The 57,263-nt window shown below is 69.8% G+C and carries 53 protein-coding genes (2 of these 53 cut by a window edge); 32 read left to right on the forward strand and 21 right to left on the reverse strand.

Going from position 1 to position 57,263, the window contains the following annotated elements:
* The 6 genes from AB0H62_RS26795 to AB0H62_RS26820 form a co-directional block, all read right to left on the reverse strand.
* On the reverse strand, window positions 1–838 hold the 5' portion of the coding sequence (locus tag AB0H62_RS26795) for an ABC transporter ATP-binding protein (RefSeq protein ID WP_360588893.1). It extends 179 nt beyond the left edge of the window; only the first 838 of its 1,017 coding nucleotides appear in the window; the start codon lies at window positions 836–838; the stop codon falls past the left edge of the window.
* Window positions 835–1,833, reverse strand: coding sequence for an ABC transporter permease (locus AB0H62_RS26800; RefSeq protein ID WP_220244518.1), 999 nt, complete (start codon window positions 1,831–1,833; stop codon window positions 835–837). The genes AB0H62_RS26795 and AB0H62_RS26800 overlap by 4 nt, the downstream gene beginning before the upstream one ends.
* A gap of 3 nt (window positions 1,834–1,836) precedes the next feature.
* Window positions 1,837–2,817 (reverse strand): ABC transporter permease, encoded by a 981-nt coding sequence (locus AB0H62_RS26805; RefSeq protein ID WP_220244519.1) that lies wholly within the window; start codon window positions 2,815–2,817, stop codon window positions 1,837–1,839.
* Entirely contained in the window at window positions 2,814–3,917 is a 1,104-nt protein-coding gene (locus AB0H62_RS26810; protein WP_360588896.1) for an ABC transporter ATP-binding protein, read from the reverse strand. Before AB0H62_RS26810 ends, AB0H62_RS26805 begins: the two co-directional genes overlap by 4 nt.
* Before the next feature lie 21 nt (window positions 3,918–3,938).
* Window positions 3,939–5,609 carry an ABC transporter substrate-binding protein gene (locus AB0H62_RS26815; RefSeq protein ID WP_360588898.1) on the reverse strand — a complete coding sequence of 557 codons (1,671 nt, stop codon included), beginning with the start codon at window positions 5,607–5,609 and terminating at the stop codon, window positions 3,939–3,941.
* 200 nt (window positions 5,610–5,809) lie between these two features.
* Window positions 5,810–7,006, reverse strand: a complete 1,197-nt coding sequence (locus tag AB0H62_RS26820) for an ROK family transcriptional regulator (protein WP_360588900.1) — start codon at window positions 7,004–7,006, stop codon at window positions 5,810–5,812.
* Between the two features lie 121 nt (window positions 7,007–7,127).
* Between AB0H62_RS26820 and AB0H62_RS26825 the strand changes: the two genes are divergently transcribed.
* The 5 genes from AB0H62_RS26825 (at window position 7,128) to AB0H62_RS26845 (ending at window position 14,812) form a co-directional block, all read left to right on the forward strand.
* The gene (locus AB0H62_RS26825; RefSeq protein WP_220244522.1) at window positions 7,128–8,378 is read left to right on the forward strand and encodes an ROK family transcriptional regulator; all 1,251 of its coding nucleotides are present in this window, start codon (window positions 7,128–7,130) and stop codon (window positions 8,376–8,378) included.
* A 364-nt stretch (window positions 8,379–8,742) separates the two neighbouring features.
* Window positions 8,743–9,987 (forward strand): glycoside hydrolase family 16 protein, encoded by a 1,245-nt coding sequence (locus AB0H62_RS26830; protein WP_220244523.1) that lies wholly within the window; start codon window positions 8,743–8,745, stop codon window positions 9,985–9,987.
* Between the two features lie 466 nt (window positions 9,988–10,453).
* Entirely contained in the window at window positions 10,454–11,554 is a 1,101-nt protein-coding gene (locus AB0H62_RS26835) for a ricin-type beta-trefoil lectin domain protein (protein WP_360588903.1), read from the forward strand.
* A 2-nt stretch (window positions 11,555–11,556) separates the two neighbouring features.
* Window positions 11,557–13,428 carry a ricin-type beta-trefoil lectin domain protein gene (locus AB0H62_RS26840; RefSeq protein WP_360588905.1) on the forward strand — a complete coding sequence of 624 codons (1,872 nt, stop codon included), beginning with the start codon at window positions 11,557–11,559 and terminating at the stop codon, window positions 13,426–13,428.
* 19 nt (window positions 13,429–13,447) lie between these two features.
* Window positions 13,448–14,812 (forward strand): ricin-type beta-trefoil lectin domain protein, encoded by a 1,365-nt coding sequence (locus tag AB0H62_RS26845; RefSeq protein WP_360588907.1) that lies wholly within the window; start codon window positions 13,448–13,450, stop codon window positions 14,810–14,812.
* Between the two features lie 612 nt (window positions 14,813–15,424).
* Here the strand turns inward: AB0H62_RS26845 and AB0H62_RS26850 are convergent.
* Entirely contained in the window at window positions 15,425–16,132 is a 708-nt protein-coding gene (locus AB0H62_RS26850; protein ID WP_360588909.1) for a GntR family transcriptional regulator, read from the reverse strand.
* Window positions 16,133–16,255: 123 nt separating this feature from the next.
* On the opposite strand from AB0H62_RS26850, the gene AB0H62_RS26855 reads away from it, so the two are divergent.
* The 6 genes from AB0H62_RS26855 to AB0H62_RS26880 all read left to right on the forward strand — a co-directional run bounded on the left by AB0H62_RS26855 (window position 16,256) and on the right by AB0H62_RS26880 (window position 21,529).
* Window positions 16,256–17,530, forward strand: coding sequence for an MFS transporter (locus AB0H62_RS26855; protein ID WP_360588911.1), 1,275 nt, complete (start codon window positions 16,256–16,258; stop codon window positions 17,528–17,530).
* Window positions 17,527–18,321, forward strand: coding sequence for a putative hydro-lyase (locus AB0H62_RS26860; RefSeq protein ID WP_220244526.1), 795 nt, complete (start codon window positions 17,527–17,529; stop codon window positions 18,319–18,321). The genes AB0H62_RS26855 and AB0H62_RS26860 overlap by 4 nt, the downstream gene beginning before the upstream one ends.
* Window positions 18,312–19,061 (forward strand): 5-oxoprolinase subunit PxpA, encoded by a 750-nt coding sequence (locus AB0H62_RS26865; RefSeq protein ID WP_220244527.1) that lies wholly within the window; start codon window positions 18,312–18,314, stop codon window positions 19,059–19,061. The genes AB0H62_RS26860 and AB0H62_RS26865 overlap by 10 nt, the downstream gene beginning before the upstream one ends.
* Window positions 19,061–19,660 carry a 5-oxoprolinase subunit PxpB gene (pxpB, locus tag AB0H62_RS26870; RefSeq protein ID WP_360588914.1) on the forward strand — a complete coding sequence of 200 codons (600 nt, stop codon included), beginning with the start codon at window positions 19,061–19,063 and terminating at the stop codon, window positions 19,658–19,660. Before AB0H62_RS26865 ends, pxpB begins: the two co-directional genes overlap by 1 nt.
* Complete coding sequence (locus tag AB0H62_RS26875) at window positions 19,660–20,526, forward strand: biotin-dependent carboxyltransferase family protein (RefSeq protein ID WP_360588916.1); 867 nt, start codon at window positions 19,660–19,662, stop codon at window positions 20,524–20,526. The genes pxpB and AB0H62_RS26875 overlap by 1 nt, the downstream gene beginning before the upstream one ends.
* A gap of 415 nt (window positions 20,527–20,941) precedes the next feature.
* On the forward strand, window positions 20,942–21,529 hold the full coding sequence (locus AB0H62_RS26880; RefSeq protein WP_360588918.1) for a helix-turn-helix domain-containing protein: 588 nt from the start codon (window positions 20,942–20,944) through the stop codon (window positions 21,527–21,529).
* Here AB0H62_RS26880 and AB0H62_RS26885 read toward each other — a convergent pair.
* From AB0H62_RS26885 to AB0H62_RS26910, 6 genes are all read right to left on the reverse strand, one after another.
* Window positions 21,498–22,118, reverse strand: a complete 621-nt coding sequence (locus AB0H62_RS26885) for an alpha-ketoglutarate-dependent dioxygenase AlkB (RefSeq protein ID WP_360588920.1) — start codon at window positions 22,116–22,118, stop codon at window positions 21,498–21,500. The two genes, AB0H62_RS26880 and AB0H62_RS26885, sit on opposite strands and share 32 nt — an antisense overlap.
* Before the next feature lie 188 nt (window positions 22,119–22,306).
* On the reverse strand, window positions 22,307–23,386 hold the full coding sequence (locus AB0H62_RS26890) for an alcohol dehydrogenase catalytic domain-containing protein (RefSeq protein ID WP_360588922.1): 1,080 nt from the start codon (window positions 23,384–23,386) through the stop codon (window positions 22,307–22,309).
* A 218-nt stretch (window positions 23,387–23,604) separates the two neighbouring features.
* Window positions 23,605–23,937, reverse strand: coding sequence for a transcriptional regulator (locus AB0H62_RS26895; RefSeq protein WP_255638482.1), 333 nt, complete (start codon window positions 23,935–23,937; stop codon window positions 23,605–23,607).
* A 74-nt stretch (window positions 23,938–24,011) separates the two neighbouring features.
* Entirely contained in the window at window positions 24,012–24,833 is an 822-nt protein-coding gene (locus AB0H62_RS26900; protein ID WP_360588925.1) for an LLM class flavin-dependent oxidoreductase, read from the reverse strand.
* Between the two features lie 88 nt (window positions 24,834–24,921).
* Window positions 24,922–25,605, reverse strand: a complete 684-nt coding sequence (locus AB0H62_RS26905) for a metal-dependent transcriptional regulator (protein ID WP_360588927.1) — start codon at window positions 25,603–25,605, stop codon at window positions 24,922–24,924.
* A 110-nt stretch (window positions 25,606–25,715) separates the two neighbouring features.
* Complete coding sequence (locus AB0H62_RS26910) at window positions 25,716–26,156, reverse strand: GNAT family N-acetyltransferase (RefSeq protein WP_220244535.1); 441 nt, start codon at window positions 26,154–26,156, stop codon at window positions 25,716–25,718.
* A 45-nt stretch (window positions 26,157–26,201) separates the two neighbouring features.
* Here AB0H62_RS26910 and AB0H62_RS26915 point away from each other — a divergent pair, with 45 nt between their 5' ends.
* A complete protein-coding gene (locus AB0H62_RS26915; RefSeq protein ID WP_360588929.1) occupies window positions 26,202–26,531 on the forward strand; it encodes a hypothetical protein in 330 nt (109 codons plus the stop codon).
* Between the two features lies 1 nt (window position 26,532).
* Here AB0H62_RS26915 and AB0H62_RS26920 read toward each other — a convergent pair whose 3' ends face one another.
* A complete protein-coding gene (locus AB0H62_RS26920; protein WP_360588931.1) occupies window positions 26,533–28,149 on the reverse strand; it encodes an amidohydrolase in 1,617 nt (538 codons plus the stop codon).
* A 47-nt stretch (window positions 28,150–28,196) separates the two neighbouring features.
* Between AB0H62_RS26920 and AB0H62_RS26925 the strand changes: the two genes are divergently transcribed.
* Genes AB0H62_RS26925 through AB0H62_RS26940 form a run of 4 tightly spaced genes read left to right on the forward strand, consistent with a single transcriptional unit; the run spans window position 28,197 to window position 31,483 of the window.
* Window positions 28,197–28,940: an enoyl-CoA hydratase/isomerase family protein gene (locus AB0H62_RS26925; protein WP_220244537.1), complete on the forward strand. Its 744-nt coding sequence runs from the start codon at window positions 28,197–28,199 to the stop codon at window positions 28,938–28,940.
* Entirely contained in the window at window positions 28,937–30,469 is a 1,533-nt protein-coding gene (locus AB0H62_RS26930; protein WP_220244538.1) for an ATP-dependent acyl-CoA ligase, read from the forward strand. Before AB0H62_RS26925 ends, AB0H62_RS26930 begins: the two co-directional genes overlap by 4 nt.
* Window positions 30,466–31,113, forward strand: a complete 648-nt coding sequence (locus AB0H62_RS26935) for a TetR/AcrR family transcriptional regulator (protein WP_220247172.1) — start codon at window positions 30,466–30,468, stop codon at window positions 31,111–31,113. The genes AB0H62_RS26930 and AB0H62_RS26935 overlap by 4 nt, the downstream gene beginning before the upstream one ends.
* Before the next feature lie 46 nt (window positions 31,114–31,159).
* Window positions 31,160–31,483, forward strand: coding sequence for a hypothetical protein (locus AB0H62_RS26940; protein WP_220244539.1), 324 nt, complete (start codon window positions 31,160–31,162; stop codon window positions 31,481–31,483).
* A 106-nt stretch (window positions 31,484–31,589) separates the two neighbouring features.
* On the opposite strand, the gene AB0H62_RS26945 is transcribed toward AB0H62_RS26940, so the two are convergent.
* Complete coding sequence (locus AB0H62_RS26945; protein WP_220244540.1) at window positions 31,590–32,759, reverse strand: acyl-CoA dehydrogenase family protein; 1,170 nt, start codon at window positions 32,757–32,759, stop codon at window positions 31,590–31,592.
* A gap of 147 nt (window positions 32,760–32,906) precedes the next feature.
* On the opposite strand from AB0H62_RS26945, the gene AB0H62_RS26950 reads away from it, so the two are divergent.
* Complete coding sequence (locus AB0H62_RS26950; protein ID WP_360588935.1) at window positions 32,907–33,596, forward strand: 4'-phosphopantetheinyl transferase superfamily protein; 690 nt, start codon at window positions 32,907–32,909, stop codon at window positions 33,594–33,596.
* A 31-nt stretch (window positions 33,597–33,627) separates the two neighbouring features.
* On the opposite strand, the gene AB0H62_RS26955 is transcribed toward AB0H62_RS26950, so the two are convergent.
* Window positions 33,628–34,782, reverse strand: a complete 1,155-nt coding sequence (locus AB0H62_RS26955) for an isochorismate synthase (protein WP_360588937.1) — start codon at window positions 34,780–34,782, stop codon at window positions 33,628–33,630.
* 91 nt (window positions 34,783–34,873) lie between these two features.
* A complete protein-coding gene (gene mihF / locus AB0H62_RS26960) occupies window positions 34,874–35,185 on the reverse strand; it encodes an integration host factor, actinobacterial type (RefSeq protein ID WP_220244543.1) in 312 nt (103 codons plus the stop codon).
* Window positions 35,186–35,648: 463 nt separating this feature from the next.
* Between mihF and AB0H62_RS26965 the strand changes: the two genes are divergently transcribed.
* The 10 genes from AB0H62_RS26965 to AB0H62_RS27010 all read left to right on the forward strand — a co-directional run bounded on the left by AB0H62_RS26965 (window position 35,649) and on the right by AB0H62_RS27010 (window position 46,686).
* Complete coding sequence (locus tag AB0H62_RS26965) at window positions 35,649–37,277, forward strand: long-chain fatty acid--CoA ligase (RefSeq protein WP_360588940.1); 1,629 nt, start codon at window positions 35,649–35,651, stop codon at window positions 37,275–37,277.
* A 100-nt stretch (window positions 37,278–37,377) separates the two neighbouring features.
* Window positions 37,378–38,682 (forward strand): sugar ABC transporter substrate-binding protein, encoded by a 1,305-nt coding sequence (locus AB0H62_RS26970; protein WP_220244545.1) that lies wholly within the window; start codon window positions 37,378–37,380, stop codon window positions 38,680–38,682.
* Window positions 38,683–38,689: 7 nt separating this feature from the next.
* A complete protein-coding gene (locus AB0H62_RS26975) occupies window positions 38,690–39,607 on the forward strand; it encodes a sugar ABC transporter permease (RefSeq protein WP_360588943.1) in 918 nt (305 codons plus the stop codon).
* 44 nt (window positions 39,608–39,651) lie between these two features.
* On the forward strand, window positions 39,652–40,434 hold the full coding sequence (locus AB0H62_RS26980) for a carbohydrate ABC transporter permease (RefSeq protein ID WP_360589056.1): 783 nt from the start codon (window positions 39,652–39,654) through the stop codon (window positions 40,432–40,434).
* 150 nt (window positions 40,435–40,584) lie between these two features.
* Entirely contained in the window at window positions 40,585–41,064 is a 480-nt protein-coding gene (locus tag AB0H62_RS26985; RefSeq protein WP_255638484.1) for a DUF4190 domain-containing protein, read from the forward strand.
* Between the two features lie 161 nt (window positions 41,065–41,225).
* Window positions 41,226–42,953: a TIGR03767 family metallophosphoesterase gene (locus AB0H62_RS26990; protein ID WP_360588945.1), complete on the forward strand. Its 1,728-nt coding sequence runs from the start codon at window positions 41,226–41,228 to the stop codon at window positions 42,951–42,953.
* Window positions 42,954–43,005: 52 nt separating this feature from the next.
* Window positions 43,006–43,407, forward strand: coding sequence for a PaaI family thioesterase (locus tag AB0H62_RS26995; protein WP_220247175.1), 402 nt, complete (start codon window positions 43,006–43,008; stop codon window positions 43,405–43,407).
* 190 nt (window positions 43,408–43,597) lie between these two features.
* Window positions 43,598–44,860 (forward strand): peptidase C39 family protein, encoded by a 1,263-nt coding sequence (locus AB0H62_RS27000; protein WP_360588947.1) that lies wholly within the window; start codon window positions 43,598–43,600, stop codon window positions 44,858–44,860.
* 105 nt (window positions 44,861–44,965) lie between these two features.
* Window positions 44,966–46,063 carry an S-(hydroxymethyl)mycothiol dehydrogenase gene (locus AB0H62_RS27005; protein ID WP_220244550.1) on the forward strand — a complete coding sequence of 366 codons (1,098 nt, stop codon included), beginning with the start codon at window positions 44,966–44,968 and terminating at the stop codon, window positions 46,061–46,063.
* 92 nt (window positions 46,064–46,155) lie between these two features.
* Window positions 46,156–46,686, forward strand: coding sequence for a gamma-glutamylcyclotransferase (locus AB0H62_RS27010; protein ID WP_220247176.1), 531 nt, complete (start codon window positions 46,156–46,158; stop codon window positions 46,684–46,686).
* On the opposite strand, the gene AB0H62_RS27015 is transcribed toward AB0H62_RS27010, so the two are convergent.
* Together AB0H62_RS27015 and AB0H62_RS27020 are read right to left on the reverse strand one after the other, a co-directional pair.
* A complete protein-coding gene (locus AB0H62_RS27015) occupies window positions 46,679–47,383 on the reverse strand; it encodes a class I SAM-dependent methyltransferase (protein ID WP_360588950.1) in 705 nt (234 codons plus the stop codon). The two genes, AB0H62_RS27010 and AB0H62_RS27015, sit on opposite strands and share 8 nt — an antisense overlap.
* A gap of 28 nt (window positions 47,384–47,411) precedes the next feature.
* Complete coding sequence (locus tag AB0H62_RS27020) at window positions 47,412–49,022, reverse strand: FAD-binding oxidoreductase (RefSeq protein WP_360588952.1); 1,611 nt, start codon at window positions 49,020–49,022, stop codon at window positions 47,412–47,414.
* A gap of 16 nt (window positions 49,023–49,038) precedes the next feature.
* Here AB0H62_RS27020 and AB0H62_RS27025 point away from each other — a divergent pair, with 16 nt between their 5' ends.
* From AB0H62_RS27025 to AB0H62_RS27045, 5 genes are all read left to right on the forward strand, one after another.
* A complete protein-coding gene (locus tag AB0H62_RS27025; protein ID WP_220244553.1) occupies window positions 49,039–49,683 on the forward strand; it encodes a TetR/AcrR family transcriptional regulator in 645 nt (214 codons plus the stop codon).
* Window positions 49,684–49,755: 72 nt separating this feature from the next.
* Window positions 49,756–51,291, forward strand: a complete 1,536-nt coding sequence (locus AB0H62_RS27030) for a glycerol-3-phosphate dehydrogenase/oxidase (protein WP_360588954.1) — start codon at window positions 49,756–49,758, stop codon at window positions 51,289–51,291.
* A gap of 87 nt (window positions 51,292–51,378) precedes the next feature.
* Window positions 51,379–52,290, forward strand: coding sequence for an ATP-binding cassette domain-containing protein (locus tag AB0H62_RS27035; protein WP_220244556.1), 912 nt, complete (start codon window positions 51,379–51,381; stop codon window positions 52,288–52,290).
* A complete protein-coding gene (locus AB0H62_RS27040; RefSeq protein WP_220244558.1) occupies window positions 52,287–53,480 on the forward strand; it encodes an ABC transporter permease in 1,194 nt (397 codons plus the stop codon). The genes AB0H62_RS27035 and AB0H62_RS27040 overlap by 4 nt, the downstream gene beginning before the upstream one ends.
* Before the next feature lie 96 nt (window positions 53,481–53,576).
* The gene (locus AB0H62_RS27045) at window positions 53,577–54,743 is read left to right on the forward strand and encodes a serine hydrolase domain-containing protein (RefSeq protein ID WP_360588957.1); all 1,167 of its coding nucleotides are present in this window, start codon (window positions 53,577–53,579) and stop codon (window positions 54,741–54,743) included.
* Between the two features lie 57 nt (window positions 54,744–54,800).
* Here the strand turns inward: AB0H62_RS27045 and AB0H62_RS27050 are convergent, their stop codons facing one another.
* A complete protein-coding gene (locus AB0H62_RS27050; RefSeq protein ID WP_360588959.1) occupies window positions 54,801–56,141 on the reverse strand; it encodes a deoxyribodipyrimidine photo-lyase in 1,341 nt (446 codons plus the stop codon).
* A gap of 71 nt (window positions 56,142–56,212) precedes the next feature.
* A protein-coding gene (locus AB0H62_RS27055; RefSeq protein ID WP_220244560.1) for a citrate synthase crosses the window boundary here: on the reverse strand, window positions 56,213–57,263 show its 3' portion. 266 nt of this gene lie beyond the right edge of the window; only the last 1,051 of its 1,317 coding nucleotides appear in the window; its start codon lies off the right edge, out of view; it ends in the stop codon at window positions 56,213–56,215.

Consider the following 57,263-nt stretch of genomic DNA (forward strand, 5'->3'; position numbering starts at 1 on the left):
GCGAACCGGGGATGCCGGTGAGCTCACGACGTGGCCCCCGCAGCGCGGGGAACGAGTGCAGCAGACCGTCGCTGTACGGGTGCAGCGAATCGCGGTACAGGTCCACGCCGCGGGCCTGCTCCACGATCCGGCCGCCGTACATGATCGCGATGCGGTCGGAGAACTCCACCAGCAGCGACAGGTCGTGGGTGATGAATAGGACCGAGAAACCCAGTCGCTCACGCAGTTCCACGAGCTGCGCCAGGATCTGGCGCTGCATCACCACGTCGAGCGCCGTGGTGGGCTCGTCCATGATCACCACGCGCGGCTCCAGCGCCAGCGCCATCGCGATCATCACGCGCTGGCGCATGCCGCCGGAAAGCTGGTGCGGGTACGCGTCGAGCCGGTCGGCCGCGATGCCCACCAGGCGCAGCAGCTCACGGGCCCGGGCGAGCCGGGCCGCCTTGGTGCTGCGCGGATCGTGGGCCTTGATCACGTCCATCAGCTGCACCGACACCTTGTGCACCGGGTTGAGCGAGTTCATCGCGCCCTGGAACACAATGGACGTTTCGGCCCAGCGGAAGTCGCGCAGCTGCTTGGGAGTCAGCTTCAGCACGTCGTACGGCTCGCCGTCGCCGGGGTGGTAGACCACGCTGCCGCCGCGGATCACCCCCGGCGGCGGGAGCAGCCGGGTCAGGCCGTAGGCCAAAGTGGATTTTCCGCTGCCGCTTTCGCCGGCCAGACCGAGCACCTCGCCGCGGTGCAGCGTCAGGTGCACGTCCTGCACCGCGTGCACGGCGTCGGCGCCGAGGCCGTAGTCGACGTCCAGGCCCTTGATCTCGAGTACGGGTTCGTTCATTGTTTCTCCCGGCCGAGCACAGGCGTGAAGCCGACACGCAGGCGCACCGTCTTGCCCTCGGCGTTCTTCGCCTTGGTCTTGCCGCTCGACCGCAGCCGCGGGCTCACGAACTCGTCGATGCCGAAGTTCAGCAGCGACAACGCGGTGCCGAGGATCGCGATCGCGAGCCCCGCCGGCACGAACCACCACCACGCGCCCTGCGCCAGCGCCTGCTGGCTCTGCGCCCAGAACAGGATCGTGCCCCAGTTCCACTCCGAGAAGCTCGAGACGCCGACGAACGCCAGCGTGATCTCGGACATCACCGCGAACACCACCGTGCCCACGAAGCTCGACGCGATCACCGCGGTGAGGTTCGGCAGGATCTCGAAGAAGATGATCCGCCACGTCGACTCGCCGCTCGCGCGGGAAGCCTCGACGTATTCGCGACGGCGCAAGGAAAGCGTCTGCGCTCGCAGGATCCGCGCGCCCCAAGCCCACGAGGTGAGGCCGATGATCACGGCCACCAGGTAGTCGCCGCCGCTGGGCAGCGCCGTGCCGATGATGATGATCAGCGGCAGCGCCGGGATCACGAGGAACACATTGGACAATGCCGACAGGCCTTCACCCGGCGTCCCGCCGAGATACCCGGACGTGACACCGACGATCACGGCGAGGATCGTCGCCACGATGCCGGCCGTGAGCCCCACGAGCATCACGCTGCGCGTGCCCACGATGACCTGGCTGAAGATGTCCTGACCGAGGTGCGTGGTGCCGAACCAGTGTTTGCCCGAAGGAGATTCGAGCAGGTCGTTGCTGCGCGCGGACGGGTCGAACGGCGCGATCCACGGCCCGATGATCGCGATGACCACGAAGAAGGCCAGCACCACGAGCCCGGTGATCGTCTTGCCGCCGGTCAGGAACCGGAAGCGACGGCGTTTGGCCGCGGGCCCGGCGATCGCGTCGGCCGGGAGCGGCTCGGGCGCGGCGGCCTTGAGGTCGGCTACGGGAAGTGCCACGGCTCAGCCCTCCTTCCGGGTGCGCGGGTCGAGCACGAGGTAGGCGACGTCGGCGAGGAGGTTCGCCACCAGCACCGAGAGCGTGATGATGAGGAAGATGCCCTGCATCAACGGGTAGTCCTGCGAACCGACGGCCTGGAACAGCTCGTAGCCGACGCCGGGGTAGGAGAACACGATCTCCACCAGCAGCGTGCCGCCCACGATGAAACCCAGCGCCAGCGCGAAACCCGACACGCTCGGCAGCAGCGCGTTGCGGGCGGCGTAGCTCACCATCACGCGGCGTTCCTTGAGGCCCTTGGCGTGCGCGACGGTGATGTAGTCCTCCGACGCGACGGTGACCATCATGTTGCGCATGCCGAGGATCCAGCTGCCCATGGAGCTGATGAGGATCGTGATCGCCGGCAGCAGGCTGTGCTGGATCGCGCTGCCGATGAAGTCGCCGCCCCACCCGGGCACCAGGCCCGGGTCGTAGCCGCCGGACGCCGGGAAGAAGCTGCCCGGGCCGGCCAGCAGCGTGATCGCGATCAGGCCGAGCCAGAAGTACGGGATGGACGACAGGAACGTGGTGACGGGCAGCAGACCGTCCACCCAGGACCCGCGCCGCCAGCCGGCGACGACGCCGAGGCCGGTGCCGATCAGGAAGCCCACCACCGTGGTGAACCCGACGAGGATGATCGTCCACGGCAGACTGTCGCCGATCACCTCGGACACGGGCGAGGGGAAGAAGGTGAACGACAGCCCGAGGTCGCCGCGGAAGAGCTGTGCCCAGTAGTGGAAGTACTGGGTGATCAGGCTTTCGTTCTTGTCGAGTCCGAACAGGACGTACAGCGACTGGATCGCGTCCGCGCTGAGCGTGCCCTGGTTCTTCGTGATGAGCGACTGCACCGGGTCACCCGGGATCAGCCGCGGGATGAAGAAGTTGATCGTGACGGCGGCCCACGCGGTGAACAGGTAGAAGCCGAGCCGTTGGAGCAGGTACCTCACGGGTGCACCGCCGAGTCGTACAGCCAGCACGCGGCCCAGTGGCCGGGGGCGTCGTCCACCTCGAACCGCGGCGGGAGGTCGGTTTTGCAGCGTTCCATCGCCACGGGACACCGCGGGTGGAACCGGCAGCCCGACGGCGGCGCGATCAGGCTCGGCGGCTCGCCGGAACCCTTCTCCTTCGGCGCTTCACCCGGTGCGGCTTCCGTGCCCGGGTCGAGCCGGTCGGGGTCGGGTGCGGATTCGATCAGCAGCCGCGTGTACGGGTGGGCAGGCTGCTGCGTCACGGTCTCGGAGTCGCCGCCCTCGACCATGCGCCCGGCGTACATCACCAGCGTCTCGTCGGCGAAGTAGCGCGCCGATGCGATGTCGTGCGTGATGTAGAGGATCGCGAGATGCAGGCGTTCCTTCAGGTCCCGCAACAGGTTCAGCACGCCGAGGCGGATGGAGACGTCCAACATGGACACCGGCTCGTCGGCCAGCAGTGCCTCGGGGTCGGCGCCGAGCGCCCGCGCGATCGCGACGCGCTGGCGCTGGCCACCGGAAAGCTCGTGGGGGAACTTGTCTACGTAGCGCTCCGGCGGGGTCAGCTGCACCCGCGTGAGCAGCTCGAACAGCGCCTGCTCCAGGTCGTCGCCCGCACGGTCGTGGATTTTCAACGCCCGCGTGAGGTGGTAGCGCACGGTGTGCACGGGGTTCAGCGACGCGAACGGGTCCTGGAAGATCATCTGGACCTTGCGGCAGTACGCCCGGAAAGCCTTGCCGCCCTTTACGGTCGTGGACTTGCCGTGCAGCCGGATGTCGCCGCTCGTGCGCGGGTAGAGCTGGGCGAGCAGCCGCGCCACGGTCGACTTGCCCGAGCCGGACTCGCCCACCAGCGCGGTCACGCGGCCGCGCCGCAGCGCCAGGTCGACGTCGTCGACGGCCTGGACGCTGCGGCGCCCCTTCGTGAGCACCTCGCGCCCGCGCTTGCGCACGGGGAAGTGCTTGGTCAGCCCGGAGGCCTCGAGCACGATCGTGTCCGAGGCCCCGGTTTCGATCTCGCCGGCCGGGGAGGCCACCCCCGCCTCGAGCGAGGCGGAGGTGGCTTCCCGGGTGGCCACTGCGTTGTCCTCGGCCATAGATCAGGCCGCGGGCTTCAGGTGCATGACGATGTCCAGCGCGTTGCGCAGGGTCGGCTGCGCGGGGCCGTACGGGTTGGCTTCGTCGGGCCAGCCCGTCCAGTTCTTCGTGCTGTACTCGCCGCCGGAGTTGGCCGCCATGAGCGGAACCATCGGCTGCTGGTCGATCATGATCTGCTGCAACGTGTTCATCGCGGTGGCGCGGCTCGCGTCGTCGGCGGCGTTGGCGTAGGTCTCGAGTGCCTGGGTCGCCTGGTCGTTCTTGAAGCGGCCGTAGTTGCCGTTGATGCCGCCCTGGCCGGTCGGCTTGTAGCGGTTGCCGTCCATCACGTCGCGGTACAGGTCATACGGCGTGGCACCGTCGTTGGTCCAGTGCAGCAGACCCTCGAAGTCACCGGTGTCGACGGACTTCGTCCACGCGTCCTGGTTCATCTTCTCGACCGTGGCGGTGATGCCGATCTGCGACAGGTTGTCCTTGATGATCTCGAGGTCGGTGATGTAGTCCGACCAGCCCGAGGGCACCGTGAGCTTGAGGGTCACCGGCTTGCCGCTCGGGTCCAAGAGCTGGTTGCCGTTGTAGGAGAAGCCCGCGCCGGTGAGCAGCGACTTGGCGCCCGGCACGTCGACCTTCACGGTCTGGCCCTTGTACTGCGACGCGATGAACGAGTCGCCCGCCGGCGTCGGGATGCCGGTGACCTGGTCGTTCTTCGGGTAGAAGTAGCCGGCCTCGCCCTGGTTGAAGATGTCGTCGCGGTTGATGACCTTGTTGATCGCCTGGCGCAGCTTCGCGTTGTTCCACGGCGCCTTCTCGGTGTTGAACCACAAGCCGTGCACCGCGAGCTGGGCCGGGAACCACAGCTTGTAGTGCTGCGGGTCCTTGTTGACGTAGACGGTCTTGTAGTTCGGGATGAAGACGAAGCTCCACTCGGCCGCACCGCTGGTGAGAGCGGCGACCTGCGCGTTGTTGTCGTTGTAGGAGGTGTAACGGATCTCCTTGACCGCCGGCGCCTGCTGCCAATAGCCGGTGCGCTGGCTCACGGTGATCGTCTGCGGGGTGAACGACTTCAGCGTGAACGGGCCGGTGCCCACCGGGTTCTTCACGGTGTCGGTGGACGGGTCCTTGATCTGCGACCAGATGTGCTTGGGCACCACGATCGTCTGCAGGATCTTGACCTGGTTCACGAACTGCGAGGTGTCGAAGCCCAGGGTGACCTGGTTTCCGCTCGCGGTGATGTCCTTATAGGGCACCGAGTCGATGTTCAGCGCCTTGTTGTCGCGCAGCAGCTGGAACGTGTAGGCCACGTCGTCGCCGGTCATCGGCGTGCCGTCGGAGAACTTGACTCCGTCGCGGATGGTCAGGACCAGCTTCTTGTAGTTGTCCGACCAGTCCCACTTCGTGGCCAGCCACGGCTTGCCGGCTTCCTGCGGCTTCACGCGGTTGAGCATCACGAGGGGCTCGTAGATCACGTAGCGGTACCCGAGCGACGCAGCCGCCGAGGTCTCCAGGAACGGGTTGTTGTTTTCGGCCTGCGGGCCGTTCGGCATGCCGACGTTCAGCACGGCCGCGGCGTTGCCGCCGCCACCCGCACTGCTCGAGCCGCCGCCACAAGCGGCGAGCACCGCGGCTGCCACCACGGCGACGAGCGCTGCGACGACGGAGCGCTTCACTCGCATTCGTCCTCCTAGGTCCTGGTGCTGCGGATTCCGCCCGCGCTCGGAGAGCTCGGTCCGGCCGCGCGACAGGAGGGAGTCAACCCGGGTGACTCGGGTCACGTCAATAACACGGCGGTAACATTTTGTGCCTAAGTTTAAGTACTGAAAGAAAGGCTCACGCTCGGTGTCCGCCTGTCGATCTCCTTGCGGGGCAAGGAGATTCAGCCGGCTGAACGCCCGCCCGACGCCAGCAGCGCCGCGATCGGCAACGTCGCCGCACCCAGCGCGACGGCCTCCGGGCCCAGCTCCCCGAGCTCGACCACGGTCGCCTCGGCGAGGTACCCGAGCGCGTGCCGGGCGGCGGCGTCGCGGACGTGCGGCAGGATCGCCGGGCCCATGATCGCTCCCGCCGAGCCTGCCAGCACAACCCGGTCGGGCGCCAGGAGGTTGATCAGATTGGCGATACCGATGCCCAGGTATTCACCCGTCGCGGCGAGTGTTTCGGCAGCTGGACCAGACCTTTCGGCCAGCGCGACGAGCCGGGCGAGCCGGCTCTCGCTGTCCGCGCCGGGCAGCGGCTGGGCGCCCGGGGTCTCGGCGTAGTGGCGGACCACGGCCTCGGTACCGACGTACGCCTCCAGGCACCCGCGCGAGCCGCAGCGGCAGGCGGCGCCCGCGGCCTGCACCACGGTGTGGCCCCACTCACTGGTCGTGATGCCGGGAAAAGACCCACCGTCGGTGACGAAAGCGGCACCGACGCCCACGCCGAGCAGCGCGATCACGGCGCGGTCGGCACCGCGGCCCGCGCCGAGCCACATTTCGGCCTGGCCGAGCGTGCGGGCGCGGTTGTCGAGGTGCAGCGGCGCGTCGGCGAACTGTGCGTGAGCGCGCAGCAGGTCGGCGAAGGCGACGCCGGCCCAGCCGAGCGTGGGGGCGTGCACGATGCCGCCGTCACGCACCGCGCCGGGCACGCCGACGCCCACGCCGAGCACACGAGACGCACCGGCCGAAAGCACCTCGGCGACGCCGGCCCGCGCGAGCTCCACCACTTCCGCTGGGTCGGGGTTGCTGCCCGCGAGCGGGTGCTGCACGGTCGCGAGAGTCCCCAGCGCGCAGTCGAAGAGCCCGGCGCGCACGTGGGTCTCGCCGACGTCGACGCCCACGACCTGCCCGTACTCGGGCCGGACGCGCAGCAGCGTGCGTGGCCTGCCACCATCGGACTCGACGGAACCGGCCTCGGCCACCACACCGTCGCCGATGAGCTCCGCGACCACGTTCGTCACGGTCGCGGGACTGAGCCCGGACTCGGCGACGAGTTCGAGCCGGCTGACCGGCCCCCTCAGGTAGAGCGACGACAGGAGCGCCGCGCGGTTGTGCCGCCTCAGATCACGGGTTGTCTGCCGGAGCACCCTCGTCACCTGGGGGATTCTGCCAGACGTCCATATGTTCGGGACTTAGTTCACTAGTTAATACATGGCCACAACTTACGGTGATCAGGCATCCTGGTGCCGGGAGAGTTCGAGGCCAGATGGGTGTCACATGGCGACCAAGCGCACGACCGTCCGAGATCTGCGGCGGCACAACCGTTCCCTGCTGCTGTCGAAACTGTACTTCGACGGCCCGCTGTCGCGGCACGAACTGAGCCAGCTCACCGGCCTTTCGGCGGCAACGGTCAGCAACGTGACCGCCGAGCTCGGCGAAGAGCGGCTCATCACCGAGGCCGGCCTGGTCGAATCCGACGGCGGACGGCCGCGCGTGCTGCTGCGCGTGGACCCGGCGTACGGCTACGTCGCGGGCGTCGACATCGGCGAGACGGGCGTGCGCGTGGAGCTGTTCGACCTCGCGATGCAGCGGCTGGCCACGGTCGAACACGAGCTGTCACCGGCGCGTACCGAACCGGCCACGGTCGTCGCGGCCGTCGTCTCCGGGTTGCGCGAGGTGATCGCGTCCGCCGGGGCCGAGGAGTCGGCCGTGATCGGCGTGGGTGTCGGTGTGCCCGGCACGGTCGAGCAGGGCGAACGCGTGCTGGTGCACGCGCCCACCGTCGGCTGGGATTCCGTCGCGCTGGCCGACGACCTGCGCGCGGCCGGCATCGAGCTGCCCGTGTTCGTCGACAACGGCGCCAAAACCCAGGGCCAGGCCGAGATGTGGTTCGGCGCCGGGCGCGGCGCGCGCCACGCGGTGATCGTGCTCATCGGCTCGGGCGTCGGCGCGGCCGTGATCGCCGACGGCGCCACCTACCGCGGCTCCACCAGCAGCGCCGGCGAGTGGGGCCACACCACCATCGTCTACGGCGGGCAGGCCTGCCGCTGCGGTTCGCACGGCTGCCTCGAGGCCTACATCGGCGCCGAGGCCGTGCTCGCGCGTTACCGCCGCGCCCGCGGCAAGCCCGTGCCCGGCGAGACCGAGCAGGACCAGTTCGCCGCTCTCCTCGCGTCGGCCGACCGCTCGAAGTCGGCCCAGAAGGTCCTCGAGGAGACGGCCGGCTACCTCGGCGCCGGCATCGCGAACCTGATCAACCTGTTCAACCCCGAGCGCATCGTCGTCGGCGGCTGGGCCGGCCTCGCCCTCGGCGAGCGCCTGCTGCCGCTGATCCGCTCCACCGCGTCGGCCCACGCGCTGAGCCACCCGTTCGGCGAGACCACGATCCAGCTCGGGTACCTCGGTCTCGACGCCGTCGCGACGGGCGCCGCCACCCTGCCCGTCGCCGACCTGCTGGAACAGGGCGCCGATCCACGGCTTCTGGTCAAGCCGGCCCCCGTGATCCGCTCGGGCGCCGGCGCGGCCTAGGACCCCGCTGTCACCCAGCGAACACTTCCGAGAACCCCAGGTGACCGGCCGGTGATCACCGTCCGCGCCCCCGTCGATCACCTGGGCGGTAACCGGCGCCCCTTAATTCGGGTTGAAAAAATTCTCACATCCGCCATTGCCGCAGTGGTACGGACCATGCATACTGCTTTTACTTTGTTGCCAGGCACAACAAAGTAGTCCGATTAGTCCGACCCCTGCCGCCCGCCTGCGGTCCACCTCCGGAGTGGACACGAAGCGCTCGGCCGAGAACCGCACGGTCCCCCCGCCGTGCTCTCCTCCGCCCCACCGCGTTTTCGTGCTGCGCGTGAAAGCGCGGTCCCCTCCGCAAGAAGAGGTGACAATGATGTCCATCTCACGTTCTCTGAGACGTTCCCGCTGGGCCGGGCTCTTCGCGGCCGCTTCGCTGCTGGCCGTCGGAGTGCAGGCGACGCCCGCCGTCTTCGCGCCCACAGAAGCCGCGGCGGCGACCAGCTTCACCGACGACTTCAACGGGTCCGCAGGCAGCCCCGCCGACGGTTCGAAGTGGAACTATGAAACCGGCGACAACGTCAACAACCACGAGCGCCAGTACTACACGTCCGGCACGAACAACGCCGCACTCGACGGCCAGGGCCACCTCGTGATCACGGCCAAGCGCGAGAACCCGGGCAACTACAACTGCTGGTACGGCCGCTGCGAGTACACGTCCGCGCGCCTCAACACCTCCGGCAAGTTCAGCCAGGCCTACGGCCACTTCGAGACCCGCATGAAGCTCCCTCGCGGCCAGGGCATGTGGCCCGCGTTCTGGATGCTCGGCGGCGGCAACTGGCCGACCGACGGCGAGATCGACGTGATGGAGAACGTCGGCTTCGAGCCCAACACCGTGCACGGCACCATCCACGGCCCCGGCTACTCGGGCGCGGGCGGCATCGGCGCCGGCTACAGCGGCCCCAACTTCTCCGACGACTTCCACACCTACGCCGTGGACTGGTCACCCAACAAGATCGTCTGGACGGTCGACGGCAACGTCTACCAGACCCGCACGCCGGCCGACCTCAACGGCAACCGCTGGGTCTACGACCACAACTTCTTCATCATCATGAACCTCGCCGTGGGCGGCTACTGGCCGGGCGACCCCAACGGCAGCACGCAGTTCCCGCAGCAGCTGGTCGTCGACTACGTGCACGTGACCACGAGCACCGGCGGCGGCACCACGCCGCCGAGCGGGCGCACCGGCACGATCACCGGCATCGGCGGCAAGTGCGTCGACGTCGCGGGCGCCAGCAGCGCCAACAGCACACCGATCCAGATCACCGACTGCAACGGCAACGCCGCGCAGAACTGGACCGTCGGCAGCGACGGCACCCTGCGGGCGCTGGGCAAGTGCATGGACGTCACCGCGGCCGGCACGAACGACGGCACTCCCGTGCAGCTCTACGACTGCAACGGTTCCGGCGCCCAGCAGTGGGTGGTCACCGCGGCGCACGACATCGTGAACCCGGCCGCGAACAAGTGCCTCGACGCCACGGGCAACAGCTCGGCCAACGGCACCCGCCTGCAGATCTGGACCTGCACGGGCACGGCCAACCAGAAGTGGACCGCACCCTGATCCACTGACACCGGCGATACGCGTTGCGCCACAACGAGTTCCCGGTGCTTTGAAAGCCGCCGCGCGGGGCTGCTCGCCTCCTCTCCCTCCTCCGGCAGCCTCGCGCGGTGTTCCACTCCGGTCCCCACCGGCTCCCCGTTCGCCCGGGTGACGCGATCCCGACCGGATCGCGTCACCCGGAGCCCCGGATCCCCACCGGCCCGCCTCCACCCGAGGCACCGCCGGGCTTCCGCGAACGCGCTCGATCCGCCCGTTCCCCACTGGCCTGGTCCCCACCGGGCTTTTCTCCCCTCCCCAAAACCGCCCGACAGACAGCCCCCGCCCTCCCAAGGGGGGCGTCCCCATCCCATTCTACCGGCGAGGTCTGACAAGAAGTGGCCAAGCGGTCACACAGGGTCAGGTTATCCACAACTCGCCTCGCCTGTGGACAACCGAAATCTCCCTTCCCCCCAAGGAGAACCCCACCGTGCGGCGATTCCTCGTCGCGTTGGCAGGCTGTTTCCTGCTGACGCTTTCCTTCCTGTCCGCAACCTCAGCCTCAGCGGCACCAGCGACACCGGCCGCACCGGCGGCTCCCGCGGCACCCGCCGCCGCGCCCACCGCGGCCCAGCTGCTCGCGAAGACCAACTCGTGCCAGCAGATCTCCAACGGCAAGTACAGCTACGACGAAGGCGGCGCGGCCACCGTGCCCGTCTGTCAGTCCAGTGGTGCGGTGTTCTTCAAGGCCGACATGGACATCGACTGCGACGGCCAGCGCACGACGCAGTGCAACGAGAACACCGACTGCTGCTTCTACCCGGACACGGCCTTCCACACGTCCACCGACCAGCCGTTGAACGCGGCGCAGCTGCCCTACATCGTGCTGCCGCAGCCAACGTCCACTTGGGACTACCGCCAGTACGGGATCGACGGTGGCTCGGTGGTCGCCGTCATCTACAACAACAAAGTCACCTACGCGGTCGTCGGTGACACCGGCCCGACAAGCATCATCGGCGAGGCCTCCTACGCCACGGCCGTGAGCCTCGGCATCGACCCCGACCCGAGCACCGGCGGCACCGAGGGCCCGGTCACCTACGTCGTGTTCCCGAACACGCACGTGAACCCGATCGAGAACCACAACACCGCGGTGAGCGTCGGCGAGTCGTCGGCAAGCACCTGGGTCGGCGGCGGCCAGACCGACCCGCCGACGGGCGGCGCCGGCCAGATCACCGGCCTCGGCGGCAAGTGCGTGGACATCGCGGCGGCCAACAGCGCCAATGGGACCGCCGTGCAGCTGTATGACTGCAACGGCACCACCGCACAGCAGTGGACCGTCGGCTCCGACGGCACGATCCGCGCGCTCGGCAAGTGCCTCGACGCCGCCGGCACCGCAAACGGCACCAAGGCCCAGATCTGGGACTGCACCGGCGGCGCGGTCCAGCGCTGGAGCCGGAACTCGACCGGCAACCTCGTGAACGCCGCCTCCGGCAAGTGCCTCGACGCCACGGACAACAGCTCCGCCAACGGCACCCGCCTGCAGATCTGGACCTGCGCCGCCACCGCCAACCAGAAGTGGACGGTGTCGTAGGCATGCGCAAACGCCACCTGCTCCCACTGCTCGGCGCGGCGGCCCTGGCACTGTCCACAATGGCCGTCCCGATCGCGCAAGCGGCCAACGAAACCGTGAACGTCTGGCTCACCACGACCGACGACTCCCGGGGCGTGAACGTGACCCGTGGCCTGCAGCAGCAGGCGCCGGTCTCGTTCTCGGCCGGCACGGGCAGCGGTCAGCAGACGATCAACGTCAACGAGAACACCACATACCAGCAGTTCGAAGGCGGCGGCGCGTCGTTCACCGACACCGCGGCGTGGCTGATGAACTCCTCCGGCGCGCTGCCGGCGAGCACCCGCAGCTCGGTGATGCAGAAACTCTTCGACCCGAACACCGGGATCGGCCTGAGCTTCCTGCGCAACCCGATCGGCGCGTCGGACCTCGCCCGGTTCAGCTACACGTTCGACGACATGCCCGCCGGACAGACCGACCCGAACCTCACCCACTTCTCGATCGCCCACGACCAGGCCGATGTGCTGCCGCTGACGCAGCAGGCCAAGCAGCTCAACCCGCAGATGAAAATCATGGTGTCGCCGTGGAGCGCGCCGCCCTGGATGAAGGACAACGACAGCTACAACCTCGGCTGGGTCGAGTCCCAGTACTACAACGCCTACGCCCAGTACTTCGTCAAGTACCTCCAGGCCTACCGCAGCGCCGGCGTGCCGATCGACTACCTCTCCGTGTCGAATGAACCGACGTGCTGCAACGGCTACCCGTCCACGAACTGGAACGGCTCCGGCCTGGCCTTCTTCACGAAGAACAACCTGCTCCCGGCACTGCACACCGCGGGGCTGCCCACGAAGGTCCTCGCGCTCGACTGGAACTGGGACCAGTACCAGGCGTACGCGGCACCGACCATGGACGACGCCGCGATCCGCGACGATCCTAACTTCGGCGGCATGGCATGGCACGGATACGGCGGCAACGTCGCGCAGCAGACGACCGTGCACAATCAGTACCCGAACGTGAACGCGTACTCGACCGAGCACTCCGGCGGCACCTGGATCGCCAACCAGCAGGCCGAGGACATGAACAACATCATCGACTACACCCGCAACTGGAGCCGGTCGGTCACCAAGTGGAGCCTTGCCGTGGACCAGAACATGGGTCCGCACAACGGCGGCTGCGGCACGTGCACCGGGCTCATCACCGTCCACAACGGAGACTCGCGCAACGGCCAGGTCGACTACACCGTCGAGTACTACACGATGGGCCACCTCACCAAGTTCGTGAAGCCGGGCGCCGTGCGGATCGACTCGAACGACAACGCCACCGTGCGCAACGTCGCGTGGAAGAACCCGGACGGGTCCAAGGCACTCATCGCGTACAACTCGGGCACGGGCAACCAGAGCGTGCGCGTGAACTGGGGCGGGCAGTCGTTCACCTACACGCTGCCGGGACACACCTCGGCGACGTTCACGTGGAACGGCACGCAGGCGGGCGGGGGCACCACCACGCCGCCGACCGGCCGCACCGGCCAGATCACGGGGCTGGGCGGCAAGTGCCTCGACGTCGCGGGCGCCAACAGCGCCAACGGCACCGCCGTCGACCTCTACGACTGCAACGGCACGGGCGCACAGCAGTGGACCATCGGCTCCGACGGCACGATCCGGGCGCTGGGCAAGTGCCTCGACGTCAGCGCGGCGTCCACAACGGACGGTTCGAAAGTCCAGCTGTACGACTGCAACGGCACCGGCGCACAGCAATGGACGGCCAACTCGTCCCGCGACATCGTGAACACCGCCGCCAACAAGTGCCTCGACACCACCGGAAACACCTCGGCCAACGGCACGCGCACGCAGATCTGGACGTGCACCGGCGCGGCCAACCAGAAGTGGACCGCACCGTAACCCTCCCCAGGAGTCCCCGATGAGAAGAAGAGTCCTCGCGGCGATCGGCGGCCTGCTCGCCGCCTCCGCCGTCACCCTGATCCCGGCCGACGCGCAGGCAGCGACCGGGCAGATCACCGGCCTCGACGGCAAGTGCGTCGACGTCGCCGGCGCGAACAGCGCCAACGGTTCCGCCGTGCAGCTCTACGGCTGCAACGGAACCACGGCACAGCAGTGGAACGTCGGCTCCGACGGCACGATCCGGGCGCTCGGCAAATGCCTCGACGTGGCCTCGGCGGCCACCACCGACGGCGCCAAGGTGCAGCTGTACGACTGCAACGGCACCGGCGCGCAGCAGTGGACGGTCAGCGCCGCCCACGACATCGTGAACACGGCGGCCGACAAGTGTCTCGACGCCACCGGCAACAGCTCCGCCGATGGCACCCGGCTGCAGATCTGGACGTGCACCGGCACCGCCAACCAGAAGTGGACCGCGCCTTCCGGTGGCGGCGACACGACCCCGCCGCCTTCGGCCGGCGCGATGGCTGTGGCCCCGTACATCTACAACGGCTGGGGCGCGCCGCCGAATCCGACCACGATCATGAACGCGACGGGCGTGAAGTGGTTCACGCTGGCGTTCGTGCTGTCCAACGGCTACTGCAACCCGCAGTGGGACGGCGCGCGTGCCCTCACCGGCGGCGTGGACCAGGGCACGATCAACACCGTGCGCGGCGCGGGCGGCGACGTGATCCCGTCGTTCGGCGGTTACAGCGGCAACAAGCTGGAGTCCTCGTGCGGCAGCGCGGGTGAGCTCGCGTCGGCGTACCAGAAGGTGATCAACGCCTACGGCCTCAAGGCGATCGACATCGACATCGAGGCCGACGCCTACAGCAACCCGACGGTGCAGCAGCGCACCGTCGACGCGCTGAAGACCGTGCGCGCCAACAATCCGGGCATCAAGATCTACGTCACGTTCGGCACGGGCACCAGCGGCCCGGACTCGAGCCTGGTCAACCGCGCGGCGCAGTCCGGCTTCGCGGCCGACGGCTGGGTCATCATGCCGTTCGACTTCGGCGGCGCCGGGCAGAACATGGGCACCCTCACCACGCGTGCGGCCGAGGGGCTGAAGAACGTCGTCAAGAACGCCTTCGGCTACACCGACGACAACGCCTACCGGCACATGGGCATCTCGTCCATGAACGGCATCACCGACCAGAACGAAACGGTGACTGTGGCGGACTTCACCACCATCCTGGGTTACGCGAACCAGCACCACCTGTCGCGGCTGACGTTCTGGTCGGCCAACCGTGACCGGCCGTGCACGGGGGGTCCGGACGACAGCTGCTCGAAGGTCTCGCAGCAGCCGTGGGACTACACCAAGGTGTTCGCCCGGTACGCGGGCTGAGGATCCGAAGTGGACTGACCCGCAATTACTAATCCGGACAAAAGTAGGCCGACCCCCCGCGCGCCACGTAACCGTTGCTACGAAGCCATTCGGCCGTGACTGTGGTCGGGTTGGTAACTATCGGCACAGTACGCAACGGCGGACCGTGATCTCCCCCCGGGGACCACGGTTCGCCGTTGCTCCACCATCTCCACCATCTCCTGGCCACGCACGCCGGATCGGGCACTGGGGGCGACCATCCCGATTCGGTCTTCGCGAAGGCGCCCACACCCCGTCTGGGGGTTCCGGGGCCTGGGGTGCCATCGCTTCACGCGACCTGCTGAAGACGTTAATCAGGTGTCCGCGATCTTGACACCACCCAGACTACGGACGACCCGAACGGCCACAATCGGGTGCCCATCCGCACGAAAGCACGCTATGTAAGCAAGTGCTTCATCCCTTTTCCGACGGAAGTAGTGCCGTTCCTGCGTCGCGGACGCGCAACCCGTGGCAAACGTTTTCCATGGCGCAGCACACACTTTTCCGTTGGGTCACGGCGATTTTCGGGCCCCTGACACGGATCTCGCCCCGGCGCTAAACCGCGCGCAGTCCGGTTTGGACCACCACTGTGAGCTACAGACTCGCGCCGTCCGCCGAACGCTCCGAGTACGCCTCGACGAGCTGCGCTTCGGCGTCGGAGAGGTAAGCCGCGAGCAGTTTTTCCGCGCGCCGGCCGTCCCCTTCCCCGAGCGGCCCGAGCAGTTCGCGGTTGCGCGGCAGGTAGCGCTCGTGGAACCGCCGCGGGTCGGCCATCACGTGGAACACCAGCCGCAGCTCGGCCGTGAGGCCCTGCATGAGCTCGACCACGCGCTCGCTCCCGGTCAACGCGACGATCTCGCTGTGGAACCGGATGTTCGCCGTGCCGAGGTCCTGCCAACGGCCGGTTTCGGCCGCTTCGTCACCCTCGGCGACCGTGGCCGTGATCTTGTCGTAGGACGCCGGCCGCTCGGTGATCCCGCGGACCGCGGCGCACTCGACGAGCTTGCGGACGCGGTAGATGTCGCGCACGTCGTCGACCGTCGGCACGCGGACGAAGACGCCGCGGTTGAGCTCGTGGGTGAGCAGCCGCTCGTGCGTGAGCAGGCGGAACGACTCGCGCAGCGTGTTGCGCGAGACGCCCAGCGCGTTGCCGATGTCCTGCTCCGACAGCCGGCTGCCGGGCAGGAAGAAGCCCTCGGCGATGCGCGTGCGCAGCACTCCGGCGACCCGCTCCGCTGTGCTCGTGCGGCTCAGCAGGCCGCGGTCGGCTTCCAGGCCCAGCGGGCTCTCGTCGGTGACCACGTCGCCCAGCGTAGCCGCAGGGTTGAGAACAATAAAATGGGAGACTTGTGGAATTGTTCAACGATCCGTACGGTGACTGCCATGTGACTCGTGCCACTATGAGACTCTCCCTGCGAGGTACCCATGAACACGAACGTGACAGCAGGCACCACGAGTGCGGCCCGGCCGTTCGACTGGTTCCGCTCCCTCGGACCCAAGGGCAAGCGCGCCTTCTTCGCCGCCTTCGGCGGTTACGGGCTCGACTCCTTCGACTACCAGACCCTGCCGTTCGGTCTGGCCGCCATCACGGCGTACTTCGGCATCTCCTCGGGCGAGGCCGGCCTGCTCAGCACGACCACGCTGGTCGTCTCCGCGATCGGCGGCATCGGCGCCGGCGTGCTGGCCGACCGCATCGGCCGTGTCCGCACGCTGCAGCTGACCATCGCGCTGTACACGGTCTTCACGGTGCTCTGCGGTTTCGCACCGAACTTCGAGACGCTGCTGGTGTTCCGCGGCCTGCAGGGCCTCGGCTTCGGTGGCGAGTGGGCCGTCGGCGCCGCGCTGGTCGCCGAGTACTGCTCGGCGCGCTACCGCGGCCGGACCGTCGCGTTCGTGCAGAGCGCGTGGGCCGTGGGCTGGGGCCTACTGGTGATCGTCTACACCGTGCTGTTCAGCGTGCTCGACGACGCCGTCGCGTGGCGCGTGCTGTTCTGGGTCGGTGTGCTGCCGGCGCTGCTGGTGCTGTGGGTGCGCCGCCGCGTGGCCGACGCCGAGCACGTGACCGAACGCCGCCTGACGACTCTGAAGATCAAGGCGCGCAGTTCGCTCGCGGGCATCTTCCGCCCCGGCCTGCTGCGCACCACGCTCTTCGCGGCGCTGCTCGCGACCGGTGTCCAGGGCGGGTACTACACGCTGTTCACGTGGATGCCCCAGTACCTCAAGACCTCCCGCGGCCTTTCCGTGGTCGGCACCGGCGGGTACTTCGCGCTGCTGATCCCCGGCGCGTTCATCGGCTACGTCTGCGGCGGGTACCTCGCGGACCTGTTGGGGCGCAAGCGAACCTTCCTGCTGTTCTCCGTGCTGTCGGCGGCGCTGATCGTGCTGTTCGTGCAACTGCCCTACGGCGCCAACGGCCTCATGCTGCTGATCAGCTTCCCGCTGGGCTTCTCGACGTCGGCGATCTTCAGCGGCTTCGGCGCGTACCTCGCGGAGCTGTACCCGACCGAGGTCCGGGCGACGGGCCAGGGCTTCACGTACAACTTCGGGCGCGCGGTGGGCGCCGCGTTCCCCGCGGTGGTCGGGTTCATGGGCGCGGGCGGCGCGATCGCGCTCGGCGCCGTCGGGTACGCGATCGCCGCGCTCGCGTTGCTGGGCCTGCCCGAAACCCGCGGACGGGAACTGACCGGGATCGGGTCATGACCACGTTCCGCGACCCCGCCACGCTGACGCCCGCCGAGGCCCGCGCGCTCTTCCGCGCGGGCACCGAGCGACCGACCGAGGGCTGGGCGCGGGGCTACGCGCAGGCCAACCTGATCGCCGTGCCGCAGGACTGGGCCGAAGACGTACTGCTGTTCTGCGCGCGCAACCCGCGCGCGTGCCCGGTGCTCGACGTCAGCCGGCCCGGCGACCCAGGCTCGCGGCTCGCGCCAGGCGCCGACCTGCGCACTGATCTGCCGCGCTACCGCGTGTGGCACAACGGGGTGCTGACCGGCGAGGTCGGCGACGCGACGGGCCTGTGGCGCAGCGACATGGTGGCGTTCTCCATCGGCTGCACCTACTCGTTCGAGGCGCCGCTGGTCGCGGGCGGCGTGCCCCTGCGGAACCTGACACAGGGGCGCGGCGTCGCGATGTACGTGACCGACCGGCCGTGCACGCCGGCCGGGCGGCTGCACGGACCGTTGGTGGTGACGATGCGGCCGGTCCCGGCCGAACTGCTCGACGAGGCCGTGCGGATCACCTCCGCGTCGCCCTCGCTGCCCGGCGCCCCGGTGCACGTCGGCGATCCGGCCGCGCTGGGCATCGCGGACCTGGCGCGTCCCGACTTCGGCGACGCCGTGGACCTGGAACCCGGTGACGTGCCGGTGTTCTGGGCCTGCGGCGTCACCCCCCAGGCGGCGGTGATGGCTTCGCGGCCGCCGTTCGCCATCACGCACGCGCCGGGGTACATGTTCTTGACAGACCAGCGCGAGACGGGAGAGACATGGATCTGAACAGCGACCTCGGCGAAGGCTTCGGTGCGTGGCGGATGGGCGACGACGAGGCGATGCTCGACATCGTGACCAGCGCGAACATCGCGTGCGGCTTCCACGCGGGCGACCCCGGCGTGATGCGGCGGGTGTGCGCCCGCGCGGCCGAGCGCGGCGTGACGATCGGGGCGCACGTGGGGTACCGCGACCTCGCCGGCTTCGGGCGGCGGGCGCTGGACATCTCGCCTGCGGATCTCACGGACGACGTGCTGTACCAAATCGGCGCGTTGGACGCGTTCGCGCGGGCGGCGGGGTCTTCGGTGAAGTACGTGAAGGCGCACGGTGCGCTGTACAACACGGCGGCGGTGGATCCGGCGCAGGCGGCGGCGCTCGTGGAGGGCGTGCGGCAGTTCGGCACCGGGTTGGCGCTGTTGTGTCCCCCGGACTCGGAGATGCTGCGCGCGGCTTCGGCGGCCGGGGTGACCGGGTACGCGGAGGCGTTCGCGGACCGGGCTTACACGCCGGAGGGGCAGCTCGTGTCGCGCAAGCTGCCGGGTGCGGTGCTGCACGACGCCGACCAGGTCGCCGCACGGGCCACGGCCATGGCGACGACGGGTTCGGTGATCGATGTGGCCGGCGGGAAGCTCGACCTACGGGCGGTTTCCCTTTGTGTGCACGGTGATACGCCGGGGGCCGTGGACATCGCGCGGCGGATTCGCGCTTCGTTGACGGAGGCGGGGGTCACGGTGGAGTCGTTCGTGTGATGGCCGTGTTGCCGTACGGCGGTTCCGCGGTTCTCGTGGAGGCTCAGGACGTGCTCGGGTTGCAGGCGGCGTTGGAGTCGGATCTGCCGGCCGGGGTGGTGGAGCTGGTGCCGGCCGCGCAGACGCTGTTGGTGCGGTTCGATCCTGCGGTGGTGGAGGTGGCTTCGTTGACGCGGTTGTTGTCTTCGGTGTCCACTGTGGATGTTGTCACCGGCTCTTCGGGTGCTGTCACCGTGCCGGTGCGATACGACGGGGCGGATCTCGCCGATGTCGCGGAGGCTTCGGGGTTGTCGGTGCGGGAGGTCGTGTCCTTGCACAGCTCGGCTTCGTACGTGGTGTCGTTCTGCGGCTTCGCGCCGGGCTTCGCTTACTTGACGGGCCTGGATCCCGCACTGCACCTGCCGCGCCGTTCCGTGCCACGCACCCGCGTGCCCGCCGGTTCGGTCGCCATCGCGGGCGAGTACTCGGCGGTCTACCCCCGCCCGTCCCCCGGTGGCTGGCAACTGGTGGGAACGACTTCGCTGCCGGTCTGGGACGTAGAGCGCGACCCGCCCAACCGGCTCACACCGGGCACGCGCGTGCGGTTCGAGGCGGTGTGATGACCGGGAAGGTGGAACTGCTCGCGACCGGTCCCTTCGCGACCGTTCAGGACCTGGGCCGGCCCGGTCTCGCCGCCGTCGGGGTCGGGCGGTCGGGGGCGGCGGACCGTTCGTCGTTGCGGCTGGCGAACCGGCTGGTCGGCAATCCCGAGACGCACGCGGCCCTGGAAGTGACGCTCGGCGGGTTGCGGCTGAGGGTCTCCGAAGCCGCGTTGGTCGCCGTCACCGGGGCGGAGGTCGCGGTGCGGGCCGGGCGGCGGGCGGCCGCACCGAACGGACCTATCGTGCTGCGAGCCGGCGAGGAGCTGGTGGTGGGCACGGCCACCCGCGGCCTGCGCTGCTACGTCGCCGTCCGCGGCGGTTTCGACGTGCGGCCGGTGCTCGGCGCGCGGGCCACCGACACCATGGGCGGTCTCGGGCCGCCGCCCCTGGCTCCGGGCATGACCCTTCCGGTGGGGGACGTCGTCGCCGGGCAGCCGGTCGTCGACCTGGCTCCACTGGCCCGGCTTTCGGAGGAACCGGTCCTGCGCGTCACCCCCGGGCCGCGCCTCGACTGGTTCACGCGGACCGCACTGTCCACTTTGGTCACCTCCCGCTACACGGTGACCGCCGACCTCGACCGCGTCGGCGTCCGCCTCGACGGGCCGCCGCTCGACCGCGCTCGCTCCGGCGAGCTGCCGCCGGAGGCCGCCGTGCCGGGCGCACTGCAGGTGCCACCCTCTGGCGTGCCGATCCTGTTCCTCGCCGACCACCCCGTGACCGGCGGTTATCCCGTGCCCGCCGTCGTCCGCGAACCCGACCTCGACGTCGCCGCGCAGCTGCGGCCCGGTCAGCGCGTGCGCTTCGCGCTGAGCCGCGAAGGCTGACACCAGGCAGAACACCGCCAGTGACACCTCGAGCACCGCCATTGCCACCGACGCCGCGACGTCCGGCCCGGCCGTGGTCACGTCGAACCATGCATCGACCAGCAGGAGCGCCCCCGTGGCGGCCGCAGGGACAGGCGCGCGGCGATCGCCGCGCAGCAGCCACCAGCCCGTGAGCAGCAGGCCGACCGACTCCAGCACGTCGAGCCCCACCCACGCGAGCCGCCAGTGCTGCGCCGCATACGTGTCGGGCAGAGTCGCGGCCAAGATTCCCAGCCACGGCAGCAATCCCGCTCCGGCGAGCGCCGGCACCCAACCCCGCTTCATGACTTCCCCCTTCGTCCCGGCCAGGCTAGCCAATTACAGAGACTTTCTGCAAACTTTTTCTGCAATGGTTCTCTGCACTACGCTGAGTGGCATGGCGGAACCACCGGAACAGCGGGTCCTCACCGGCCCCGACCTCAAGGCCCTCCAGAAGGCACTGGCCAACCCGGTGCGCCGCGACATCCTCGGCTACCTGGGCAAACACGGCGAAGCGAATTCGACGAGCGTCGCCAAGGCGCTCGGCGAGAGCACGGGCACCACGAGCTACCACCTGCGCAAGCTCGCCGAGCAGAAGCTGATCGCCGAGATCGAGGAGCGCTCGGCGGGCCGCGAACGGTGGTGGCGCTCGATGATGACCAACATCTACACCCCGCCCGGCCTCGAACTGACCGACGACGAGCGCACGGCCGCCACGCAGATCGGCGCGCTGAAGATGAGCCACGACCTCGACCTCGTCGTCCGCGCATACGCCGGCTACGACAGTTCGGAAGGCTGGAACCAGATCTACCGGGCCGGACTCACGCTCACCAAAGACCAGGTGGAAGCGTTTGCGACCGACTTCCGGGCGCTGCTGTGGAAGTACACGACCGAAGCGGAGCCAGGCGCGCGGGACATGGCCATCCGGCTCGTCGTGCTACCGGAGGACAACCTCACAAACCCGACACCCGCAAAGTCAGATTGAGCCGCCCCGTCAGGCCCAGCGCCGGGTCGGCCGTGCCGGGCAGGGTGCGCGGCACGCCGTGGTACGCCAGCCGCGAAGGGCCGCCGAAGACGAACAGGTCGCCGGAGCGCAGCTCGATGTCCGTGTAGGGCCGGTTGCGGTTCTCGCTGTTGCCGAAGCGGAAGACGCAGGTGTCGCCGAGGCTCAGGGACACGACCGGTTCCAGGGAGCGCTCGTCCTTGTCCTGGTGCTGGCCCATTTTGGCCGCGGCGTCGTAGTAGTTCACGAGTGCGACGTCGGGGTCATAGCCGGCGTGGTCGCCGTACGCCGAGGCCACCGCGCGCCGGCCGAGGTCGCCGAGCCAGGGCGGGAACGGTTCCACCGGCGAGCCGTCCTCACGGGTGCGGGAGTAGCGGTACGGGAGCCAGTGCCAGCCGAGGCAGACCATGCGGACGGACATCACGCCGCCACTGGGCAGGCGAGTCTGGCGGTAGCCGCGCCAGCCACGGCAGGACTCGATGAGCGAGCGCTGTTCGTCGAGGTCGAGCCAGTCGGGGACGTGGACCGCGCCAGGCGCGAGTTCGACCCGGGGACGTGGCAGCAGTTCCATCGCGAGCATTGTCGCATCGCACAGGCAGGGCTCGGCAGACCGCAGGAGCTACCCGAAGGGTCCAGCCGGGTGCTCCTGCGGCGGTACCCCTCGCCGTAACCGCCGCCTCGACACTCCCACATTCATGTGTAACAGGCCAGGTGTCGATCAGCTACAAGATGGACACGTGACGCGACGGTCGAGGGTCATCACCGTGCGTCGCCCGAACTCGCCCGCCCGAACTCGACAACGGTCACGCCGGCTCGCGCGGGCACGGGGTCGTTCATCGCGACCAGTGCGGCCGGCACGTCGTCGAGGCCGATCCGGGTGCCGATCAGGCCCGCGAGGTCGATGCCCGACCGCTCGACCACGCTCAGCAACTCCGGGTACTCGTGCGCCTGCAGGCCATGGATGCCCACGATCTCCAACTCGCCGCCGATCACGCGGTGCATCGGGATCGGCGCGACGCCCTGCGCGGGCGGCATCAGGCCCGCCTGCACGTGGCGGCCGCGTTTGCGCAGGCTGCCGACCGACGCGGCGCAGGTGGCCGGCGAGCCCAGGCAGTCGAGTGACACGTGGGTGCCACCGCCGGTCAGCGACCGGACGTGCTCGGCCAGCGCCTCCGGCCCCTCGAACACGCCCGCGTCGACGCTCAGCACCGCACCCGACCGCTCCGCGAGCGCCCGCGCGGCCGGCGAGACGTCCACGGCCACGACCTTCGCGCCCGCAGCGGCGGCCAGCAGCACGGCGGAGATCCCGACGCCGCCGCAGCCGTACACGGAAACCCACTGGCCCGCACGCACACCGCCCTGCCGCAGCACCGCGCGGAACGCCGTGCCGAAGCGGCAGCCGAGCGCCGCGGCCTCCGCCGCCGACATCGCGTCCGGCAGCGCGACGAGGTTGGCCTGCGCGTGCTCGATCGCCACGAACTCCGCGAACGACCCCCAATGGGTGGCGCCCGGCTGGAACTCGTCGTCGCAGATCTGCTGGTCACCGCGCGCACACTGCGCACAGCTACCGCACGCGCACACGAACGGCACCGTCACCCGCGCGCCGACCTCCCAGCCGCGCACGCCCGCACCGATCGCCGCGATCCGCCCCGCCAGCTCGTGGCCGGCGACGTGCGGCAGCTTCACAGCTTCGTCGTGGCCCTGCCACGTGTGCCAGTCGCTGCGGCACACACCCGTGGCGTCCACCGCGATCACCACCCCACCGGGCGGCGCCACCGGATCCGGCACCTCGACCACCTGGGGCAGCACCCCGAATTGCTCGATCACGACCGCACGCATGGGATTGATCGTAGAGATCGACGACCCGCGCACTCACGCCCTGCTCGGATTGCTCCTGCCGCGCGCTTCCGCCCTGCCCCAACCCCTCAAACCCAGCCCCGGCGCGAGATCGATGCATCGTTGGCCTCGGCTCCGCCGAGGGGCGCGAGATCGCCTTTGAGCGATCTCGCGCGTGGGTCAAGTCACGGCGGGCGGGTCGCTGTGTTCCAGCTGCGAATTCAGCGGTGCAACTGCGCGCGCGAGCGTGGGGGCCCGAGCAACCTGCGCAGGGAATTTGGCGGCACCCCGACGATGTCTTCCAAATTCCTTAGGGCCTGCAACGATTCCGGCCGCTCCGGGCGGCACCGGCCCGACTGCCAGTGGCTCAATGTCGCGAGACTCAGGGAAGTTCCCCTGCCACGCAACCGGTATCTGATCCTGTCCAGTCCCAGCCCCCTCGCCCTGATTGCCGCTCGCAGGGCGTCCGCGAACGGGCCGGCCTCGAGCAGCCGCCCGAGATCCCGTTCCGCCGTTTCCGCCCTGTCCATCGTCGACGTTCGCTGACCGGTCATCGCACACGCTCCGAACCATGTCGCTTCCCGAAACCTCGGAGCGTAGGCCGGACTCCACATGATCGGAAGGGCACTCACCCGCCTGCGGAGAGAGAACGAGCGATCTCCGCCAAGGGTTCTGCGTAGCCGGAATTCACGGTGACGTAGGAAATCCCCCACCGTTCGCGCCACCGGAGAAGAGTTTCCTTTGCCACACCAGGGTTTTCCGGAAGAACCGTGACGGCGCCGCGCGCGGCGAGCTCGGGAACATCCACTCCGGTGTACTTCGCGATGTGGGGTGCCGGCGCATTTCCGACGGCTATCAGATTCACCGAAAGTTCGATCGCCCCGAATCGCGTGCCCGCCATTTCGTGAAAGTTGTCCACAATAGAATCGGCTTCGGATTCCGTGGTCCGGGGTGCCCAGGACAGAGTGACCACATCGGCCTCGCGCGCGGCGAGCGCGAGCATCTTCGGCCCGCCGCCGGCGAGCAGCAGGCGCGGCCGCTCGGGCGTCTCCTTCAGGAACGCGATGGTGTCGGCCAGGCGCGCGATGCGCTCACCCGGCGACGCGAACTCCCGGCCGAGGCCGCGTGCGAACGCACCGGCGCCGGGCCGCCCGACGCCCAGGCCGAGCTCGAACCGGCCGCCCGTCACGCGGTGCAACGTGGACACCTGCCAGCCTAGCTGGCGAGCGTCACGGAACGGGTCGGCGAGCACGAAGGTACCCAGCGTGAGGCGGCTGGTGACGGCAGCGGCCGCGGGCACGAGCGTGAGCGGGTCGGCGTCGCCGACGGGGTCGGTGGCGAGCAGGGTGTCGAGGCCGAGCTCCTCGATCCGGCGAGCCTGGTCGGTCCAGGCCTTGAGGTCGGGGGCGTACCCGGCGACGATCCCGAAGCGGAACGGTTTGATGGTCATGGCGACCATCGTCGGCGCCGGCGGGGGTAGCCCACATCCGCCGAGGAGCGACACCGGCGCGTACGCCCGTCAGCGCAGCGGCTCAGCCTCAGCACACGGCGACGGACAGCGCTTGCGCGATCTCCTTGCCGATCGCGTGCGTCGCCGCGTCCGGCGGCTGGCCCACCTTCACGACCATCGGCCCGCCGAACGGCTGGCGCTCCACCACCTCGATGCGCTCACCCAGGCCGATGGCGTGCTCGGTGAGGTAGCGCAGCAGCTCCGGATCCGTGTCCCACACGCGCACGATCTCGCCGACGGCGCCGGGCGGCAGGTCGTCCAGGATGCGCATCGGCACCTCCTCGACGCTGCCGTCGGGGGCCGGGATGGGGTCGCCGTGCGGGTCGCGCAGGGGGTTGCCGAGCTTGACGGCGATGCGCTCGACCAGCCGGTCGGACACCGCGTGCTCCAGCGCGTCGGCCTCCGAGTGGACCTCGTCCCAGGTGTAGCCCAGCTCGGAGACGAGGTAGGTCTCGATCAGCCGGTGCCGGCGCAACACCGAGCGCGCCAGCAGCCGCCCCTCGGCGGTCAGCTCGATACCCCGGTAGGGCACGTGGGCCACCAGCCCGAGCTGCGAAAGCTTCGTGACCATGCCCGACGCCGACGACGGGCTCACCTCGAGCCGTCCCGCCAGCGTCGCGTTGGTCACGGCCTCACCGCGCTCGACGAGCCCGTAGATCACGCGCACGTAGTCCTCGACCGACGACGACCTCCGGACGGAACCATCTTCCATACCGCATACGATACGGGCTCACCCCTCACCGTCCGGACGCCGTGGGGCGCCCGAATGTGGTTCAACGCTGAACGACTCGGTCCGGACCGGCGTGGTCCGGACAGCGGCACTCACGGCCGCCAGCGGTACCGGATCCAGCCTGGCACGGGCTCCGCGCCCAGCTGCGTGTAGAACGCCTCGGCCTTCTCGTTGCTCGCCTGCATGTCCCACTCGACGCGGCCGGTGGTGCGCGAACGCAGCTCGTCGAGCAGCTCGCGGCCCAGCCCGTGGCGGCGGTGTTCGGGGCGGATGAACAGGTCGTCGAGCCAGATCCCCGGCCGCGCTTCCCACGTCGAGAAGTTCCAGCTGCAGAACGCGAAGCCTGCGACCACGTCAGGGCGGTCCGGCAGCGTCGCGAGAACGACCCATGCCTTGGGCTCGGGCCCGAACAGGTACCCGCTCATCTCGGCGCGGTCGAGCTTCAGGTCGTGCTTGTCCTCGTACACGGCGTGCTCTTCGATGAGCGCGCAGATCTCTTCGGCGTCTTCGAAGACGGCGTCGCGGACGGGCATGCGAGGAACCCCAATCTTGTCGGTGGTGGCGGTTACGGTGCGGACATGAGCCCCGAGGACCGGTTCGAGAACCTGATCGACGAGCTGCTGGGCGGCGAAGACGCCGAGGGCGTCGAGCCGCCGCGGCCCGGAAGCGGGTTCGGGTCCAGTGCCCTGCGCGTGGACAACCGCATCTTCGCCATGCTCGTGCGCGGGCACCTCGTGGTGAAGCTGCCGAAACCCCGCGTCGACGCACTGGTGGCCGAGGGCCACGGCGTGCGGTTCGACGCGAACAAGGGCACGCCGATGAAGGAGTGGTTCACGCTCGACCAGGAGTCGTCGCTCGACTGGCCCGCGCTGGCGCGCGAAGCGTGTGCGTTCGTCGGCAAGCGATAGGTCACGATGCCTCGTAGCGCAGTTCGCCGCCCACAGCGGTGGCGAGCACGCGGATATCTTCCACGGCGTCCATAGTGGACAGAGGATCACCCGAAAGGACCACGAAGTCCGCCAGCTTGCCCGGATCCAGCGTGCCGAGGTCGTGTTCGGCGAAGGTCGCGTACGCCGAGCCGTAGGTGTACGCGCGCAGCGCCTCCTGCGGGGTGAGCGCTTCCTCGGGCGAGAACGGCGCGCCCGACGACGTGCGCCGGCGCACCATGTCGGCCAGGCCCAGCAGCGGCGCGCCGTCGACGACCGGACGGTCGGAGCTCGCAGGCAGCACGCAGCCGGCGTCGAGGACGCTGCGCAGGCGGTAGCACCACGGCACCCGTGACTCGCCGAGCGCCGCGCGCATGCCGTCGCCCAGCTCGTTCACGAACCGGCCCTGCGGCGACGCGATGAGCCCCAGCCGAGCCAGGCGCGCCAGCTCCGCCGGCTGAAGCACCGCGCAGTGCTCGACGCGGTGCCGGTGGTCCTCGCGCGGCGAAGCGGCCAACGCGGCTTCGTATGCGTCGAGCACCACGGTGATGGCGCGGTCGCCGATGGCGTGCGTCGCGATCTGCCAGCCGGCGTCGTGCGCAAGGCGGATCGTGCGGGCCAGCTCCTCCTCCGGCACCTGGAAGTAGCCGCGGTTGCCCGGCTCGCCGGCGAACGGCTCGTGCATCGCGCAGGTGCGCCCGACCAGGGAACCGTCGGCGAAGAGCTTCATCGGCCCGACGCGCAGCCACTCGTCGCCGAAGCCCGTGCGCAGGCCCAAGTCGAGGCCGAACCCGGCGCCGTCGGGCAGGTCGTGGAGCACGCTCGCGGCCACCATCACCGTGCTCCGCACGCGCAGGACCCCGCGTTCGCGCGCCAGCTGGTACGCGGCCAGCTCGGCGGGCGTCTCCCCGACCAGCCCGCCGCCGATGCCGGCCTCCTGCACGCTCGTGATGCCCTCGGCCAGGAACTGCTCGCTCGCGCGGTCGAGGCCGCGGACCACGGCGTCGATCGGCGCCGGGTAGGTCAGCGGTCGCAGCAGGAGCTGGGCCTGCTCACGCAGCAGCCCGGTCGGCGACCCGGAAGCGTCGAGCACCACGTCGCCGCCCACCGGCACGTGCGCGAGGTCGAGCTGGTGCAGCACGGCGGAGTTGACCACGGTCATGTGCCCGGACGTGTGCTTGAGCCGCACGAGCATCCCGGGCGCGGCGCGGTCGAGGCCGTGGCGGTCGGGGTGCGCGCCGCCGGCCAGCTTGTTCTGGTCGTAACCGCTGCCGATGACCCAGCTGCCGGCGGGCAGCTCGGCGGCCCGGCGCGCCACGGCGTCGTAGACCTCCTCGACGGTGCGGCAGTCGCTCAGCGCCACGTCGTCCAGGCCCATGCCGAACCACGCCATGTGGTTGTGGGCGTCGTGGAACCCGGGCACCACGTACGCGCCGCCGAGGTCGATCCGCCGGCGCGCAGACAGCGCCTCGGCGTCCTCGCCCAGCGCCACGACCCGGCCATGCAGCACGGCGAGCGCACTGTCCCCGGTGGCGCTGTCCCCGATGGCGCTGTCCCCGGTGAGCAGCCGGGAGTTCTCGTACACCGCGTCGACCCGCATGAACGAGACCCTATCGATCGATCGATCGAACGTCTAGGCTCGCTGCCATGAGCACCGTGGACCTCGCCGTCGAGGGCGGCATCGCACACATCCGGCTGAACCGCCCCGAGCGGCTGAACGCCGTGGCGCCCGTTCTGGTGGACGACTTCCTGACCGCGCTGGACGGCGTCGCGCGCAGCACCGCCCGCGTGGTTCTGCTGTCCGGCAACGGCCGCGCCTTCTGCGCCGGCCACGACCTCAAGGAGCCGACGTCGGAAGGCGACTCGCGGGCCCGGCTCGACCGGCTGCAGGACGTGACTCGCAGGCTGCGCGCGCTGCCGCAGCCGGTGATCGCCGCCGTGCACGGCTACGCGCTCGGCGCCGGCGCCGAGTTCGCACTCGGCTGCGACCTGGTACTGGCCGCCGACGACGCCGTGTTCGGCTTCCCCGAGGTCTCGCTCGGGCTGAGCGTGACGGGCGCGGCCTCGCGCCTGCTGCCGCTGCTCGTCGGGCCCATGAAGGCCAAGGAACTGCTCCTGCTCGGCGAGCGCTTCGACGGCCTGCGCGCCCACGACCTGGGTCTGGTCAACGCCGCCGTGCCCGCCGCCGAGCTCATGACACTGGCGCTGGGCTGGGCCGAGAAGATCGCGCACCACCCCGCCGAGGCCGCCACCATGGCCAAGCGGGCGCTCGACTCCGGCATCGACCACGCACTGGAATCGGCCCTGGAGCTGGAGGTCAGCCACGCGCTGATCACCGAGCACTCGGCCGCCGTGCGCGAGTCCACCGAGGCGTTCCGGAGCCGTGCGTGAAGACCCTGCAGCAGGCCGACACCCTCGTGGCGCTGCTCGACCGCGCCGCGCAGCTGTGGCCGGAGCGCACCGCGTGGGTCTTCGACGCGACGGGCGAGCGGTTCACCTTCGCCGACGTCGACGAGCGCAGCGGCCGGTTCGCCGCCGCGTTGCACGAGCTGGGCGTGCGGCCCGGCGACCGCGTGGCCGTGATGCTGCGCAACCAGCCGGAGTTCCCGCTGCTGTGGCTCGCGCTGGCGAAACTCGGCGCGGTGCTGGTGCCGGTGAACACGAACTACCGCGAGTTCGACGGCGCCCACGTGCTGCGCCACTCCGGCGCGCGGTTCGCCGTGGCGGCCGACGAGTTCGTGGAGCTGCTGGAGAAGATCGCGCCGGACACCGCCGTGGAGCGGGTGCTGACGCCGGCGGATCTGCGGGCTTCGGACGCGAAGCCGGTCACGAACGTCGTCGCCGAGCAGCCCGTGAACATCCAGTACACCTCCGGCACCACCGGCGCCCCCAAGGGCTGTGTACTGCCGCACCGGTACTGGACCACGCTCGCCGTCAGCCTCGCCACGGAATTCCCCGCCGTCGGCGAAGAAGACATCCTCCTGACCGCCCAGCCGTTCCACTACATCGATCCACAGTGGAACGTCGCGTTGGGACTCGCGAGCGGCGCGACACTCGTGGTGCTCGACCGCTTCCACCCGTCCACGTTCTGGGCCAAGGTGCGCGAGTACGGCGTCACGTGGTTCTACTGCCTCGGCCTGATGCCGACACTCCTGCTGCGCCAGCCGCCGCACGAAAACGACCGCAACCACCGCGTCCGCGCGATCTGCGCGTCGGCCATCCCGCGCGAGCTGCACGCCGAGCTGGAACAGCGGTGGGGCGCGCCGTGGTACGAGGCGTTCGGCATGACGGAGACCGGCGGCGACATCCGCGTGCCAGAGGCCGACCACGACGTCGCCGTGGGCACCGGCTGCATCGGCCGGCCCAGCCGCGACCGCGAGGTGCTGATCGCCGACGAGCACGGGAAACCCCTGCCGCGCGGGGAAACCGGCGAGCTGCTCATCCGTGGTATCGGCCTGATGCACGGCTACCACGACGACGCGCAAGCCACCGCGCGCGCGTTCGCCGGCGGCTGGTTCCACACGGGCGACCTCGCGAGCATGGACGCCGAGGGCCGCGTGTTCTTCGCAGGCCGCACCAAGGACATGATCCGGCGCAGCGGCGAGAACGTCTCGGCCGACGAGGTGGAACGCGCGCTGCTGCTGCACCCCGCTGTGTGCCTGGCGGCCGTGCTCGCGGTGCCCGACGAGCTGCGCGGCGAAGAGGTGAAGGCCTACGTCGTCTGCGAAGGCGAGGTGGCGCCCGAAGAGCTCGCCGAGTTCTGCGCCGAGAAGCTGGCGTACTTCAAGGTGCCGCGCTTCTGGGCGTTCGCCGACGGACTGCCGCGCACCCCGTCCGAACGCATCGCGAAGGGCGAGCTGCGCAAGGTGGCGGACCTGCGCGCGGGCGCATGGGACCGGACCACGGGGACGTGGCTGTGAGCAGCGGCGAGCGTGTGCGCGCGGCGGCGGTGAAACTGTTCGCCGCCAAGGGTTTCCACGGCACGGGCATCCGCGACCTCGCGAGCGAGGCCGAGCTGTCGTCGGCGAGCTTGTACCACTACATGGGCACCAAGGAGGACCTGCTCGTCGAGATCATGACCACCGCGTTGCGGCGGCTGCTCGACGCGGCGGACAAGGCCACCGCCGGCGCGGCCGATCCCGTGGCGCGCCTGCGTTCGCTCGTCGCGCTGCACGTGCTCGCCCACGCCGCGCGGCCCGCCGAAACCCGCGTGGTGGACAACGAAGTCGACGCGCTTTCGGATGCCGCGCGTACGCGAGTCGTCGCTCTGCGGGACGAATACGAGGGTCTGTGGGCGCAGGCGATCTCCGACGGCGTGGCGGCGGGCGTGTTCCACACCGCCCACCCGGCTGTGACGCGCCTGGCGCTGCTGGAGATGTGCAGCGGGGTGGCGCGCTGGTACTCGCCGCTGGGGCCGTTGTCGCTCGAAGGGCTGGCCACGCACTACGCGGAGCTGGCGCTGGGCGCACTCGGCCACCCCATTGCCGTAGCTGTTCCCGATCTGCGACAGTGCCTGGAAGTGGTCGCCCAGGTGTGGGACATGCCTGTTCAGCCGGGGTTTTAGCGACCTACGCCTTGCTGATTGGGCGAACGTGGGGGACGCTCGAAGGGTGACTGAGCAAACGATCCAACTGGAACTGGACGACTCGGGTCTCGCACCTAGCCTGCCCGCTCCAACAAACCCCCGCGACCAGGTACAGGATGTGCCGTATCGCCCGGTCGAGTTCCGTGACGACGATCTGCCGACCGCACTCGAACGCTGTGCCGTGTGGCTGCGTCAAGCTCAGGAGTGGCTCGGTGAACCGCTCGACGTGCTGGCGATTCACCTCGACTACGACGACCGCCAAGGTTCTCCCTACTACGACGTGAAGGTGCTCTGCAACGAAGAGGACTTGGCCGGCGTCCCCATCGCCCTCCGCAACAGCAGCAAGTGATTCGCTGAGAACACCATTCATCCCCTGAAGGCCTCGTGGCCGGACCGCGCGTCCCACCACGAGGCCTTCACGGTTTTCATGCCGTTTTTACACTCGGCTTTACGGCTCAGCCGAGCGCGCCGCCGACCTTCACGTGGCCCTTGAGGAGGTTGCGCGCGATGGTGCGGCGCTGGATCTCGTCGGTGCCTTCGTAGATGCGCAGCAGCCGCAGCTCGCGGTACCAGCGCTCCACCGGCAGCTCGCGCGTGTAGCCCATGCCGCCGTGGATCTGCAGCACGCGGTCCACGATCTCGTTGGCCTTCTGGCCGCCGTAGAGCTTCGCCATCGACTGCGCGTGGCGCGAGTCCATCTTCTGGTCGACCTGCCACGCGGCGTGCAGCACGAGCCAGCGCAACGCTTCGAGCTCCACCCCGGAGTCGGCGATCATCCACTGGATCGCCTGGCGTTCGGCGATCTTCTGCCCGAACGTCTCGCGCGTGTTGGCGTGCTCGATGGCCATGGAGATCAGGCGCTCGCACGAACCGATCGCGCGGGCGGGCAGCAGGTAGCGGCCCTGGCCGATCCACTGCATCGCCAGTTCGAAGCCGCGGCCCTCCTCACCGAGGATCTGCGACTCGGGCACGCGCACGTCCTGGAACACCAGCGCCGCCGGGCCCCACTCGCCCATCGTGTCGATGTACTCGGACTTCCAGCCCATCTCGCGGTCGACGAGGAAGCAGGTGACGCCGCCGTTGGCACCCTTTTCCGGGTCGGTGATGGCGAAGACCATCACGAAGTCGGCTTCGTTGCCGCCGGTGATGAAGGTCTTCTCGCCGTTGATGACCCAGTCGGAGCCGTCCTTGCGCGCGGTGGTGCGGATGGCCTTCGCGTCGGAGCCGGCGCCGGGTTCGGTGATGGCGAAGCACGACTTGCGCTCGCCGGAGATCGTCGGCAGCAGGTAGGTCTGCTTCTGCTCCTCGTTGGCGTGGAACAGGATGTTGTCCGCGGCGCCGCCGAAGCGGAACGGCACGAAGGTGCGACCCAGCTCGGCCTCCAGCAGCGCGGCCATCACGGCCGAGAGCCCCATGCCGCCGTACTCCTCCGGCGTGAGCACGCCCCAGAAGCCGGATTCCTTGGCCTTGAGCTGCAGCTCCGTCAGCTCCTCGGCCGTAACCCCCGGCCGGCCGGCGCGCTCGCGGCGAAGCACCTCCTGCTCACGCGGCACGAGCTCGCGCTGCACGAACGTGCGCACCCAGTCGCGCACTTCGCGTTCTTCGGTGCTCAGGGTGAAATCCATCGAGTCGTCCCTTTCCAAGCCGTCCGGCTAAGCGCTTGCTTAGCCGAGGGTACCGCGTGGTCTCGGGGTCCCCCTAGTACCTGGCCGGTTACCGTGACAACGCGCCCCGGCGCCGGGAAGATCGAGGGTGGACGAGGAGGGTGCCAGGTGACGCAGATCGTGGTCCGGTGGTCGGAGCCGCTCGCAGCGGAGGACCGCTTCCTTCGGCTGCTCGACGAGCTCGAGCACGGCCGCTTCGAGGCCTACCGGCTGGAGCTGGACAAGCGCCGTTTCCTGACCGGCCGCGTACTGGCGAAGACGCTCACGGCGGCGCGCCTGGGCGTGCCGGTGGAGTCCGTGGTCTTCGACGCCACCTGCGAGGACTGCGGCAAGCCCCACGGCCGGCCCCGCGTGCCCGGCTCGGACCTGACGCTGTCCATTTCGCACTCGGGCCAGCTGATCGGTGTGGCGGCCACGGACGGCGTGCCGGTGGGGCTGGACGTCGAGACCTCTTCGCGCCGGGCCGACAAGTCGCTCATCGAGTACGCCCTGAGCCCGGCCGAACAGCAGGCCGTGGCGGAGCTGCCCGAAGCCTCGCGATCCGCTGCCTTCTTCGTTTACTGGACCCGCAAGGAGGCCGTCATGAAGGCCACCGGCAAGGGCCTGAAGATCCCGCTGCAGAGCATCACGTTCTCGCCCTACGACGCACCGGCCGAGCTCGTGTCCTCCGGCGACCCGGCGCTGGACCCGGCTCGCACCCGGCTGGCGGACCTCAAGGCGGCCGAGGGCCACCGCGCGGCCGTGGCTGCCCTCACCACGGAGGCGCTGGAGATCACCGAGGAGCACTGGCTCCCCTGAGTGCCCCGAGCAGGCGGCGGGGCGGGGTGAGTCAGTCGAGACCCATCGCGCCCAGCAGGGTCCGGAACTTCGCGATCGTCTCGTCGAACTCCGCCTGCGGGTCCGACGCCGGCACGATCCCGCCGCCCGCGTACAGCCGCATCGACGTGTCCGCCACCTCCGCGCAGCGGATCGCCACGGCCCACTCGCCGTCGCCCACCGCGTCGACCCAGCCGACGCTGCCAGCGTAGTAGCCGCGGTCGAAGGGCTCCAGCTCCTGGACCAGGTCGCGCGCGGCAGCGGTCGGGGTGCCGCAGATGGCGGGCGTCGGGTGCAAGGCCGCGGCGAGGTCGAGGGCGGTGACGGCGCGGTCGACGAGCTCGCCGGTGATGGCCGTGCGCAGGTGCCAGATGGCGGGCGTCGACACGAGCTCCGGGGCCGACGGCACGTCGAGCTTGCGGCAGAACGGCCGCAGGGCCTCCACGACGTAGTCGATCACCACGGCGTGCTCTTCCTGGTCCTTCGCGGACGCCAGGAGGGCCTCGCCGTTGGCGCGGTCCGCGACGGGATCCGCCGAGCGCGGCATGGACCCCGCGTGCGGGGTCGTGAACACGGAGTCGCCGGCGCGGGAGAGCAGCAGCTCGGGCGTGGCGCCCACGAGCGTGCGCCCGCCGGGCAGCTCGGCGGCGTAGGTGAAGTGGCGCGGGTTGCCGCGGGCCAGGTTGCGCACGATCTTCCCGACCGGCACCGGCGAGGCGAACTCGAGCTCCAGGGCCCGGGCGAGCACGGCTTTGCGCAGGCCACGGTCGCGCAGGGCCGCCACGGCGGCCCGCACGTTGGCCTTGTGGCCCTCCTCGGACGGCACCTCACGGGTGACGCTCGGGGCGGGCAGCTCTTCCGACGCGGCGACAGCACTGCCTTCGCCCTCGGCCTGCGCCCGGTGGACCGTGCGCGGCAGGACGAGATGACCCGGCGTGGTCGTGCCCGGGCCGGTGTCGAACGGCAGCGTCCCGACCGCGAGCGGCACGCCCGAGCTGGTCAGCTCTTCGGCCACGGTCCTGGCCAGCCGCCGTGGATCGGTATCGGTCACGACGGCGACCGAACCCTGGGCGAGGAGCGCTCGCCGGGCCGTCGCGAACAGGAAGTCGCCACGCTGGTAGCGGACGGTTGTCTCGACCGGGGTCGCCGGTGCGGTACTGGTCGTCACCGCTCCAGCGTCCCAGGATCCGGGAGCTCCGCGGGGAAAGTGTTGCCGGAAGAACACCTTCGGCGCACTTCCCCCGCGGGAGACCGGGTTCTTACTTCAGCGCGTCGATAAGAGCTTCGCGCTGGCGCTCGCCGAGGCCCGCGGCCCGGCGGTCGGGGTCGATCCCCGCCTGCTCGAGCAGCGCGGCGACCTTGACCGCGCCCAGGCCGGGAACGGCCTTGAGCAGCTGGGTGACCTTCGTCTTCCCGATGGTCTTGTTCTCCTTGGCCTGCTTGAGCACCTTCTCGATGCTCGTGGTGCCGGACTTGATCGACGCGAGCAGCTCCGAACGCGCCTTACGCGCCTCTGCCGCCTTGGCGAGGGCGTCGGCGCGCTGCTCCGGAGTCAACGTGGGCAGAGCCAACGTAGTGTCCTTTCCTCTCAGGTCTCCGCTTACGCGGCCGACGGCTTTTCTCCGATGCTTGCAAGCGCAAGCGCTGGCCAGCCGTCTCTTACCACGGCCCCAGTAAACGCCACACCCTCGAAGAGCGCGCAACCGACACGCACTTATCACCCTCCGACCACCCGGTGGGCAAGTCACGAGATGACCCCTCGCGGCCTGCGGAAACGTCAGACGTCCCTCGTTTTCGACACCATTACCTCACCCGAATGAGGCTCTATTTCGAGACGGTTACGACGCCATTTTTTGTTGTCCCGCAAGGAAAAGTCCGGTAGTAAGTTGATCATGGACGCAGGAGGCCGCCACCCGATACGGGGATGGCCGTGACCGAACGGTTGCCCGAGTTGACCATGCCCCCGCGTCCCGTCCGCCGTTAGAGTCGGCGGCACCCCAGTTCACCGGCGAACGAGCACCACGGGAGTCACCCATGTTGAGCACGATGCAGGACGGGCAGCTTTCGCTGGCGAAGCTCCTGCGGCACGGCACGAAGGTGCACGCGAAGAGCGAAGTCATCACCTGGACCGGTTCAGAAGCCCGCCGGGAGACCTACGCCGAGCTCGGGCAGCACGCCGCCCGCCTGGCCAACGCGCTGCGCACCCTCGGCGTGACCGGCGACCAGCGCGTCGGCACGTTCATGTGGAACAACGCGGAGCACCTGGCCGCCTACCTCGCGGTGCCGGCCATGGGCGCGGTGCTGCACACCCTGAACATCCGCCTGTTCCCCGAGCAGCTCACCTTCGTCGCGAACCACGCCGAGGACCACGTGGTGATCGTCGACGGCACGCTGGTGCCGCTGCTGGCCAAGCAGCTGCCGCACTTCACCACGGTCAAGCACGTGATCGTGGCCAACGGCGACGCCTCGACGCTGGAGGCGCCCAACGGCATCACCGTGCACTCCTACGACGAGCTGCTGGCCGCGCAGCCGAGCGAGTTCGACTGGCCCGAGATCGACGAGCGTTCCGCCGCCGCGATGTGCTACACGTCCGGCACGACGGGCGACCCGAAGGGCGTCGTCTACTCGCACCGCTCGATCTGGCTGCACTCGATGCAGGTCTGCATGACCGACAGCATGCGGCTGGCCCAGGAGGACACCGCGCTGGCGATCGTGCCGATGTTCCACGCGATGTCGTGGGGCCTGCCCTACGCCGCGATGATGGTCGGCGCGTCGCTGCTCATGCCCGACCGCTTCCTGCAGCCGGCCCCGATCGCCGCGATGCTGGCGGCCGAGAAGCCGACGTTCGCGGCGGCCGTGCCCACGATCTGGCAGGGCCTGCTCGCCCACCTCGATGCGAACCCGCAGGACATCTCCCACGTGCGCGAGGTCGTGGTCGGCGGGTCGGCCGCGCCGCCTTCGCTGATGCACGCGTTCGAGGAGCGCTACGACGTGCCGATCCTGCACGCGTGGGGCATGACCGAGACGTCGCCGCTGGGCAGCGTCGCGCGTCCGCCGGGCAGCGCGACCGGCGAGGAGCGCTGGGCCTACCGCTACACGCAGGGCCGGTTCCCCGCGTCGGTGGCCGCGCGGCTCATCGGCGACAACGGCGAGGAACTGCCGTGGGACAACGACGCCGTGGGCGAGCTCGAGGTGCAGGGCCCGTGGATCGCCGGCGCCTACTACGGCGGCAACGCCATCGACCCGGACAAGTTCCACGACGGCTGGCTGCGCACGGGTGACGTCGGCAAGATCAGCCCCGACGGCTACCTCACCCTCACCGACCGCGCCAAGGACGTGATCAAGTCCGGCGGCGAGTGGATCTCGTCGGTCGACCTGGAGAACCAGGTCATGGGCCACCCCGCCGTCGCCGAGGCGGCCGTGGTCGGGATCCCCGACGAGAAGTGGGACGAGCGCCCGCTGGTGGCCGTCGTGGTGAAGGAAGGCCAGAGCGTGACGGCCGAACAGCTGCGCGACTACCTGACCGACAAGGTCGCGAAGTGGCAGCTGCCGGAGAACTGGACCTTCGTGGACGAAGTGCCCAAGACCAGCGTCGGCAAGTTCGACAAGAAGCGCATCCGCGCGTCCTACTCAGAGGGAAAGCTCGACATCTCACAGCTCTAACGGGTAATTCTCCGGCGAGTCGCGGATGATCCGGCGCCTGTCTTGAGAGAGTCTTGCGCTCTCAAGACAGGCGTCGGAGCGCGTCGGAGGAAGTACGGGGATGCAGTCACGCAGCAGGAGGTCGTTCCTCACTCTCGCGGGAACGGCAGCAGTGGGCGCGGTCGCGGCCGCGTGTGGTTCGAACACCGGGCGCCCAGGCGACCCGCCGCCGTCCACCGCGATGTCGGCCGGACCGCCGCCGTCGAAACCGGCCGCGAAGGTGACGCTGCAGCAGTGGTACCACGCGTACGGCGAAGACGGCGTGCAGGACGCCGTGCGCGGCTACGCGGCCTCGTACCCGGGCGCGACCGTGAAGGTGCAGTGGAACCCGGGTGACTACGACTCGAAGATCGTGACCGCGCTGCAGAACAGCGCCGTGCCCGACGTGTTCGAGGCCCAGGTGAAGATCGACTGGGTGCGCCAGAACCAGGTCGTGGCGCTCGACGACCTCATCGGCCCGGTGAAGAACGACTTCAGCCCCGCCGTGCTGGCCGCGCAGACCGTGGAGGGCAAGGTCTACGGCATCCCGCAGGCCACCGACACGCAGGTGCTCTTCTACCGCCCGAGCCTGCTGCAGGCCGCGGGCGTGCAGCCGCCGCAGACCGTCGACGAGCTGGTGGACGCCGCCGGCAAGCTCTCGCGCGACGGCGTGAAGGGCTTGTTCGTGGGCAACGACGGCGGCGTCGCCACGCTGACCGGCCCGCTGCTGTGGTCGGCCGGGCTCGACTACCTCAAGCCCGGCGGCCGCGAGGTCGGCTTCGACGACCCGCGCGCGGCCACCGCGCTGGGCAAGCTGCGCGCGTTGAACGCCAACAGCTCCCTGCTGCTCGGCGCGCCCACCGACTGGTCCGACCCGGGCGCGTTCATCGACGGCCTGTGCGCGATGCAGTGGACCGGGCTGTGGAACATGCCGAAGATCCGCGACGCGTTCAACGACGACTTCGCCGTGCTGCCCTTCCCCAAGCTGGACAACAGCGGCGCCCCTTCGGTGCCCGTGGGCGCGTACGGCGCGATGGTGAACGCGAAGAGCAAGCACGTGGCCGAGGCCAAGGCGTTCGTGAAGTGGCTGTGGGTCGACCAGACGACCGACCAGCTGGAGTTCGCCACGCGCTTCGGGTTCCACGTGCCGGCGCGCCAGAGCCTCATCGACAAGGCCGACACGCTGCGCTCGGGCCCGGCCGCCGACGTCGCGCGGTTCGTGAAGGAGAACAGCCACCTCGTCGGCGGTCCCGTGTGGACCCAGCAGGCGAACACCGCGCTGTCCGACGCGGTCGCGAAGATCGCCAAGGAGGGCGCCGACCCGGTGGCGCAGACCAAGGCGGCGGTGACCGTCGCGCAGTCCGAGCTGAAGCGTCTGTTCGGGTGAAGCGGCGTTGAAAGCCCCAGCTCGGAAGACCCGGGACACGCTGGCGTTCTGGGGGTTCGTCGGCCCGTTCCTGATCGGGCTGGCCGTGTTCGCGTACCTGCCGATCGGCTGGAGCGTGTACCTGTCGTTCTTCGACGCGCGCAACACGGTGACGCCGAGCGTGTTCGTGGGGCTGGACAACTACGCGCACATGCTCACCGACGGGCCGTTCCTGGCCAGTCTCGGCACGTTCAGTGTGTTCGCGGTGGTGATCGTGCCGCTCACGTTCGTGCTGTCGCTCGCGCTCGCGGTCGGCGTGCACCAGCTGAGGTTCGCGCGCGCGTTCTTCCGCTCGGTGTTCTTCCTGCCCTTCGCTTGCTCGTACGTGGTGGCTTCGCTGATCTGGAAGACGTCGCTGTTCTCAGGGGTGCGCTACGGCCTGGCGAACACCGTGCTGGGCCTGTTCGGCGCCGATCCGGTGGCGTGGACGGGCACGGTCGACCCGCCGCTGTACTGGATCGTGCTGGTGACCGCGCGGCTGTGGCTGCAGCTGGGCTTCTACATGATCCTGTTCCTCGCCGCGCTGCAACGGATTCCGGTCCGGCTCTACGAAGCCGCGTGGCTCGACGGCGCGAAGCCGGGCTGGCAGGTGTTCCGCTACATCACGCTGCCACAGCTGCGCGCGACTTCCGTGGCCGTGCTGCTGCTGAACCTGATCAACGCGTACCAGGCGTTCGACGAGTTCTACAACATCATGGGCGACTCCCGTGGTTATCCACCGTTCGCGCGGCCGCCGCTGGTGTACCTCTACTACACGTCGCTGGGTTCGGGCGGCCAGGACCTGGGCCGCGGCAGCGCGGGCGCGGTGCTGCTGGCGTTGCTCATCGCGCTCGTGACGTTGTTGCAGGGCAGGCTGTTCCGCTTCGACCGTGGTGCCCTCTCGTGAACGGCGCTGTCGTGAAGGCCGCATTGCGCTGGACGGCGCTGATCGTGGCGGCGGTGCTGTTCCTGCTGCCGTTCTACCTGCTGCTGCGCAACGGGCTCGCCTCGCGCGCGGAGATCACGGCTCCTGATTGGACGCTGTGGCCTCGGCAGGTGCACTGGGAGAACTTCACGCGCCTGTTCTCGCTGGAGGACGTGCCGTTCGCGCGAAGCCTGCTCAACTCCGCGGTCGTGGCGACGATGCAGACGTCGGGGCTGCTGGTGATCTGCTCACTCGCCGGCTACGGGTTCGCCCGGATCCCTTACCGCCACTCGAAAACCGTGTTCTACGCGGTGCTCGCGACGCTGATGATCCCGACGTCGGTCACGTTCGTGCCGAGCTTCGTCGTGGTGTCCACGCTCGGCTGGCTCTCGGACCTGCGCGGCCTGGTGATCCCGGGGTTGTTCAGCGCGTTCAGCGTGTTCCTGTTCCGCCAGTACTTCCTGGACTTCCCGCGCGAGCTGGAGGAAGCCGGCCGCGTCGACGGGCTCACGCGCTGGGGCGTGTTCCGGCGCATCGTGGTGCCCAACTCGCGCGGCTTCTTCGCCGCGATCGCCGTGATCTCGGTGATCGGCAGCTGGAACGCGTTCCTGTGGCCGCTGATCATCGCGCAGTCGCCGGACTCGTGGACGGTGCAGGTGGCGCTGTCGGGCCTGCTGACCTCACAGAACCCGCAGCTGAACCTGCTCTTCCTGGCCGCGGCGGTGTCGATCCTGCCAATCGTGCTGCTGTTCGCCTTCCTGCAGCGTTACCTCGTGCGCGGGGTCACGGAGTCGGGTGTGAAGGGCTGAGCCGCCGCGGCAGCGGCACCGGCGGCTGCAGCGGCATTCGGGCTGACGCGCCACCCGATCGCGGCGGGTCAATCCGCCGATTCCGCCCCCAACGACCACCGCATCCCCCATAAGCTCTTTGTACCCGACGCCCGGAACCTGGAGCACCCGATGACCGATCCGTACCAGCAGCAGCCGCGCCAAGAGGGCCAATACTACGGCGCCGACGGTTATCCGACGCCCCAGCAGCCCCCGCAGCAGCCCTCGGCGCCGCTGCCCGTGCCGTACTCCGCGCCGTATTCGGGGCCGTACCCGACGCCGTACTCGGGACCGCAGCCCATGCCGTACGGGCCGTTCCCGGGTTACGTACCGCTGCGGACGAGCGGCATGGCGATCGCGGGGATGATCATCGGGATCCTCGCGCTGATCACGTTCTGGGTGCCGTTCTGGGACGTGATCGCGGCGTTCACCGCGATCGGGCTGTCGTGGGCGGGCATGGTGCAGGCGCAGAAGCCCGGCTACGCGGGCCAGGGCATGGGCATCGCCGGGCTCGTCTGCGGAATCATCGCCGCGATCCCCGCGGTGATCTTCCTGGTGCTGTTCTTCACGGCGATCGCGGCGACGAGTACGTCGTGCGCGTTCTACTGCTGAAACTTTGCTTCTGAACCCACCTTCGTCGGGTAGTCGAACCGCGGTACCTGTGACAGAGTCAGCCGCACTGTCACGGTGAATGTGAGCGGGATTCATGTTTCGTTCACCGGAGGTCCACCGCCGTCCGGCAGCGTGCTGGGCAGCCGACACCGGGAGCGAAGATGGCCCAGCTGACCAGGCGGACTTTCACCGCGGCGGGTGCCGCGGGCGTGGGGTTGCTGCTGTGCACCCCGACCGCCAACGCGCTGGACCGGGCGCTCAAGCGCACGGCCTCGCGCACCGTCAGCACCACGGGCACGACCCTCGAACAGGTCGCCGCAGCCGTCTCCCCCGGTACAGCCACGTACTCCCGCCTCACCGGCGGCCCGGGCTGGCCGCTCGTGGTCCGCGGCGACCTCACCGCGCCGAAGGACGGCCGCGACGACCGGCGGACGGCGCTGGGCGCGTTCGTGCAGTTCACCGACCTGCACATCACCGACACCGAGTCGCCCGCGCGGTTCGAGTACCTGCACCCGTACGTCAGCTCGGCGCACCGGCCGCAGGAAGCCCTCGGCACGGCCGCGACGAGCGCGCTGGTGCAGCGGGTGAACAGCGTCGCGAAGGGACCGTTCACCGGCCGGCCGTTCGACTTCCTCGTGACCACCGGCGACAACACCGACAACCACGAACTGCTGGAGCTCGAGTGGTTCCTGACCAGCCTCAACGGCGGCGCCGTCACGCCGAACTCCGGCGACCCCAGCCGGTACGAAGGCGTGCAGGCCTCGGGCAACGACGCGTTCTGGAACCCGTCGACCCCGCTCGCCGACGACTACTCGAAGAAGGGCTTCCCGCAGCTGCCGGGCCTGCTCGAAGCGGGCATCGCGCCGTTCACCGCGCCGGGGCTCGACGTGCCGTGGTTCTGCACGTTCGGCAACCACGACGACAGCGTGGTCGGCACGCTGCCGGAAGGTATCCCGGGCATCGAGAGCTGGTACACGAGCCGGTACAAGGTGATCGGCAAGGACGAGGACACCGCGAAGAAGCTCGGCGCGGCCATCAACAGCGGCAAGAGCGTGCCGCTGATCGAGCTGTTCGGCGGCACCGGCACGATCCGCGAGGTCACACCCGACGCGCGCCGGCGGCCGTTCACCACGGCGGAGTTCGTGACCGCGCATCTCGAGTCCGGCAACACCGGTCCGGGTCCGGTCGGCCACGGCTTCTCGGCGAACAACGCCGACGGTCGCAACGTCTACTACACGTTCCGCATCGCCCCTGGCGTCACCGGCATCAGCCTCGACACCACCACGCTGGGCGGTTTCGCGGACGGTTCGATCGGGCTCGGCCAGTTCAACTGGGTGGAGTCGACGCTCAAGCGCAACTCCTCGACGTACTACGACTTCTTCGGCCGCAAGGTCGCCCAATCGGTGACCGACGAGCTGTTCGTGCTGTTCAGCCACCACACGAGCGACACCATGGGCAACCTCCTGCCCGACTCGCGCCACCTGCTGGAGCCGCGCCTGGACGGCGACACGTTCGTGGGGCTGCTCAACCGCTTCCCGAACGTCGTGGCATGGGTCAACGGCCACACGCACCTCAACAAGATCACCCCGCACGTCGGCAAGACGCCCGCGCAGAGCTTCTGGGAGATCAACACCGCCTCCCACGTCGACTTCCCGCAGCACGCCCGCATCCTCGAACTGGCCGACAACGGCGACGGCACCCTGTCGATCTTCACCACGCTGATCGAGGCTTCCGCGCCCTACGCGGTGGACTACTCCGCGCGCACGCCTTCCGCCCTGGCTTCGCTGTACCGCGAGCTGTCGTACAACGACATCCACGTGGACCTGGGCCGCGTCGGCTCGGCGGGCGACCACAACACCGAACTGCTGCTCACCAACCCGCTCGGTTGATTACCTCCCGGGTAATCGACGCGCCTCCCCCGGCTGCGGTTAGGTCATGGACATGACCGACGCCGAGGGCACTTCGCTGTTCCACCAGACCATGCCGTTCGCCTCCCGGCTCGGCATCGAAGCCCTCTCGCACGCCCCCGACCTGGTCCGCAGCCGGCTGGCGTGGTCCGAGTCGCTGTGCACCCTCGGCGGCGTCCTGCACGGCGGCGCGCTCATGTCCCTGGCCGACGCGACCGGCGCCGTGTGCGCCTTCCTCAACCTCCCCTCGGGCGCTTCGGGCACCACGACCCTGGAGTCGAAGACCAACTTCCTGCGCGCCGTCCGTTCGGGGCATGCGATCGCGTCGTCCCGCCCGCTCCACGCGGGCCGCCGCGTGGTCGTCGTCGAGACGGAAATCCACGACGACGAGGGCAAGCTGGTCGCGAAAGTGACCCAGACGCAAGCGGTGCTCTAGGCGGCCCAGTCCACCGCCCATGGTCACCGAGACGGCGTCGAGGTCGAGGTCGGTGAACGAATTCAGCACATCTCATTGTCCCGGCGACCACCACCGATTTCACAGCCTTGCTCTGGTCGGCTCTTTACGAACCTGTCCCAACCGGCGAAAATCTTTCGCTATCACTGGGGTCTCGGGGACGGAGCACGGCATGCGGGTGCGGAGCTTGATCACGCTATTGTCCATCGCCATGGTGACGGCAGGAGCGACGCAGGTCGCCGACGCGGCGCCGGCGCACCCGGCGAACGACGAGGCGATCAACTACCACGAGTGGTCCGGCGGGACGTTCTACGCGGGCCGGCTCGACGGGCTGGCGCTGGGCCGCGACGGGCTGCGCATCACGCGGCCCGCGGGCACCGTCGAGCACACCGAGCGGGGGCTGGGCACGTCGAGGACCTACGAGTACGGCTCGTGGACGTCGCCGGTGTTCCGGCAGGGGTTCGACGCGACGCAGCTCATCGCGTCGTGGAACGCGCAGACGCCGGCGAAGACGTGGCTGGAGGTCGAGGCGAAGGGCCGCACGTCGGCCGGCGTCGAGACGACCTGGTACGTGATGGGCCGCTGGGCCAGCGGCGACACCGACATCCAGCGCACGAGCGTCGACGGTCAGAGCGACGACAACGCGTCGGTGGACGTCGACACGCTGGCCACGAAGACCGGCGTCACGCTGCGTTCGTACCAGCTGCGTGTGAGCCTCTACCGCGAGGCGGGCACGCGGGTGACGCCGACGGTGTCCACGCTGGGCGCCGTGACCTCGAACGTCCCGGACCGCTTCGACGTGGCGGCCACCAAGCCGGGCCGCGCGCGGGGCATCGAGCTGAAGGTGCCGGCGTACGCGCAGAACATCCACAAAGGACAGTTCCCGCAGTACGGCGGCGGCGGTGAGGCCTGGTGCAGCCCGACGTCCACCGAGATGGTCGCCGAGTACTGGGGCAAGAAGCCGACCGCGCAGCAGATGAGCTGGATCCCTTCGGACTACCTCGACCCGTCCGTCGTCTACGCCGCGCGCAACACCTACGACTACGCCTACGACGGCACCGGCAACTGGCCGTTCAACACCGCGTACGCCGCTTCGCTCGGCCTGCGCGGCCACATCACGCGCCTGCACGACCTCAACGAGCTCGAGGACTACATCGCCCGCGGCATCCCCGTGATCACGTCGCAGTCGTTCCTCTCCGACGAGCTCGACGGTGCCGGCTACGGCACGTCCGGCCACATCATGGTCGTCGTCGGCTTCACCCAGGCCGGCGACGTGATCGTCAACGACCCGGCCTCCAGCACCGACGCACGCGTCCGCAACGTGTACAAGCGCGACCAGTTCGAGAAGATCTGGCAGCGCACGAAGCGCTACACGGCCGACGGCAGCGTGGCGAGCGGGCCGGGCGGAGTGGTGTACATCGTGACGCCGGCCTGAACGGGCTTTCCAGGAGTGGAAACCGACGCATCGTGGTATGGCCACGCGTGCATGTTCCGTGATTAGCTGCCCCGGCAAAGCAAGGGTGCCGGAAAGGGTGAGCGCATGCCGTACGAGGTCCAGGGAGTCGTGTCCCGCGCGAAGGGCGAGCCGGTGGCGCTCGAGACCGTGGTGGTGCCGGACCCGGGTCCGGGCGAGGCGGTCGTATCGGTGCAGGCCTGCGGGGTCTGCCACACCGACCTGCACTACCGCGAGGGCGGGATCAACGACGACTTCCCGTTCCTGCTCGGCCACGAGGCCGCGGGTCGGGTCGACAAGGTCGGCGCCGGGGTCACGGACATCGCGCCGGGCGACTACGTGATCCTCAACTGGCGCGCCGTCTGCGGCACCTGCCGGGCGTGCAAGCGCGGCAAGCCGTGGTACTGCTTCTCCACGTTCAACGCCGAGCAGCCGATGACGCTCACCGACGGCACGAAGCTGTCGCCCGCGCTGGGCATCGGGGCGTTCCTCGAGAAGACGCTCGTCCACAGTGGACAGTGCACGAAGGTGGACGAGCGGGCGGAACCCGCCGTGGCGGGCCTGCTCGGCTGCGGTGTGATGGCGGGCCTCGGCGCGGCCATCAACACCGGCGCCGTGACGCGCGGTGACTCCGTGGCCGTGATCGGCTGCGGCGGCGTGGGCGACGCGGCCATCGCCGGCGCCAACCTCGCGGGCGCGACCACGATCATCGCCATCGACACCGACGACCGGAAGCTCGAGTGGGCCAAGGGCTTCGGCGCCACGCACACCGTGAACAGCAAGGGCCTCAGCCAGGACGAGGTGGTGGCGGCCATGCAGGACGCCACGCGCTCGTTCGGCCCCGACGTGGTCATCGACGCCGTCGGCCGGCCCGAGACGTGGAAGCAGGCCTTCTACGGCCGCGACCTCGCGGGCACCGTCGTGCTGGTCGGCGTGCCGACGCCGGACATGCGCCTGAACGACCTGCCCCTCATCGACTTCTTCGGCCGTGGCGGCTCGCTAAAGTCGTCCTGGTACGGCGACTGCCTGCCCTCGCGCGACTTCCCCATGCTCGTGGACCTGTACCTGCAGGGCCGCCTGCCGCTGGACAAGTTCGTGACCGAGCGCATCGGCGTCGGCGACGTGGAGCGGGCGTTCGAGCGCATGCACCACGGCGACGTCCTGCGCAGCGTGGTGGAGTTCTGAGGCTTTTCACCGACGCCGACTACCCGGCCGTCCCCTACCCCGGGGCACGGCCGGGTACGTCGTTCGTCCACCTCGACGGCGTCGGGTGGTCGCTGGACACCGCGCCGGCCGGCTGGCGCGACCGGCTGCCCGTGCTGGCGTACGGGTCCAACGCTTGCCCGTCGAAGATCACGTGGCTGCGTGACGAGCTCGGCCTGACCGGTCCCGTCGTGGCGGCTCGCGTGCGCTGCACCGGCCTGGCCGCGGTGTGGGCCTCGGGCCTGCGCAAGGTCGACGACCAGCGCCCCGCCACCCTCACCGCACTGCCCGACGTCGAACACCACTTCCTGTGGTTCGTCACGCCCGAGCAGCGCGCGGTCCTCGACGTCTGCGAAGGCCGCGGCACCCGCTACCACCTCGCCCAGCTGGACGGCTACTCCGTCGAGACCTCCGATGGCACGCGTGTCGAGGGTGTCCACGCCTACGTCGGCGCCTCCGCCGTCCGCTACCCACTCCTCGTCGACGGCCACCCGGTCCGCGTCGCCGACGTCGCCCAGTCCGAAGCCGCCCTCCTCCTCGGCGACCCGGCGGGTGAGCACGGCCTGAAGTGCACGATTGTGGAGCCGGAGCAGATCTTCACCTGACGCGCGGGTCGGGAATCGCCCGGATGGCGAGGAACCCGGTCGGCTCGCAGGAAAGCCGCTCGTACCGCACGGGATCCACCTCGGCCCCGGCGACCTGCGGCCGAGGCTCGACCAGCCGCTCGATCAGGAACCCCGCCTCCCGCAGCTCGGCGCACGTGTCCTGAAGCGGCGAGAGCCAGAACCGCACGTGCCAGCCGTTGACCCACGTCTCCTCCACCACGCGCGGCTCGAAGTAGTTGCCACCGTGGCGAAGCCAGTCGGCCGTCGGGTGTATCCGCGAGAGCACCAGCGCACCACCGGGCCGCAGCACGCGGTGCAGCTCACGCAACATCGCGACCCGGTCGTCCACGTACTCGAAAACCAGCGCCAGCAAAACGAGATCCACCGACGCGTCGGCCAGCCAGCCGAGTGGCGCGCCGAGGTCGTGCACGCGGAACGCCGCGCCCGGCACCCGCGCCCGGCTCAGCTCCACCATGCGCGGGCTCAGGTCGAACCCGGTCACGCGCGCGCCCCGAGCCACCAGCTCTTCCGCGTACAGCCCGGGGCCGCAGGCGGCGTCGAGCACGTCGCGGCCTGCGACGTCACCGAGCAGCTCCAGGCAGGCGGGGCGGTCGACGTGCGCGTTGTAGAACCCGTCACGGGCGTGGTCGAGGAACTCGTCGGCGAACTGTTCGTACTGCGGGAACGATCCGATCATGCCGGTCAGTCTTCCGGCCGCGCCCGAATCAGCCGAGCAGTTTTCCCGGGTTCAGGATCCCGGTCGGGTCGACCGCGGACTTCGCGGCGCGCAGCACGGACAACCCCAGCGAGCCGATCTCCGGCTCCAAGTAAGGCGCGTGGTCGGCGCCCACGGCGTGGTGGTGGGTGATCGTGCCGAGGCCGACGATCGCCTCCGAGGCGGCGTGCTTGGCGCGCTGCCATTGGCCGACGGGGTCGGCGTGGTCGCGGGAGGTGAGGACCGTGAAGTACAGCGAAGCGCCCGTCTCGTAGACGTGCGAAACGTGGCACATCACGATCGCGCGGCCGAGCGAAGCCACGAGGGCCGCCCGGACGGCGTCGTGCAGGTCGTCCAGCCGAGACCAGTACGCGGCGGTCTCCAGGGTCTCGACGCACACCCCGAGGTCCATCAGCGCGTCGCGCTGGCGCGGGCCCGAGAACCGGCCATGCCGCCACGACTCGCCGAGCGCGGTGCCGATGCGCAGGGCGCCCGCGCGACGCAGGAACCGCGTCGTGCGGTGGCGGCGGGCTTGCACGTCCCTTTCCCAGCCGACGATCAGCAGACACGGGTGCTTCACACCCCGCGCGGTGAGGTACGCCCGCAGCGCGGACGTCTTCAGGCCGGCGTTCAGCGCGAACGACACCGCCGTCTCGTCCACATCGGACAGTCGCGTGACGTCGGCCGTCGCGTGGTTCTGGGCGAGGGTGCGCATGGCCTCAGAACCAAGATCCCAGCCGTCGATCACCCAGCCTTCGTACCGGCGCGCGACAGGCACCGGCCGCACCCGCAGAGCAACCTCCGTGATCACGCCCAGCGTGCCTTCGCTGCCCACCGCGAGCTGCCGCAGATCCGGCCCCGCCGCCGACGCGGGCGCGACCCCGAGCCGCCATTCGCCCTGGGGCGTCGCCACGCGCACGCCCGCCACCATGTCCTCGAAGCGGCCGTAACCCGCCGACGCCTGCCCGGCCGAGCGCGTGGCCGCGAACCCGCCGATGGTCGCTCGCTCGAACGACTGCGGCACGTGGCCGAGGGTAAACCCGTGCTCACCCAGCAGCCGCTCGGCCTCGGGCCCGCGCACGCCGGCCTGCAGCACGGCCAGGTGCGACTGCTCGTCCACCGACACCAGCGCGTCGAGCCGCACCAGGTCGAGCGCGATCACGGCTTCCTTGTCGCCGCGCAGCGCCGCGACGCCGCCGACCACCGACGTGCCGCCGCCGAACGGCACGACCCCCACGTCGTGGCGCACGCAGACCTCGAGCACGGCCTGCACCTGCTCGGGCGAAGCGGGCAGCACCACCGCGTCGGGCGCCGGCACCGAGTCGCCGAGCCGGCGGTGCAGCAGGTCCAGATAGGACAGACCGCCCGCGCGCTCGAGGCGCGAGTCGGCGTCGACCAGCACGTTCTCCTCGCCGACCACGGCCGAAAGGTCCTCGCGAGCCTGGCCGGGAAGGGCAGAACCGGTCAGGTTCGGGACGGAATCCGGCTTACGCCCTCGATCAGCACCCACCGGGCCGATACGCTGGCCGAGCCACCGGACCGCCCGATCGGGCAGCGAGGCGGTGCCAGCGCCGTCGCCGGTCCACGACTGCCGGATACGGTGGTTTATGAGATCACTCACGACTACAGTGTGACATATGGACGTCAAACGTCACTCCCCACCGGGAGAGACTCCCTCGGCCCTCGCGGGGGCCCGCAGCCGCCAGACCTCAGCGCGCGTTGCCGACGACGTGCTGCTCGACGCCGCGCGCGAGTGCGTGCTCGCGGTCGGTGTCCGGCGCACCACGCTCGCCGAGATCGCGCGCACCGCGCGCGTGAGCCGCATGACCGTGTATCGCCGGTTCCCTGACGTACGCAGTGTGCTCGCCGCGCTGATGACGCGCGAGTTCAGCGGCCTGCTCCAACACGCCAGCCACGCGGGCGACGACGCGGCCAACACCCGCGAGCGCCTCGTGCTCATCGCGGCGGCCGGCGTCAGCGCACTCGCGGCCGACCCGCTGTTCCGCACGCTGCTCGACGTCGACCCGGAGCTCGTGCTGCCCTACATCGTGGAGCGGCTCGGGGCCACGCAGATCTTCGCCGAACAGGTGCTGCGCCAGCTGCTCGAGGCCGGGCACCGCGACGGTTCCGTGCGCCAGGCCGAGGTCACCGCGCAGGCGCGCTCGATCCTGCTGGTCGTGCAGTCGTTCGCGTTCTCACTGCGGCCCGCCACCGCGGACCTCGACGAGCAGGCGTTGCTCGACGAGTTCCGGTACCTCGTCGACGCGGCCCTCAAGCCATGAGCACCGCCGACGTTCTCCTCCCCGCGGAGGCGGCATGAGCACCGCCGACGCACTCCTCCCCGCGGAGGCGGCATGAGCACCGGCTCGCTGAACGCACGCCGGCGCGAGCGTGAGCTGGACCGGCTCACGAACGGTGAGCGAGTCGATGTCATAGTGGTCGGCGGCGGCGTCACCGGCGCCGGCATCGCGCTCGACGCGGCGGCCCGCGGATTGTCGGTCGCGCTGGTCGAGGCCCACGACCTGGCATTCGGCACGTCACGCTGGTCGAGCAAGCTCGTGCACGGCGGCCTGCGCTACCTCGCGAAGGGCGAGTTCGGCCTCGCGCACGAAAGCGCTGTCGAGCGCGGGATCCTGATGACGCGCACGGCGCCACACCTCACGCGCGCGATGCCGCAGCTGTTCCCCTTGTACCCCAGTACTTCCCGCGCGCAGCAGGCCGTGATCGCCACCGGCCTGCGCGCGGGTGACGCGCTGCGCCGGACCGCGCGCACGCCATCGTCGGTGCTGCCGAGGCCCCGGCAGATCCCGGTGGCCGAGGCCGTGGCGCTGGCTCCGGGCCTCGCGCCCGCCGGTCTGCGCGGCGCGCTGCTCGCCTACGACGGCGCCCTCGTCGACGACGCGCGCCTGGTCGTGAACCTCGCCCGCACGGCCGCGATGCTGGGCGCGCGGATCCTCACGCACCTGGAAGCCGTGTCGCTTTCGGGCACCGGCGTGCGCGTGCGTGAAGGCTCGGCCGAGTACGAACTCCACGCACGCCAGGTCGTCAACGCGACCGGTGTCTGGGCAGGCACGCTCACCGACGCCGTGCGGCTGCGGCCGTCGCGCGGTTCGCACCTGGTCCTCTCGCCGGGCGCCGCCGCGGTGGGCGGGACGTCGGTGAACGTCGCCGTGCCCGGGGAGAGCAACCGGTTCGTCTTCCTGCTCCCGCAGGTCGACGGCCGCGTCTACTTGGGACTCACCGACGAGCCCATCGAGGGTGAGATCCCGCCGGTTCCCGAAGTGCCGGAGTCCGATGTGGACTTCCTGCTGTCCGTGGCGTCCTCCGTGCTCGCCCGGCCGCTGTCCCGCGCCGATGTGATCGGCTCCTACGCCGGCCTGCGCCCCCTGGTCGCCGGCTCCGCCGGCAGCAGCGCCGATCTTTCGCGCAAACACGCCGTGGTCACCGGCACCGACGGCGTACTCACCGTGGTCGGCGGCAAGCTCACCACCTACCGCCGCATGGCCGAGGACGCCGTCGACGCCGCGCTGGTGCACTCGGGCCTGCACGCCGGCCCGTCGCGCACCTCGCGGTTGCCGTTGCTGGGCGCCGCCCCACGCGCCCGGCTGTCCCTTGTGGACGCTCCGGCCCGCCTGGTCGCAAAGTACGGCACGGAAGCTCCCCGCGTCGCCGCCCTCGGCGAGGTCGACCGGACGTTCGCCGCCCCGCTGTTCGACGGCACGCAGATCACCGCGGCCGAGGTCGTCTGGGCCGTCCGCCACGAGGGCGCGCTGGACGTCGAAGACGTACTCGAACGCCGCACCCGCCTGTCGCTCGTCCCCGCCGAAGCCGACGCCGCGCGCGCCCGCGTGGCGGAGCTCGTGGAGAAGGCCCTGGCCGGACTGTCCTGAACACCGGGAGAGGACCCGCGCCGTTCGCTAGAGTTGGCGACGCGCGGCTCACCACTGTCCACACAGGTGTTCGGAGAGGGGGCGGTTTTGCCCGGAGGAGCACTCGAGATCGACGCGATCTCCAAGCGCTACGGCCGCAAGCTCGCCCTCGACGGCGTGACGTTCGATGTGCGGCCGGGTGAGCTGTTCGGCTTCGTCGGCAGCAACGGCGCCGGCAAGACCACCACCATGCGCATCGCGCTCGGCGTGCTCGCCGCCGACTCCGGGGAGGTCCGGTTCGCGGGCGAGCCGGTGACGCACGAAACCCGCACGCGCTTCGGGTACATGCCCGAGGAGCGCGGTTTGTACCCGAAGATGAAGGTGCTCGACCAGCTCGTTTTCCTCGCGGAGCTCCACGGCCTGAGCACCAACGACGCCCACCGCGCCACCGAGCTGTGGCTCGCGCGGCTCGGGCTGGGCGAGCGCCGCAAGGACGAGGTGCAGAAGCTCAGCCTCGGCAACCAGCAGCGCGTGCAGCTCGCGGCCGCGCTCGTGCACGACCCCGACGTGCTGGTGCTCGACGAGCCGTTCTCCGGCCTCGACCCGATCGCCGTCGACGTGATGAGCGTGGTGCTGCGGGAGAAGGCGGCCACCGGCGTGCCCGTGGTGTTCTCCAGCCACCAGCTCGACCTGGTCGAGCGCCTGTGCGACCGCGTCGGGATCATCCGCGACGGGCGCATGGTCGCCGTCGGCACGGTCGAGGACCTCACGCGCGGCGCCGGCAGCCGGCTCGTGGTCACGGCGCCGGGCGCGCGGCCCGGCTGGGCGTCGACCGTGCCCGGCGCGCGCGTGGTCGAGTCTTCCGGCGCGACGACGGTGCTGGAGCTGGCATCGAGCGCCGACGACCAGGCCGTGCTCGCCGCCGCGCTGGCCACCGGGCCGGTCACGGAGTTCAGCCGGCAGCGGCGATCGCTGACCGAGCTGTTCCGCGACGCCGTCGCCCAGGGAGGCCCGGCGTGAGCCGCATCAGCGCCGTGCGGGCCGTGCGGCTCGTGGCGAAACGCGAGGTGAACACGCGGCTGCGCACGCGAGCGTTCGTGGTCAGCACGGCGGTGTTGTTGCTGCTGCTTGTCGGATATGTTGCGCTGCAGGCGTTTCTCCTCGGGTCCGCCACCACGACCAAGGTCGCGCTGACCGGTCAGGCACAAGGGATCGCGCAGCAGCTACAGCTGGCCGGGAAGGCCGGCGGGGAGACGATCGACGTGGTCACCGTCGCGTCCGAACAGGACGGTCTTGCGCAGGTACGCAGCGGCGACGTCGACGCGCTCGTGTCCGGCAGCGCCTCGCGGCTGCGGGTCACCGTTAAGTCTACTGTGAACCCGACGCTGCAGCACACCCTCGACGGGATCGTTCAGCAGCAGGTGCTCGACGCACAGCTCTCGGCCGCACACCTCGACCCGGTCGCCGTGCACCAGGCGGTGTCCGCGGCCCACGTCGACGTGCTGCCGCTGGAGCAACGCGATCCGCGGGCCGGGCAGAAGCTCGTGGTCGGCGTGGTGGTGGCGGTGTTGCTGTACCTGAGCATCATCACGTACGGGATGCTCGTGGCTCAGGGCGTGGTCGAGGAGAAGTCGAGCCGGGTCGTGGAGATCCTGCTGGCGGCCGTGCGGCCGTGGCACCTGTTGCTGGGCAAGGTGATCGGGCTCGGGCTGGTCGGGCTGGCGCAGCTCGGGATCCTCGCCGTGGTCGGGCTCCTCGCGGCGCTGGGCACCGGTGTACTGGGGTCGATCTCGGGCATCGCCGTCGGCGCCGTGGTGTGGGGCGTCGTGTGGTACCTGCTCGGTTTCCTGCTCTACGCCATGATTTACGGCGCGGCGGGCTCGCTCGTCTCGCGCCAGGAAGACACGCAGACGGTGGTGGCGCCGGTGAACATCGCGCTGGTCATCGGGTTCGTAGCGGGCATCAACCTCCTCACGCAGTCACCCGACGGCGCGGCGACGAAGATCCTCTCGCTCATCCCGCTGCTGTCGCCGATCCTGATGCCGGCGCGCATTGCCACGGGTTCGGCCGAGCTGTGGGAGATCGTGCTGTCACTGGTGTTGACGGCGGCGCTGATCGCCCTCGTGACGTGGGTCGGGGCGCGGATCTACCGCAACGGCGTGCTGCGCGTGGGCAGCCGGCTGAAGCTGCTCGAGGCCCTGCGCGGCTGACAGTGCACGAATGACCCCGCCCGGCTGACCCTTAGGTAGCCGAGCCCGGGTTTCTCCCCGATGGCAGGTCGTTCGCGAGTCGAAAGACTCGCTGTCATGAAGAGAAACCCGCTGATCCGCATCGCCGCGGCCGCGAGCGCCGCCCTCCTGCTCACCGCCGCCGTGACCCCGGCCGCGCTCGCCGAGCCCGCCGCGCCGGGACATTCAGCGCCGTCGCGGTCCACGCTGCCGCCGATGAACCCGGCCTCGCTGGCGGGTGCCATCGCCGGCCTGCCCAACGCCCAGGCCACCGGCGCGCTCGTGCAGGTCCGCGGCTCGGCCGGCGCGTGGAGCGGCGTCTCCGGGACAGCCGACCTGAGCACCGGGGCACCCGTCCCGGCGAACGCGCACTTCCGCATCGGCAGCATCACCAAGACGTTCACTGCTGTCGTCGTACTGCAGCTCGCCGCCGAGCACCGCCTCGACCTCGACGCGCCCGTTCAGCGCTACCTACCGGGCCTGCTGCCGGCGAACTACCCGCGGATCACCGTCGCGCAGCTGCTCAACCACACCAGCGGCCTGCCCGGCGTCGACCTGCCCGAGGATCCACAGTGGATCGTCGACCACCGCTACACCGTCTTCACGCCGCAGCAGGTGCTGGCCACGGCGTTCCAGCACGACCTGGTCTTCGCGCCCGGCACGAGCCAGCAGTACACGAACACCAACTACCTCGTCGCCGGGCTGCTCGTCGAGAAGCTCACGCACCACTCCTACGGCGACGAGGTGCGCGACCGCATCCTGCGCCCGCTCGGCCTGCGCGACACCTCCGTGCCCGGCAACGACCCGAACCTGCCCGCGCCGTACGCCCACGGCTACCAGCTCGTGAACGGGCAGCTCGTGGACCTGACCCGCATGAACCAGTCCATCCCCTGGGCCGCGGGCGAGATGATCTCCACCACCGCCGACCTCGACAAGTTCCTGATCGCCCTCTTCCAGGGCCGGCTGGTGCCGAAACCCGTGCTGCAGCGCATGTTCACCGTGCCGGCCGTGACCACCTTCGGCACCGACGACCCCGCGATCTACAGCCAGGGCCTCATGACCGAGACCGTCAACGGCGTCACCGTCTGGGGCAAGACCGGCAGCCGCTACGGCTACACCAACGGCATCTGGGCCACCCGCGATCTGCAACGCAGGGTCGTCTACTCGATCAACACGACCGACAAGGACTTCGACGGCCAGCCGGAGATCGTGCAGAAGCTCGCGCTCGCGATCGCCGGTCTCTGACGCCGGGTGGACGGCCCGGTCCAGGGGTCCGGACCGTCCACTCAGGACCTCAGCACCTCAAGAGCCCGTGATCGCGCCATACCGCTGCAATGCCACCTGCCGCTCATGCGCGTGATCCACCAACGGCTCCGGATAGCCCGACGGCCGATCCTTCAGCTTGTGCACCGCTTTCCCCGCCACCCCACGCAGCTCCGGCACATAACGCCGCACATAGTCCCCGTCGGGATCGAACTTCTCCCCCTGCGTGGTCGGGTTGAAGACGCGGAAGTAGGGCGCCGCGTCGGTACCCGAGCCTGCGACCCACTGCCAGTTCAGCTGGTTGGACGCGAGATCACCGTCCACCAGATGACGAATGAAGTGCCGCGCGCCCCACCACCAAGGCAAGTGCAGGTCCTTCACGAGGAAGCTCGCGACGACCATCCGGACCCGGTTGTGCATCCAGCCCTCGGCCAGCAGCTGGCGCATGCCGGCGTCGACGATCGGGTAGCCGGTGCGGCCGGCGCACCACGCGTCGAACGCGTCCGAATCGGAGTCGTGGTCCATGCGGTCGAAGCGAGAGTCGTAGTTTTCACGGGCGGTTTCGGGGCGGTGCCACAGAACATCCGCGTGGAACTCGCGCCAGCACAGCTCCGAGCGCAGCGCCTGGGCGCCGTCGCTGGAATCACCCGACAAGTCGGCGAGCATCGTGCGCGGGTGGATGGCGCCCCAGCGCAGGTAGGGCGACATCCGCGTGGTGCCCGGACGGTCGGGGCGGTCGCGGTCGGTGGCATAGGAACGCACGCCCGAGTCCAGGAAATCGTGCCAAACCGAGAGTGCCGCCGGTTCGCCGGGCGCAGGCAACGCCATCTCCCCGAGGTCCGGAAGTGCGGGGAGCTTCCGCGACGCAGCAGGCGTCACCCAGTCCACAAGGGACGCACCCGTATCCGCCGACCGCCGCCAGCCGTGCCGTGTCCACGCGCGGTGGAACGGCGTGAACACCCGGTACGGATCACCGTCCGGTTTGGTCACCCGCCCCGGCGCCACCGCGTAGGGCGACCCGGTGACCACCCACGAAATGTCGTGCTCCGCCAAGGCTTCCGCCACGGCGGCGTCACGGCGCCGGCCATAAGGACCGGCATCGGAGCTGACGTGCACCGCCGAAGCGCCCACCGACCGCGCCACCCGCACGACTTCCCGCACCGGATCGCCGTGGACCACCATCAGCCGGCCGTCCAGCGCGGCGTCCAGCGATTCCAGACACCCCAACAGAAACGCCCGTCTCGGCGCGCCCGATGGCTTCAGCAGCTTCTCGTCCAGCACGTACAACGCCAGCACCGGCTCGCCGGCCTCCGCGGCCGCCAGCAGCGCCGCGTGGTCGCCGAGCCGCAGGTCTCGCCGGAACCACAGCAGGCTCGTCATACCCGCCAACGCTAAACGCCCCGCCGTGCGGCTGCACGGCGGGGCGTTCAGAACAGTCCAGAGCGGGGAACTCAGCGCTCCGAGATCGACTTGTAGTCGCGCGACGCGTGACCGGTGTAGATCTGGCGCGGGCGCCCGATCTTGGTCTGCGGGTCGTTGATCATCTCGCGCCAGTGCGCGATCCAGCCGGGGAGCCGGCCGAGCGCGAAGAGCACGGTGAAGAACTTCGTCGGGAACCCGAGCGCCCGGTAGATGAGGCCGGTGTAGAAGTCCACGTTCGGGTACAGCTTGCGCTCGACGAAGTAGTCGTCGGAAAGCGCCGTCTCCTCGAGCTTCTTGGCGATGTCGAGCAGCTGGTCGCCGCCCGCGATCTTGCCGAGGATCTCGTCGGCGGTGTTCTTGATGATCTTCGCGCGCGGGTCGTAGTTCTTGTAGACCCGGTGCCCGAAGCCCATGAGCTTGACACCCTTTTCCTTGTTCTTCACGCGGTTCACGAACGAGGCGACGTCGCCGCCCTCGTCGCGAATGCCCTCGAGCATGTCGAGAACGGCCGCGTTGGCACCGCCGTGGAGCGGGCCGAACAGCGCGTTGATGCCCGCCGAGATGCTGGCGAACAGGTTCGCCTCCGACGAGCCGACCAGACGCACCGTCGACGTCGAGCAGTTCTGCTCGTGGTCGGCATGCAGGATGAACAGCAGGTCGAGCGCCTTGGCGACGGCCGGGTCCACCTCGTACGGCTCCGCGGGGAAGCCGAAGGTCATCCGCAGGAAGTTCTCCACCAGGCCCAGCGAGTTGTCCGGGTACAGCAGCGGCTGGCCCACGGACTTCTTGTACGCGTAGGCAGCCAGGGTCGGCACCTTCGCGAGCAGGCGGATGGTGGACAGCTCCACGTTGGGCTCGTCGAACGGGTTCAGCGAGTCCTGGTAGAAGGTCGACAGCGCCGAGACCGCGCTCGAGAGCACGGGCATCGGGTGCGCGTCGCGCGGGAAGCCCGAGAAGAAGGCCTTGAGGTCCTCGTGCAGCAGCGTGTGCCGCTGGACCTTCTCGGTGAAGTCGGCGAGCTGGGCCTCGGTGGGCAGCTCACCGTAGATGAGCAGGTAGGACACCTCGATGAAGCTGGAC

It is taken from the genome of Amycolatopsis sp. NPDC050768 (genome assembly GCF_040654155.1).
GTDB lineage: Bacteria > Actinomycetota > Actinomycetes > Mycobacteriales > Pseudonocardiaceae > Amycolatopsis.

Excerpts from the sequence above, each read along its gene's own strand:
- AB0H62_RS26815 (WP_360588898.1), bottom strand. The coding sequence starts at position 5,609 with ATGCGAGTGAAGCGCTCCGTCGTCGCAGCGCTCGTCGCCGTGGTGGCA.
- AB0H62_RS26825 (WP_220244522.1), top strand. The coding sequence starts at position 7,128 with ATGGCGACCAAGCGCACGACCGTCCGAGATCTGCGGCGGCACAACCGT.
- AB0H62_RS26830 (WP_220244523.1), top strand. The coding sequence starts at position 8,743 with ATGTCCATCTCACGTTCTCTGAGACGTTCCCGCTGGGCCGGGCTCTTC.
- AB0H62_RS26840 (WP_360588905.1), top strand. The coding sequence starts at position 11,557 with ATGCGCAAACGCCACCTGCTCCCACTGCTCGGCGCGGCGGCCCTGGCA.
- AB0H62_RS26845 (WP_360588907.1), top strand. The coding sequence starts at position 13,448 with ATGAGAAGAAGAGTCCTCGCGGCGATCGGCGGCCTGCTCGCCGCCTCC.
- AB0H62_RS26855 (WP_360588911.1), top strand. The coding sequence starts at position 16,256 with ATGAACACGAACGTGACAGCAGGCACCACGAGTGCGGCCCGGCCGTTC.
- AB0H62_RS26860 (WP_220244526.1), top strand. The coding sequence starts at position 17,527 with ATGACCACGTTCCGCGACCCCGCCACGCTGACGCCCGCCGAGGCCCGC.
- AB0H62_RS26865 (WP_220244527.1), top strand. The coding sequence starts at position 18,312 with ATGGATCTGAACAGCGACCTCGGCGAAGGCTTCGGTGCGTGGCGGATG.
- pxpB (WP_360588914.1), top strand. The coding sequence starts at position 19,061 with ATGGCCGTGTTGCCGTACGGCGGTTCCGCGGTTCTCGTGGAGGCTCAG.
- AB0H62_RS26875 (WP_360588916.1), top strand. The coding sequence starts at position 19,660 with ATGACCGGGAAGGTGGAACTGCTCGCGACCGGTCCCTTCGCGACCGTT.
- AB0H62_RS26880 (WP_360588918.1), top strand. The coding sequence starts at position 20,942 with ATGGCGGAACCACCGGAACAGCGGGTCCTCACCGGCCCCGACCTCAAG.
- AB0H62_RS26885 (WP_360588920.1), bottom strand. The coding sequence starts at position 22,118 with ATGGAACTGCTGCCACGTCCCCGGGTCGAACTCGCGCCTGGCGCGGTC.
- AB0H62_RS26890 (WP_360588922.1), bottom strand. The coding sequence starts at position 23,386 with ATGCGTGCGGTCGTGATCGAGCAATTCGGGGTGCTGCCCCAGGTGGTC.
- AB0H62_RS26895 (WP_255638482.1), bottom strand. The coding sequence starts at position 23,937 with ATGACCGGTCAGCGAACGTCGACGATGGACAGGGCGGAAACGGCGGAA.
- AB0H62_RS26900 (WP_360588925.1), bottom strand. The coding sequence starts at position 24,833 with ATGACCATCAAACCGTTCCGCTTCGGGATCGTCGCCGGGTACGCCCCC.
- AB0H62_RS26905 (WP_360588927.1), bottom strand. The coding sequence starts at position 25,605 with ATGGAAGATGGTTCCGTCCGGAGGTCGTCGTCGGTCGAGGACTACGTG.
- AB0H62_RS26910 (WP_220244535.1), bottom strand. The coding sequence starts at position 26,156 with ATGCCCGTCCGCGACGCCGTCTTCGAAGACGCCGAAGAGATCTGCGCG.
- AB0H62_RS26915 (WP_360588929.1), top strand. The coding sequence starts at position 26,202 with ATGAGCCCCGAGGACCGGTTCGAGAACCTGATCGACGAGCTGCTGGGC.
- AB0H62_RS26920 (WP_360588931.1), bottom strand. The coding sequence starts at position 28,149 with ATGCGGGTCGACGCGGTGTACGAGAACTCCCGGCTGCTCACCGGGGAC.
- AB0H62_RS26925 (WP_220244537.1), top strand. The coding sequence starts at position 28,197 with ATGAGCACCGTGGACCTCGCCGTCGAGGGCGGCATCGCACACATCCGG.
- AB0H62_RS26945 (WP_220244540.1), bottom strand. The coding sequence starts at position 32,759 with ATGGATTTCACCCTGAGCACCGAAGAACGCGAAGTGCGCGACTGGGTG.
- AB0H62_RS26965 (WP_360588940.1), top strand. The coding sequence starts at position 35,649 with ATGTTGAGCACGATGCAGGACGGGCAGCTTTCGCTGGCGAAGCTCCTG.
- AB0H62_RS26970 (WP_220244545.1), top strand. The coding sequence starts at position 37,378 with ATGCAGTCACGCAGCAGGAGGTCGTTCCTCACTCTCGCGGGAACGGCA.
- AB0H62_RS26985 (WP_255638484.1), top strand. The coding sequence starts at position 40,585 with ATGACCGATCCGTACCAGCAGCAGCCGCGCCAAGAGGGCCAATACTAC.
- AB0H62_RS26990 (WP_360588945.1), top strand. The coding sequence starts at position 41,226 with ATGGCCCAGCTGACCAGGCGGACTTTCACCGCGGCGGGTGCCGCGGGC.
- AB0H62_RS26995 (WP_220247175.1), top strand. The coding sequence starts at position 43,006 with ATGACCGACGCCGAGGGCACTTCGCTGTTCCACCAGACCATGCCGTTC.
- AB0H62_RS27000 (WP_360588947.1), top strand. The coding sequence starts at position 43,598 with ATGCGGGTGCGGAGCTTGATCACGCTATTGTCCATCGCCATGGTGACG.
- AB0H62_RS27005 (WP_220244550.1), top strand. The coding sequence starts at position 44,966 with ATGCCGTACGAGGTCCAGGGAGTCGTGTCCCGCGCGAAGGGCGAGCCG.
- AB0H62_RS27015 (WP_360588950.1), bottom strand. The coding sequence starts at position 47,383 with ATGATCGGATCGTTCCCGCAGTACGAACAGTTCGCCGACGAGTTCCTC.
- AB0H62_RS27025 (WP_220244553.1), top strand. The coding sequence starts at position 49,039 with ATGGACGTCAAACGTCACTCCCCACCGGGAGAGACTCCCTCGGCCCTC.
- AB0H62_RS27030 (WP_360588954.1), top strand. The coding sequence starts at position 49,756 with ATGAGCACCGGCTCGCTGAACGCACGCCGGCGCGAGCGTGAGCTGGAC.
- AB0H62_RS27045 (WP_360588957.1), top strand. The coding sequence starts at position 53,577 with ATGAAGAGAAACCCGCTGATCCGCATCGCCGCGGCCGCGAGCGCCGCC.
- AB0H62_RS27050 (WP_360588959.1), bottom strand. The coding sequence starts at position 56,141 with ATGACGAGCCTGCTGTGGTTCCGGCGAGACCTGCGGCTCGGCGACCAC.